Here is a 56,325-nt window from a genome sequence, read left to right on the forward strand (position 1 = left end):
AGAACAAAGTAGCGAGCGGCGGCAGGAGAATGTCGGCGCAGGCGGGGAAGGCGCCGCAGGGCTCTTCGCGCGCGTCGACGGCCCCGAGATTGCCCATTCCCGAACCGCCATAGGCCAGCGCGTCGGAGTTCAATATCTCGCGCCAGCGGCCGGCGCGCGGCAGACACAGGCGATAGGCCCCGCGCGGCACGGGGGTGAAATTGGCGACGACGACGACGGGCCGCGACCGGTCGGCGCCGAAACGCACAAAGGCGAAGACCGAGCTTGCGGCGTCGTCGACGACGATCCACTCGAATCCCTCGCTCTCGCAATCACGGCCATGCAGCGCCTCCCGCTCACGATAGAGGCGATTGAGGTCGCGGATGAAGTCGCGCAGGCCGCGATGCGGCGCGTGGTTCAGCAAATCCCAGTCGAGCGAGCCGGCGAAATTCCATTCGCTCATCTGTCCGAATTCCTGCCCCATGAACAGGAGCTTCTTGCCGGGATGGCCCCACATGAAGCCGTAATAGGCGCGCGCGCCCGCGAAGCGGCGCCAGTCATCGCCGGGCATCTTGCCGATGATCGAGCCCTTGCCGTGCACGACTTCGTCATGTGACAGCGGCAGCACGAAATTTTCCGCAAAGGCGTAAAGCAGGCCGAAGGTCAGCTCATTGTGTCGCCATTTGCGATAGACCGGATCGGACGACATGTAGCGCAGCGTGTCGTTCATCCAGCCCATGTTCCATTTGAAGCCGAAGCCGAGACCGCCCGCGCTCGTCGGGCGCGTGACGCCCGCCCAGGCGGTCGATTCCTCGGCGATGGTCACGACGCCCGGATAAAGTCCGTAGACGCGTTCGTTGAAGCTTTGAAGAAAGCGCACGGCGTCGCGATTGTCGTTGGAGCCGTCCGGATTCGGCGCCCATTCGCCCGCCTTGCGCGAGTAATCGAGATAGAGCATGGAGGCGACGGCGTCGACGCGCAGACCGTCGATGTGGAAGCGGTCGAGCCAGTAAAGCGCGCTCGCGATGAGGAAGTTGGAGACTTCGCGACGCCCGAAATCATAGATCGCCGTGTTCCAGTCGGGATGAAAGCCGCGGCGCGGGTCGGGATGTTCATAAAGCGGCCCGCCGTCGAATTGCGCGAGCCCATGTTCGTCGGTCGGGAAATGCGCCGGCACCCAATCGAGTATGACGCTCAGGCCGGCCTGATGCGCCCGGTCGACGAAGCGGCGAAAGCCGTATGAATCGCCGTGCCGGCGCGTGGGCGCGAAAAGCCCGATCGGCTGATAGCCCCATGAGGCGTCGAGCGGATGCTCGTTGATCGGCAGCAATTCGATATGGGTGAAGCCGAGATCGGCGACGTAGGGAACGAGCTGGTCGGCCAGTTCGTCGTAGTCGAGAAAGCGTCCGCCTTCCCCGCGCCGCCATGAGGGAAGATGAACTTCATAGATCGACATGGGCGCGCGGCGCGGCTCATATTTGCTGCGTTCGCGCATATGAATCGCGTCGCCCCATTCATAGGGCGCGTTCGAGGCGACGACGGAGGCGGTGGAGGGACGCAGCTCCGCCTCGAATCCGAGCGGGTCGGCCTTCAGCGGCAGAAGGTCGCCGTTGCGGCCGATGATTTCATATTTGTATCTGGCGCCGGGGCCGACCTGCGGAATGAAAATCTCCCAGACTCCGCTGTCGACGCGCTTGCGCATCTGCGCGCGGCGCCCGTCCCACTGGTTGAAGTCGCCGACGACGGAGACGCGCCGCGCATTGGGCGCCCAGACGGCGAAATGCGCGCCCTCGACGCCTTCATGAACCATCACATGCGCGCCGAGCTTTTCGTATAGTTTTTGGTGCGCGCCCTCGACGAAGAGATGATCGTCCAGCGCTCCTAGGATGGGCGGAAAAGCGTATGGATCGTGATATGTCCATTGCGCAGCGCCATTCGACGCGCGCAGCCGATAGGGGGCGCGGGATTCGAGATTTGCGCGGCCTTCGAAGAATCCGTCCGCGTGAACGCGCTCCAGCGTCGCGACGAGATCGCCTCCGGGCGCGAGGGCCTCGACGGTTTCTGCGCCCGGCGCGAAGGCGCGAATGACGAATCCCTCCGTCGTCCGATGCAGCCCGAGCAAAGAGAAAGGGTCGCCGTGTCGCGCGGACAAAATCGCGGCGATGTCCTCTTGTGAAGCGCGCCAATCGGGCTGCGTCGCGGCTGGGCTCACGGTGTCTCGCGCGATGCGATTTCTGAAGTCTGGAGCCTAACGAAAAACGCGCGCCGTCGCCAGCGCGCGTTTCGTCTCACCCGCCCGGATCGCGCGCTCAAACCGGCACGTTCCAGATGTCTTGCGCATATTCGCGGATGGTGCGATCCGACGAGAACCACGCCACGCGAGCCGTGTTCAGGATACAGGCGCGCCGCCACGCCTTCTGGTCCCGCCAGCGGGCGTCCACCCTGCGCTGCGCGTCGCAATAGCTGTCGAAATCCTTCGAGACCAGGAAATGGTCGTAATAGGTCAGCGTGTCGACGAGCTGCGCATAGCGGTGCCTGTCGTCGGGTGAAAACGCCCCGCTCGCCACCGCCCGCAGCGCTTCCGTCAGGCGCGGGCTTGCGGCGATGGTTTCTCGGGCGTCGATGCCGTGCGTGCGGCTGTTCTCTACCTCCTGCGCGGTGAGGCCGAAGATGAAGATGTTGTCGTCGCCGACGCGCTCCCTTATCTCGACATTGGCCCCGTCGAGCGTGCCGATGGTGAGCGCGCCGTTGAGCGCAAACTTCATGTTGCCGGTGCCCGACGCCTCCATTCCCGCGGTCGAAATCTGCTCGGACAGATCGGCGGCGGGAATGATCGTCTCGGCAAGGCTGACATTGTAGTTCGGCAGGAACACGACTTTCAGCAGGCCGCGCGCCCGCGGATCGGAATTGACGACGGTCGCGACGTCATTGGCGAGCTTGATGATGAGCTTGGCCTGGTGATAGCTCGCCGCAGCCTTCCCGGCGAAAATCTTCACGCGAGGAACGAAATCGCGGGCGGGCTGCGCCTTGATGTCGTGATAGAGCGCGACCGTCTCCAGCACATTGAGCAATTGCCGCTTGTATTCGTGAATGCGCTTGATCTGCACGTCGAAGAGCGCGGAAGGATCGACTCTCACGCCGAGGTTCTGCGCGATCAGCTCCGCAAGCCGATCCTTGTTCTCGCGCTTGGCCGCGGCGAAGCGACTCTGGAAGGAAGAATCGTCCGCGAAATTTTCGAGTTCGATGAGCCTTTCGGGGTCGTCGAAGACGGCCGGTCCGATCGTCTCGGCCAGCAATCGCGACAGCGCGGGATTCGCCTCCAGCAGCCAGCGGCGGAAGGTGACGCCATTCGTCTTGTTGACGATGCGGTCGGGATAGAGGCGGTGGAAGTCGCTGAACACGGTCTCCTTGACGAGTTCGCTGTGCAGCGCCGAAACGCCGTTGATCCTGTGCGAACCCAGAAACGCCAGATGCCCCATGCGCACATGGCGGCCGTTGTGCTCGTCGATGAGCGAGACCGAGGATAGCGTCGGCGCGTCGCTGACGCCCTTCTCGCGCAACCCGTCGAGATGCATGGCGTTGATGAGATAGATGATCTGCATGTGGCGCGGCAGCAGCTTCTCCATCAGCCAGACCGGCCAGGTCTCGAGCGCTTCGGGCAGCAGCGTGTGGTTCGTGTAGGAGAAGGTCGCCTGCGTGATGCGCCACGCCTCCTTCCATTCGACGCCATGCACATCCACGAGAAGCCGCATCAGCTCGGCGACGCCGATCGCCGGATGCGTGTCGTTGAGTTGTATCGCGACCTTGTCGGCGAGTTTTGTTATGTCGCCGGTCTGCTTCATGTGGCGCCGGATGAGGTCCTGCAGCGAGGCGGAGGCGAAGAAATACTCCTGCCGCAGCCGCAGCTCCTGTCCGGCGGGCGTGGAGTCGCTCGGGTAGAGAACCTTCGAGATCGCTTCGGCGCGCACCTGCTCGGTCAGCGCGCCGACATGGTCGCCCTGATTGAAGGCGTCGAGACGCAGCGGGTCCGGCGCGCGCGCCGACCACAGACGCAGCGTGTTCACATGCCTGCCGCGCCAGCCGACGACCGGCGTGTCATAGGCGACGGCCACGATCGTTTCGCCGGGGCGCCAGACATGCGCGAGCATGCCGTCGGTGAGGCGGGCGGATTCGACATGGCCGCCGAAGCAGACGTCATAGGTGATCTCCGGGCGCGGGAACTGCCACGGATTGCCGAAGGAGAGCCAGTCCTCCGGATATTCGTGCTGCCACCCGTCCTTGATCGTCTGGCGGAAAAGGCCATGGTCGTAACGGATGCCATAGCCCATTGCGGCGATTTCCAGCGTCGCCATGCTGTCCATGAAACAGGCGGCGAGCCGGCCGAGGCCGCCATTGCCGAGGGCGGCGTCTGGCTCCAGCGCGCGAAGCCTGTCGAGATCGACGCCAAGCTCCGCCAGCGCGTCGCGCATCGGGTCCGTCAGCCCGAGATTGGTGAGCGCGTCGATCAGCAGGCGGCCGACGAGAAACTCGAGCGACAGATAATAAACGCGGCGGCGGTCCTCTTCGTAATTTCGTTTCGTCGAGGCGAGCCAGGACGACACGACACGGTCGCGCGTCGCGAGCGCCGTCGCGATGAACCAGTCCCGCGGGCTTGCCGACGCGTTGTCCTTGCCGACCGTGAAGGTGAGGCGGCGCTGCACTTCTTCTCGTAGCGCCGCGACCGTTGCGGCATAGGCGGGAGCTTTCGTGTCAATGGCGTTCAAGATGTTCTTTCTTGTCGATCTTCTTCGGCAGGCGCGCCCCGGGGCGAGCGCGCTGCGCTGCGCGCATGGCGAAAGCGCGTCTTCAGATTAGAGCATTCGCGGCGCGGGGGTAAACAGCCATCCGGCGCGCAGGCGCGCCCGCAAGCGATCAAACTTTCGGCATGGTTGCGAAATAAACGGGCGTCACTGAATCGCGTAGTCGATGGTGCGGAATTTCGCGCGCGCGTCCAGTTCGGCCTTCGCGGTTCTGGCGCGATGCGCGCCATGCCCCGCGACGACGACGCGGCGGCCGCCGAGGCCCTCGCGGCGCAGATAGCGCGCGACGGCCTGCGCCCGGCGCACCGAAAGCGCTTCGTTGTCGTCGTCGGCATGTCCGCGCACCTCGATCGTCACATCGGGGCAACGGCGAATCAGCGCCACCGCCTTGTCGAGCGCCTCCGCCGCCTGGCGCGTGATGGCGGCGCTTCCTTCACGGAACTCGACGCGATCGACGACCGCGACGGCGTCGAGCGCGCGCTGGCATTCCGCCGCGTCGAGCGCGCCGGACGGCAGGGCGGCGAGAATCGCGCGGGGGTCGCCCGGCGATTCCGCGGTGCGGGGAGAGGGCTCCGCGGGGGGCTCCTGCGTTGTCGGCGTCGAAGGAGTCGCCGGCTGGATTGCGGCCGTCGCAATGGGCGCGGCCGCCGCGATCACGCGCCGCACGCCGGGCGCCGAGGCGATCTGCGACATCAGGGCGGGGTTCTGCGCGATTGCGGCCGGAGCGGTCACGTCGCGGCCGGAAACGCCGACGCCCGACGCATCGACGTTCGCGGCCGCCGCGAGGGCCGTCACGCGGCGCTGCAACTCCGCCTGATAGGCGGGCTGCGCGAAAAGGGTCGCGCCCCACCAGATGAGGCCGGCCGGAATCAGTCCCAGCGCCCAGCCCTCATGCGCGGCGAGCGATCCGCCAGAGCCCAGGGCGCCGACCGCCGCGCCGATGAGGAAGGTCGCATAGAAGGCGAGGGCGCTTTCGAGGAAAACGCCAGCCGCGCCCTGAAGGGCGCCGAGCGCGGCGGCGACGGCGCCGGCGCAAAAGGCGAGCGCCGTCCAGATCAGCCAGCGCGCAGGCCCCCCCTTCGCGGGTCTGTATTGGACGAGCGCGCCGGTCAGCACGCCGACGGCGACGCAGACCACGAGCCAGAAGCGGAGGTGAAAAAGAAAGTCCAGCATGACGCGCCGTTCTGCCTGCGGGCGGCCGCCCGTGCGGAACTCGAAAATTGGTGCTGAGCGCCCTGGAAGGCAAGCTGGAGCGTGATCCGTCCGGGGCGCGGCATTGACAATCTGACAGGCGCGACCGAGAAGCGCAACGCCGCCGTCCACAGCGAAAGGCCGCAGACGCCGATGGACGTTCAACTCATCGTCGCCGTCAATCTGATGGCGCTCTCCGCCCTTTCCCTGCTGCTTGCGCTGCTGCAGCGCCGAAGCGAGATGGCGCCCTTCGCCATCGTCAACGCGTTGGTGATCGTCGCCGGGGCCGCAGCGCTCTACTGGCTTCCGCAATATGTCGGCGCAATCGTTGCGCTGGTCTTCACGCCCTTCGTCGCTGCGCCGGTCGCGCTGAGCGCCCTGCAGGCGCGCATGACCCGCGCGGGACGGCTCGAGGCGGCGGCGCGGCTTGCAGCGCTCGCGGCCTTGTTTCATCCGACCGCCGCCATGAGGTTTACCGCCGCCTTCGCCCACGCCGCCGCGCTTTCTGACCCGCAGGAGAAGGCGCGCGCCCTCGCCGCGCTCGCGAAGGAGGCGCCTCCGGCGCACAGATCGGCGATCGAGGCGAGGCTCCTTGCGGAGCGCGGGGAGTGGGAGAGGCTTCTCGCCCTCGCCGCAGCGGACGGGAACGAGCGGCGGCTCGCCGGCTATCGTCTGCGCGCCCTGGGAGAGACGGGGCAGGTCGAGGAGTTGATGCGCGACTACGAGCGCACGAAGGATCGCACGCCGGTCGAGCAGACCGTTTTTGGCTGGCTCTTCGTTCTCGCCTTCGGCGGCCGGCCGCGGGAGGTCGAGCGGCTCGCCGCCCAGACCCTGAGGCTCGACGCCGACACGGTCGCCTACTGGCTCGCCGTCGCGCGCGGGCAGGCGGGGGAACAGGCCACGGCGCGCGCCGAATTCGAGCGCCTCGCCGCCGGCCCTGCCGACCGGCCGGCGACGGCTGCGGCCCGCCGTCAGCTCGAAAAGGGATGGACGCCGCCCGCCAAGCTATCGCCGGCGGCGCGGAAGACGGTCGAGGAGGTCGCCGCGCGGGTGGAGACGGAATGCGCCCGTCACGCGCGGGGCTGGCGCCTGCCGCGCGTCACTTTCGCGCTCGTCGCTGTCAACGCGCTGGTCTTCGTCGCGGAAATCGCGCTCGGCGGCTCGCAGAACCTCGGGACGCTGGTGGCGCTCGGCGCGCTATGGGCGCCGCTCGTCCTGCAGCAGGGCGAGGACTGGCGCCTCCTCACCTCCGCCTTCCTGCATTTCGGCGGAATGCATTTCGCGCTGAACATGCTGATGCTGGCGCTCATCGGCCGCGACGTGGAGCATGAGATCGGCGCAATTCGCACGCTCGCGCTCTACCTCGGCGGCGCGCTCTTCTCGTCCGCCTTCGTATTGGGGCTGATGGCTTTCGGCTCCGTCGCCTATGGCCTTTACGTCGGCGCGTCGGGCGCGATCTTCGCGCTTTTCGGCGTCGTCGGCGCGCTGCGCGTCAGGGACTGGCTGCGTCATCGCGCGAGCCTCGACACCTTCCGCACGGCGGCTCTCGCCCTTGCGATCCTCGTTCAGATCGGCGCGGATTTCCTGCTGCCGATGTCGAGCCTCGCGGCTCACCTCTCGGGCTTCGGCTTCGGGCTCGTCGCCGGCTTCTTCGTGAAGCCGGGACGGGGCCGCTAAACCCGCATCGGCATCAGCACATAGAGCGCGCTTGCGCCGTCGCGGTCCTGGATCAGCGTGGGCGAGCCGGGATCGGCGAGCTTGAAGAGCGCCGTGTCGCTGTCGAGCTGCTGGGTGATGTCCAGCAGATAGCGGGCGTTGAAGCCCACGTCGAGCGGCGCGCCGTCGTAATCGGCCTCCAGCTCCTCGACCGCCGAACCCTGATCGGGATTGGTGACCGAGAGCACGAGCTTTCCTTCCGTCAGCGCCATCTTCACGGCCCGGCCGCGCTCGGAGGAGATGGTCGAGACGCGGTCGACCGCCTTGGCGAAGACGTCGCGCTCCACGGTGAGGCGCTTGTCGTTGCCGGCGGGGATGACGCGGGAGTAATCCGGGAACGTGCCGTCGATAAGTTTGGTGGTCAGCAGCGCGTCGCCGAAGGAGAAGCGCATCTTGTTGGTCGAGAGCTCGACCGAGACGTCGCCCTGCGCGTCCTCGATGAGACGCTGCACCTCCGTCACCGCCTTGCGCGGCAGGATCACGCCCGGCATGTCGGCGCAGCCCGCGGGCGCCGGCAGTTCGAGCCGCGCGAGACGATGGCCGTCGGTGGCGACGGCGCGCAGCATCAGCTGGCCGTCGACGTCCATCGCATGAATGTAGATGCCGTTTAGATAATAACGGGTCTCTTCGCTGGAGATCGCGAATTGCGTCTTCTCGATCAGCCGCTTGAGATCCGCCGGGGCGAGCTGGAAGCGATGGCTGAAATCCCCCGAGGTGACGTCCGGGAAGTCGCTTTCCGGCAGGGTCGAGAGGTTGAAGCGCGAGCGGCCCGAACGCAGGGTGAGCTGGCCCGCTTCGCCCGAGGCGTCGAGCGAGACCTGCGCGCCCTCGGGGAGCTTGCGCACGATGTCGTAGAGCGTGTGGGCGGGGAGCGTCGTCGCCCCCGGCTGGCCGACTTCGGCGGGCGCCTTCTCGGTGATTTCGAGGTCGAGGTCGGTCGCCTTCAGCGTCAGCGCGTCGTCCCGCGCGTCGATGAGGACATTGGCGAGAATGGGGATCGTGGTGCGCCGTTCGACTACACGGTGAACATGGCCGAGCGCCCGCAAAAGCGCCGCTCTCTCGATCGTGACCTTCATCGCCTGAAAACCGTTTCCGCATTTTGCGCGGCGCCGCCGCGCGGGGGCGAAAACTTTGGCCCGCCGGGCGGCAAATCGCAAGGGGCGCGGGCCGCGAGCTTGTGAACAAATCCCATTTGCCGCAGTGCGGCGAACGCTTAACCGGCCCTTAAACGGCCTTCCTTAAGTTTCAACATTCGGAATTTGGACGGTCGCCGCCGCTGATCGAGGCGCGGCCAGGGTGAAGCGTATGGCGCGTAACGACAGACGTCGGGAACCGCGGTTCGACGACAGCGACGACGACGGCGAGCTTCGCGCCGAACGGCGGCCGCCGCCGCGCGCCCGCGCCAAGAAGAAGGCGAAGGCGCGCCGGGCCTCTTCCGGCTCGCTTTTCGGCTCGTTCATCTACTGGGCCTTCACGCTGGGACTATGGGGCGCGATCGGGGGCGGGGCGCTTGCAGTCTATTATGGCTCGCAATTGCCGCCGATCGACCAGCTCGCGATTCCCAAACGCCCGCCGAACATCGCCATTCTTTCGGCCGAGGGCGAACTTCTCGCCAATCGCGGCGACACGGGCGGCGCGGCGATCCGCATCTCCGACCTGCCGCCCTATCTGCCCAAAGCCTTCATCGCCATCGAGGACCGGCGCTTCTATTCGCATTGGGGCGTCGATCCGCAGGGCATCGGCCGCGCGCTCCTGCGCAACGTCACGGGGCGGGGCGGCATGCAGGGCGGCTCCACGCTCACGCAGCAGCTTGCGAAAAACCTGTTCCTGACGCAGGAGCGCACCATCTCGCGCAAGATTCAGGAGGCGATTCTCGCGCTCTGGCTGGAGCATAAATTTTCCAAGGACCAGATCCTCGAACTCTATCTCAACCGCGTCTATTTCGGCTCCGGCGCCTATGGCGTCGAGGCGGCGTCGGAACGCTATTTCGGCCACAGCGCCAGGACCGCGACGCTGTCGGAGGCGGCGGTTCTCGCGGGTCTCATGAAGGCGCCGAGCAAGCTCGCGCCCGACCGCAATCCCCAGGGCGCGACCGAACGCGCCGCGCAGGTCGTCGCCGCCATGGCGCAGGAAGGCCATATCAGCGAGGCGATGGCGAAGACCGCGCTCGCCCATCCGGCGCGCGCGCGCCACGACACGGGCGCGGGGTCGATAAACTACGCCGCCGACTATGTCATGGACATGCTCGACGACACGATCGGCGCGATCGATCAGGACATTGTCGTCACCACGACCATCGACGAGCGGCTGCAGACCGTCGCGGAAGGCGCGCTGAAGGAGGAACTCGACAGAAAGGGCGCCAAATTCGGCGTCACGCAGGGCGCGATCGTCTCGCTCGACCCCAATGGCGCGATCCGCGCGCTCGTCGGCGGGCGCGACTATTCGGAGAGTCAGTTCAACCGCGCGGTCTCGGCGAAACGCCAGCCGGGCTCGGCCTTCAAGCCCTTCGTCTATCTCGCCGGCCTCGAACACGGGCTGACGCCGGATACCGTGCGCGAGGACGGGCCCCTGAACGTGAAGGGCTGGCAGCCGGAGAATTACAGCCACGAATATTTCGGCCCCGTCACGCTCACCCGGGCGCTGTCGCTCTCACTCAATACGGTCGCCGTGCGCGTGGGGCTCGAAGTCGGGGCAAAGACGGTCGTGAAGACGGCGCATCGGCTGGGCATACAGTCGGAGTTGCAACCCAACGCCTCCATCGCGCTCGGCACGTCGGAGGTGACGCCGCTCGAACTCGTCGCCGCCTATGCGCCTTTCGCCAACGGCGGCATAGGCGTGCAGCCGCATATCATCACGAAGGTGAAGACGGCGGCCGGCAAGACGCTCTACCAGCGCAAGGCCGCCTCCTTCGGCCGGGTCATCGAGCCGCAATATGTGGCGATGATGAACACGATGATGCAGGAGACGCTCCTCACCGGCACGGCGCGCAAGGCGGAGTTGCCGGGCTGGCAGGCGGCGGGCAAGACCGGCACCAGCCAGGATTTCCGCGACGCGTGGTTCGTCGGCTACACGAGCCGGCTCGTGACCGGCGTGTGGCTCGGCAATGACGACAATTCGCCGACAAAGAAAGCCTCGGGCGGCAATCTGCCGGTCGAGATCTGGAGCCGCTATATGACGATCGCCCACAAGGGCGTTCCCGTCGCCGGGCTGGCGTCGGGCGCGTGGCGTCCGGAAACGGCGGCGGCAGTCGACGAGGTCGTCGCCAAGCCGCTCGACGATCTCATCGGAATATTCACGGGCGCGGCTCGCCAGCCGGCGCCGCCGCGGGAATCGCGCGCCGCGCGTCCGGCGCCCGCCGCCGAGCGCCCGAGGGACGAGAAGCCCCCGGCGCAGACCGCTCCCGAGACCGACGAGACCGCGACGATCCCGCCGCCGCCGCCTCCCCGTCCGCGCGCCGCACGGCCGCAGGCGATCGACGATCTGCTGCCGCCCGAGGACATTCCCGGCGCCGCCCCGGCCCCTGCCCGCCCCCATCGCGGAGAGCGCGCGCCGTCGCCTCCCTCGGTGGAGGAAGACGAGCGAAATTTCGTCGAGAAGCTTTTCGGCGGCGGCTGAGTTTCAGTCCGGCTGGATGACGATCTGCGGCATCTCGTCGTTCTCCGGCCGGTCGAGCCCGTCTTCCTCGGCGAGTTCGACGCCCGCGAGGCAGATGTCGTCGCCGTCCACCACCACCTCGATCTTCTCCAGCGCCGCGCCGGCGCAGGGGCCGTCGTGGCAATGGCCGGTGGCGATGTCGAAAAGCGCGCCATGCTTTCCGCAGACGATGGCGCGATGACCCTGGTCGAGAAACTGGCCCGGCTGGAAGTCGAGCCGTGTCCACTGATGCGGGCAGCGGTTGAGATAGGCGTGGTAGTTCCTGCCCTGGCGGACGATCACGACCGGGAAGGGGACAGTGCTGTCGCCGTCGCGGCGCGCAAGAACGAATCCGACAGCGCCGCGCTTGGCGACGTCATTGACATGACAGACGGCGAAGATTTCGGTCGTGGACATGGCGGCTCCATCGCGGGGCGCGCGCGGCGCCCCTCGCAATGGAAGCAAGATCCCTGCCTTAATGCAGGCTCACCATCTGAAGATCGTTCTCCCGCGCATTGCCGATCGCTGCGTCGGCCGAGTCGGCGAGCAGAATGGGCGCGCCATCCGCGCCGATCAGCGCGAAGATCGTCAGGCCGGGCGCGATTTCCGGCGCCTGCGGATAAAGACGATTGATGTCTTCCGAGCGCATCGGCCGCACATAGGCGATCATGCCGTCGCCGAGGTGGGCGAACTGCTCCGGCGTCAGCGCTGGCGCCTTGGCTTCAAAAGTGTTTTTCGCGTCCATGACATCCCTCCTGAGGCGTTCAACTCGACCCGCCTGCCGTGCGCCTCCCCTCGGGAGCGCGCCGTCTGAAAGATTAGATGTGCATGTTTCGTGGAATTTGAAGGGGCTCGCCGTTACAGGGCAAGGGCGAGCCGCGCCGGGTCCTCCAGCGTTTCCTTCACCCGCACAAGGAAGGTCACCGCCTCCTTGCCGTCGACGATGCGATGGTCGTAGGAGAGCGCGAGATACATCATCGGACGGATTTCGATCTTGCCGTCCACGGCGACCGGCCGCTCCTGGATCTTGTGCATGCCGAGTATGCCCGACTGCGGGGCGTTGAGGATCGGCGTCGACATGAGGGAGCCGTAGACGCCGCCGTTCGATATGGTGAAGGTGCCGCCCTGCAGGTCGGCGATGTCGAGCGCGCCGTCGCGCGCCTTCTTGCCGAGCGCGGCGATGGCCTTTTCGATCTCGGCGATCGACATGCGGTCGGCGTCGCGCACCACCGGCACCACGAGGCCTTTGTCCGTGCCGACCGCTACGCCGACATGGCAGAAATGCTTGTAGACGATGTCGGTTCCGTCGATCTCCGCGTTGACGGCGGGAATTTCCTCCAGCGCCCCGCAGCAGGCCTTCACGAAGAAGCCCATAAAGCCGAGCTTCACGCCGTGCTTCTTCTCGAAAAGATCCTTGTAGCGCGCGCGCAGCGCGATCAGCGCGGACATGTCGACCTCGTTGAAGGTCGTGAGCATGGCCGCGGTGTTCTGCGCCTCCTTCAGCCGGCGCGCGATGGTCTGGCGCAGGCGCGTCATCTTCACGCGTTCTTCGCGCGCGCCGTCCTCCTGCGGAACGGGCGCCCGCGGGGCGGGCGGCGGCGGCTCGACGCGGGCCTCGACAGGCGCAGGGGCGGGCGCGGGAGCAGCCGGGGCGCGGGCGGCGAACTCCAGCACGTCGGACTTCAGCGCCTGTCCGCGCTTGCCGCTGCCCGTCACCTGCGAAAGGTCGATGCCCTGCTCGGCGGCGATCTTGGCCGCGGCGGGGGAGGGCGGCATGGCGGTCAAGGGCGCCGCGGCCGCCGGCGGCGCAGCCGGTTTTGGCGCGGGCGCCTCCGCGACGGGCGCAGCGGCCGCGACGCCTTCGGCGATCTGTCCGAGCAGCGCGCCCGGCGTGACGGTCTCGCCCTCCTTCGCGACGATTTCAGCCAGAACGCCCGTAGCGGGCGCGTTGACTTCCAGCGTCACCTTGTCCGTTTCGAGTTCGGCGAGGGTTTCGTCCGCCCGCACCGCCTCGCCGGCCTTCTTGAACCAGCGGCCGACAGTGGCCTCGCTCACCGATTCGCCCAGCGTCGGAACGCGAATATCAGTCATTGGCGTCTCATTTCGTCGAATGGAGGCCGCGGCCCGGGCCGCGACGGAGAATGGCGGTCAGACGGCGAAGGCGTCTTCGAGGAAGGCCTTCAGCTGCGCGAGATGTTTCGACATCGTGCCCGCGGCGGTGGAGGCCGAGGCGGGGCGGCCGACATAGCGCGCGCGTTTCGCCTTGCCGCCGACCTGCGTCAGCACCCATTCGAGATAGGGCTCGACGAAGAACCAGGCGCCCATGTTCTTGGGCTCCTCCTGACACCAGACGACGTCGGCGGTCCTGAAACGCGCCAAAGCGGTGACGAGGCCCTTGAGCGGGAAGGGATAAAGCTGCTCGACGCGCAGCAGATAGACGTCGTCGATCCCGCGTTTCTCGCGCTCTTCCAGAAGGTCGTAATAGACCTTGCCGGAGCACAGGATCACGCGGCGGATGTTCTCGTCCCCTTGCAACGCCGGCTTTTCCGTCGGCGCGGTCTCGGCGTCGTCGAGAAGAAGGCGCTGGAAGCTCGACGCCATGCCCATCTCGCCGAGCCGCGAGACGCAGCGCTTGTGGCGCAGCAGCGATTTCGGCGACATCAGCACGAGCGGCTTGCGCACGCTGCGATGCAGCTGGCGCCGCAGGACGTGGAAATAGTTCGCCGGCGTCGAGCAGTTCGCGACCTGCATGTTGTCTTCAGCGCACAGCTGCAGGAAGCGCTCGAGGCGGGCGGAGGAGTGCTCCGGCCCCTGTCCCTCATAGCCATGCGGCAGCAGGCAGACGAGGCCGGACATGCGCAGCCATTTGCGTTCGCCGGCGGAGAGGAACTGGTCGAAGACGACCTGCGCGCCATTGGCGAAATCGCCGAACTGCGCCTCCCACAGCACCAGCGTGTCGGGCTCGGCGAGCGAATAGCCATACTCGAAACCTAGCACCGCCTCTTCCGAGAGCATCGAATTGATGACCTCGAAACGGCCCTGTCCCTGCGAAATATGATCGAAAGGAACGTAACGCGCTTCCGTGTCCTGATCGATCAGCACGCTATGGCGCTGCGAGAAGGTGCCGCGTTCGCAATCCTGGCCGGACAGGCGCACGCCATGCCCTTCCTTGAGCAGCGTGCCGAAGGCCAGCGCCTCGGCGGTCGCCCAGTCGATCGCGAGACCTTCCTCGATCGCGTTCCTGCGATTGTCGAGGAAACGCTGGATCGTGCGGTGGAGGTGAAAATCCGGCGGCGTCGTGGTGAGCTTCGCGCCGATCTCGCGCAGCGTCTCCAGCGGCGCGCCTGTCTTGCCGCGGCGCTCGTCCTCGGAAACCTGATAGCCGGGCTTCATGCCCGACCAGCGGCCGTCCAGCCAGTCGGCCTTGTTCGGCTTGTAGGTCTGGCCGGCCTCGAACTCCTGCTCGAGACGGGAGCGCCAGTCCTCTTTCATTTTGTCGACGTCGGCGCGGGTTACCTGACCCTCCGCGATCAGCTTCTCGCCATAAAGATCGAGCGTCGTCTTGTGCGCGCGGATCTTTTTATACATCAGCGGCTGGGTAAAGCCCGGCTCGTCGCCCTCATTGTGGCCGAAGCGGCGGTAGCACCACATGTCGATGACGACAGGCTTCTGGAACTGCTGGCGGAATTCGGTCGCAACGCGGGCCGCGAAAACCACTGCTTCGGGATCGTCGCCGTTAACATGGAGGATCGGCGCCTCGACCATCTTCGCGACATCCGACGGATAGGGCGAGGAGCGCGAATAGCGCGGATAGGTGGTGAAGCCGATCTGGTTGTTGATGATGAAATGCAGCGAGCCGCCGGTGCGATGCCCCTTGAGCCCCGAGAGGCCGAAGCATTCCGCCACCACGCCCTGGCCCGCGAAGGCCGCGTCGCCATGGATCAGCAGCGGCAGAACCGCGCGGCGGTCGCCGCCATGCTGGTCCTGCTTGGCGCGGACCTTTCCGAGAACGACCGGGTCCACGATCTCCAGATGCGACGGATTGGCGGTGAGCGAGAGATGCACCTTGTTGTTGTCGAACTCGCGGTCCGAGGAGGCGCCGAGGTGATATTTCACGTCGCCCGAGCCTTCCACCTCGTCGGGCAGAAAGGAGCCGCCCTTGAACTCGTGGAAGAGGGCGCGATGGGGCTTGCCCATAACCTGACAGAGCACGTTCAGGCGGCCGCGATGGGCCATGCCGAGCACGATCTCCTGAACGCCGAGCGCGCCGCCGCGCTTGATGATCTGCTCCAGCGCCGGGACGATGGATTCGCCGCCGTCGAGGCCGAAGCGCTTGGTGCCCGTGTATTTGACGTCGAGGAATTTCTCGAAGCCTTCGGCCTCGACGAGCTTGTTGAGGATCGCGCGCTTGCCCTCGCGGGTGAAGACGATCTCCTTCTTGGGGCCCTCGATGCGCGCCTGCAGCCAGGCCTTCTCCTCGGGATTGGAGATGTGCATGAATTCGAAGCCGATCGAGCCGCAATAGGTGCGGCGAAGGATCGTCACCATCTCGAAGACGCTGGCGTATTGCAGGCCGAGCACGCCGTCGATGAAGATCTTGCGGTCGTAGTCCTCGTCCTTGAAGCCATAGGTCTCGGGATGCAGCTCGCCATGGTCGTGGCGCTGCTCGAGGCCGAGCGGATCGAGATTGGCGTGGAGATGGCCGCGCATGCGATAGGCGCGGATCATCATCAGCGCGCGCACCGAATCGCGCGTGGCGCGGACCACGTCTTCCGAAGTTGCCGCGGTCGGCGCGGCGATCGGCGCTTTCGCGCCCGGGGCGGGCGCGGGATAGTCGGCGGTGAGCGCGCTCACCCAGTCGCCGTTGGCGGCGGGCGGCCAGTCGCGCCGCGCCCATGACGGGCCCTCGCCGGCGCCATCGGGCCGGCGGGTTACGCCCATCTCGGAGAAGAACTTGCGCCAGTCGGCGCTTACCGAGGCGGGATCGGCCTCATAGGCCGAAAGCAATGCCTCGATATAGGCTGCGTTTGCGCCCTGGAGGAAAGAAGTGTTTGCGAAAGAGTCGTTTTGAGCAGTTCGGGTGACGACGGGGGCCGCAGGCCCCGCGCCGCCATTGGTTTCAAGACGCGCCATTTTCTCGCTTCTCTTAAAGCCGCCGACAGCGCGTTCGCCGGGAAAAAGCCCGCCGCCGGAAGCTCGTTGGAGCGCCGCCGCCAATCACGGCGCCGCCCTTCGGATTCAAATTCGTCGAGGCGGGAGAGAAGGCGCCCCAGCGCCTAGCCCTTCAGCACCTCGACCAGCGTTTTGCCGAGCCGCGCGGGAGAAGGGGAAACCCTGATCCCCGCCGACTCCATCGCCGCGATCTTGCTTTCGGCGTCGCCTTTGCCGCCGGAAATGATCGCGCCCGCGTGACCCATGCGACGCCCGGGAGGCGCCGTGCGGCCGGCGATGAAGCCCACCATGGGCTTCTTGCGGCCGCGCTTTGCTTCATCTTTCAAGAATTGGGCCGCTTCCTCCTCGGCCGAGCCGCCGATCTCGCCAATCATGATGATGGATTTGGTCGCCTCGTCGGCCAAAAACAACTCCAGCACCTCGATAAAATCCGTGCCCTTGACCGGATCGCCGCCGATGCCGACGGCGCTGGTCTGACCCAGACCTTCGCGGGTCGTCTGGAACACCGCCTCATAGGTCAGCGTGCCGGAGCGCGAAACGACGCCCACCGAGCCGCGCGAGAAGATGTTGCCCGGCATGATGCCGATCTTGCTTTCGCCAGCCGTGACGACGCCCGGGCAGTTCGGGCCGATGAGGCGCGATTTGGAGCCGCAGAGCGCGCGCTTGACGCGGATCATGTCCTGCACCGGAACGCCCTCGGTGATGCAGACGATCAGCGGGATCTCGGCTTCGATGGCCTCGCAGATGGCGTCGGCCGCGCCCGGCGGCGGCACATAGACGACGGAGGCGTCGGCGCCGGTCTTTTCGCGGGCCTCGGCGACCGTGTCGAAGACGGGGAGATCGAGATGGGTGGAGCCGCCTTTGCCCGGGGACACGCCGCCGACCATCTTGGTGCCGTAGTCCATCGCCTGCACGGAATGGAAAGTAGCGGTCTTGCCAGTGAAACCCTGGGTGATGACTTTGGTGTTCTTGTCGATCAGCACGGACATGAAGCGAAATCCTAAGGAAACGGCGGCGGCGGAAAAGCGACGAGGCCCTCGCCGAAGCGGCGTTCAGGCGTCATCGCGGCGATTATTCGCGCGCGGCCAAATTATTTAGAAGAGCGCCGCCTTACAAGGCGGAAAGCGCCCATGCGACAGGCCGCCGCGATGAAAAAAGAGGCGTGGGAACATTCCTGTCCATTTACGCGTCAAAACCCGGCCCCGGACGGAAAAGCCGGCGGTTCCCCGCCGGCTCGTCAACGCAGCGTCGCGGGAGCGCCTATTTAGGCCATTGCGGATAACCCGACGGCTCCGTGGTCTGCGCGCGGCGCTTCGACGAGGCGATGTAGACGTCGCGGCGCAAGCGGTTGATGCCCCCCAGAGGCTGATGGACGGTCAGGCCGTGCCAGGGGGTGAACACGAGATGTTCGCATTCGGTCGCCTGCAGCGGATGGTCGAAATCCTGCGGCTTGATCGTGATCTCGGCGACATTCTGGAATTTCGCCGTTCCGTCGCTTTTCGGCTCCCATTTCTTCGCGGCGTTCTCGATGGGGTAGTCGCTGTCCATCGGCTGCAGCCCGTCGGGCCGCAACTGCACCTGGAAATCGAAGGTGACGGGGCGTCCGCTATAGAGCTCAAGGCTTTTTTTCATCGCCTCGCGCAGATAGTCGGGAGAGGGATTCTTCGGCGTCAGCGAGGGATTCGCCGGGTTTCTTGGCTGGGCGGCGAATTTGGCGACCTTGTCCGCGCCGAAAAGGAACGGCGAACCGGAATGATAGGTCGCGTCGAGCGGATTGGCCAGTTGCGTCGGCGCGATGATTTTGGTCACGATCTCCGCGGTCGTCTTGTGCGCCGGGTCGGCAAGGAACGGCAGAAGGTTTTCCTTGTTCTCGAACTGGACTTTCGTGCCGGCGAGATATTCCGGGACATCCGGAAAGGCGAACATCGGCTGGTTGATCAGCAGGAAATCCTGGGTTTTCGCGCCGGGTTCGCCGAGCAGCGTCTCGCCCTCCACGCCCATGAGCTTGATCGCCATGCCGCGGCTCGACGCGCCGAGCTTCCCGACGTCGGCCGTCACCGTGCCCGTCGCGTTGGAGAAGCGGATCCAGGCCTCGTATTTCTTGCCCGGCGTCGCGAAGACGCCGACCCTGTAATTCTCGGGAATGTTGGCGTTGACGACGAAATCCGCCTTGACGCAGCCATGCGCCTTGGGATGCACGGCGCGCCGCGCCATCGTGTCGCCCGCGCTCTGGCCCGAAAGGGTCCCGTAGCGCTGCTCCAGCAGCTTTCCGGTGAGATCGACGATCTCGGCGATCTGCGCGCTTTCGCCGGGCTGAACCGCCTCGAATTTCGTGGGCGTGAATTCTGCGGCGCGGGCGCCGCCCGCGGCGGTCGTCGCGGCGATAGCAACGAATGCAAGCGTCTTTTTCATGGGTTTCGCTCTCGAAAAGTTTGGCGCGCCTTGGGGGCCGCGCCAAAAGATCAAAGTTCTCCGCGCCGGTTTTTTCCGGCGCGCGCTAAAGCGTCTTCAAATACTCGAGCAGCGCCTTCCTCTCTTCCGTCGTCAGCTTCGTGGTCCCGTATTCATGGCCGCAACGGCTGTCGCCGGAGTTCCGGTCCGAGCAATCCGTGGTCTTCATGGTGTAAGCGGACTTCGGCTGATCCGCCGCCAGTCCGACATTGACCACGTCATAGGCCGGTCCGATCTTGAAGCTCGCGACCCTGTCCTTCGCCGGCTTCAGCAATTCGACGAGACTGGGCGCCGAACCATTGTGGAGGTAAGGCGCGGCGGCCCATATCCCCTCGAGAACGCGCGCTTCATATCTGATCTTGCCCTCCGTCTGCGGCGCCGCGCAGGTCCATTTGGCGCCCGAGGACTGGTCGGGCAGCTTGTAGACACCCTTCAGCTCCTCGATCACCGGCTGCAGCAGCTTCAGCGTCAGATCGGCCTTCAGACGCTCCGCTGGATTCAGTGTGACCGGAAGGAAATGCTGAAGGATCGCGCCCTTGACGGAAGTCGACAGCACCGCGACCGCAGAATCGACCGGCTTCAGCGGCGGGGAGACGAAGGGGATCGCCGCGCCGGTCAGCGCGCCTGTCTTCGCCGTATATTCGGGAGCCAGATATTTATATTCCCGCGAATCCGTTCCGACGTCCTGAACGGGCGTGCACCAGGTGTCCTTGTTCAGGACGCGCGGTTGCCCGGGCTTGATTCCGTGGCAATCGGCGCAGCCGTCGTCCTCGACGCTGCGCTCGAAGATTTCCTTGCCTCTTTCGGCGAGCGCCTTGTCCACCGGCCACGGCCATTTCGGCGGACCCATTTTCTCGACCAGATGCTCCAGCGCGATCAGCCCCATGAAATCCGCGGAGTTATTGTCGACGTAATTGAAGCCGAGCAGATGCGAGGCGTCTTTCCTCGGGAAGAACTCGCCGAACACGCCATAGACCTGTCCGAGATTGCGCGCCATGGCGAGGATGCGGTCGCCATTGTCGGCGAAGCCGGGCCATTGGGTGTGGTCCTGCTTCGGCGCGTTCCACAGGAAGGGCGGGCGAACCGGCGCATCGGCCCGTCTGATATTCTCGGGGATCATGTGCGAGGGCGGCGGACCGATGTCGAGGCCCGTCACGCGGTTGAGGATCATGCCGACGGCGTCGAGACGGCCCGGCCCCCAGGGCTTGTCCGTGGGAAGTCCGCCCTTGGTGATGGCGTTGTGACGCGCGAACCAAGCATCCACGTCGCTGTGAAGCGCCGTTTCCCTTTGCGGCGAATAAGAGGCGCCGAGAACCGCCTTCGCAAAGTCTGTGAAGGCGGCGCCATCGCCCAGAATCTTGCCGACGGCCGTATCGAAGTCGGCCCACAGGGCGCCGATGTCCGCGAGCGCGGGGCCGCCGTCGATCCGCCAGGATTTCCCGTCCACCTCGATTTCGCGGGTGTGGCACGCCGCGCAGGTGGGGCCAAGGTAGCCGTCCGCGACGACGAAGCCGACGGGCAGGCCCGGCGTCGGGCTCGCCGGATTGGGCAGGTAGCCGTAACGGGCGAGTCCGTCGGCCGTGAAGGACTGGCCGTTGGGCTGTTTCAGCGCCTTGATCCAGTCCCAGGGGATGAGGCGCGAACCCTGGCCGCGGCTGTAAAAGTCGTTCCACGCCCCTTCGGTCCAGCCGATCCCCTGATCGACCCGTTCGAGCGCCTGAACCCCTGCGGATGGAGAAACGAGGGCCGCCGCGATCGCAACGCCCGCGACGGACGCAACTCGAAAATGCTTTCTAATGCTCATGTCAAATCGTCCCAATAAATACTGGCTGCGAAAAATCTCGTCCGGGAGCGAAGCCTCGATCTGGTTCTTCCCGGACGGCGCGCCGATAAACTTGCCGCGGACGGTAAACGCGCGCCAATGATCGTGGTTCCGGGCGCCGACAAAAATTGCCGCGCAGCGCGCAGGCCAAGATGCGGCCGCATAAATAAAAAAGCCGGCGGTCACCCGCCGGCTTTTCGTATTTCGGACTGTCGGCCGGCTTACGCCGTCGTCGCGCCGAGGCTCGAGACGTCGACCTTCACGCCCGGACCCTGGGTCGAGCAGATGGCGACGCGCTGGATGTAGGTGCCCTTGGCGCCCTGCGGCTTGGCCTTGGCCACCGCGTCGACGAAGGCCTTGATGTTCTCGACGAGCTTACCGTCGTCGAAGGAGGCCTTGCCGACCGTGCCCTGCACGATGCCGGCCTTTTCGACGCGGAACTCGACCGCGCCGCCCTTCGAGGCCTTGACCGCGCCGGCGACGTCCATCGTCACCGTGCCGACCTTCGGGTTCGGCATCATGCCGCGCGGGCCGAGAACCTTGCCGAGGCGGCCGACGAGCGGCATCATGTCCGGCGTCGCGATGCAGCGGTCGAACTCGATCGTGCCGGCGAGAACCGTATTGACCAGATCCTCCGCGCCCACGACGTCGGCGCCGGCGGCCTTGGCCTCGTCGGCCTTCGGACCACGGGCGAAGACGCCGACGCGCAGCACGCGGCCGGTGCCGTTCGGCAGATTGACCACGCCGCGCACCATCTGGTCCGCATGCTTGGGGTCGACGCCGAGGTTCATGGCGATCTCGACGGATTCGTCGAACTTAGCCTTGGCGCGCTCACGCACGAGCTTCACGGCGTCGTCGATCGGGTAGAGCTTCGTGCGCTCGATGCCCTCGCGCGACTTGGCGATGCGTTTTCCGATATGGGCCATCGTCTTACTCCACCACCTGGAGGCCCATCGCGCGGGCCGAGCCTTCGATCATCGACATCGCGGATTCGATCGACGAGCAATTCAGATCGACGATCTTCTTCTCGGCGATCTCCTTGACCTGCGCCTTCGTCACCTTGCCGACGACGTTGCGGCCGGGGGTCTTGGAGCCGGAGGCCGGCTTCTTGCCGATCTTCAGACCGGCGGCCTTCTTCAGGAAGAAGCTGACCGGCGGCTGCTTCATCTCGAAGGTGAAGGAGCGGTCCTGATAGGCGGTGATGATGACGGGGATGGGCGTCCCCTTCTCCACCTGCGCCGTCTTGGCGTTGAACGCCTTGCAGAATTCCATGATGTTCAGGCCGCGCTGACCCAGCGCGGGACCGATCGGCGGCGAGGGGTTCGCCGCGCCGGCCGGCACTTGCAGCTTTATGTAGCCGGCAATTTTCTTCGCCATTTGCTTTCTCCAACGAATGACGCGCGGCGGGCCTCAAGAGCCAACCGGCGCCGGTTGCAGTTCGTGGTCCGGTCCGTTTTCCCCGATGGCGTCGGGGCGGACCCGCCACGTTTGTCCGGCGCGGCGAACCGCGCCGAATTCCTTTAAACCTTCTCGACCTGTCCGAACTCCAGCTCCACAGGCGTGGGTCGGCCGAAGATCGACACTGCGACCTTGAGGCGGGAGCGCGCCTCGTCGACTTCCTCGACGAGGCCGTTGAAGGAGGCGAAGGGCCCGTCCGCGACGCGCACGGTCTCGCCGACCTCGAAGCTGATCGTGGGCTTGGGGCGCTCGACGCCCTCGGCGACCTGGCCCTTGATGCGCATGGCCTCCTCTTCGGAGATCGGCATCGGCTTGTTGTCGGCGCCCAGGAAGCCCGTGACCTTCGGCGTGTTCTTGATGAGCGAGAAGACCGGGTCGGTGAGATTGCACTTCACCAGCACATAGCCGGGAAAGAACTTGCGCTCGGTCGAGACCTTGCGGCCGCGGCGCACCTCGACCACCTGCTCGGTCGGCACGAGGATCTCTTCGAAAGCGTCGGTCAGACCCCGCTGCGCGGCGCCCTCGCGAATCGACTCCGCGACCTTCTTTTCGAAGTTCGAATAGGCGTGGACGATATACCAGCGCATGCTCATGAGGGCGACATCAGCTCCAGATGAAACCTTACTGACCGACGCGCAGCATCAGGCCGACGCCGAAGCGCAGCGCCGAGTCGACGATGACGAAGAAAAGGCTGGCGAAGAGCACCATGAGGATGACGAGGCCGGTGGTGATCATCGTCTCGCGGCGCGACGGCCAGGTGACTTTTCTCGCCTCGGCGCGGACTTCCTGCATGAATTGAAACGGATTCACCATTGGCTCAACCGGTCGCTAGCTGCCGCCGACGCCTGCGCCTGAACCTTCAGGCGACGCCTGCCGCAAAACAGTCGCGGCGCGGGCCCTGTCGGACGCGCGCCACGTATTCGGACACGCTTATAGCTGCTCGGCCCCCATACGCCAAGTGGAAAAGCGAGAGGTCCCGCCGGGCCGCGCTTCAGGCGACCGCGCGGGCGAGCTTTGCGAGTTCCGCCGGCAGCATCTCCAGCTCCTCGCGGGTCGGCGGCGCGATTTTCGCCGCGAGCCCGGTCGCGGCGGCGCTCCTGAACTCGGCCGGAAGGTTCTTCGGATCATAGGCCACGCCGTCCTTGTCGTCGATGCGGCAGGGGCGGCCGAGCTTGGCGAGCACGCTCCAGTGCAGGCGCTCGTTGATATGCTTCTCCTTCGCGTCGCCGGCGTTGGTGAAATAGCTGTGGCCGAGGGCGTCGGGCGAGAACATCCGGCGGTAGCGCGGGAACATCGTGTCGATCACCCAGCCCCTGGAGGAATTGTAGATTTCGCCGTCGATGTCGGGCTTCACGAGATTGCGGACCTCGTCGAGGTCGAAGGCGAGGCCGGTGAGGGCGCGCGTCCTGGCGATCATCCACAGCAGCGCGATGTCCGAGAGGCCCGGATTGGGATAGCCGCCGCCAACATTGCAATGGACGCCGGGGAACCAGTTCTGTTCGACATTGTCCGGCATGGGCGCGTCCTTCTCGATCGTCCAGAAGGTCGGCGTGAAGGGCCGGCGATGTTCGTCGACGCCGATGGCGTGAAGGCCATGGTCGACCTGGGGGCAGAATTTCGTGTCCTGAAAACCGAAGACCGCGAGCGAGAGGTAGCGCGCGAGCGGCGCGAGGCCGACGCCCGCCGGAACGCCATAGGAGCCGACCGTGTCGAAGACCCCGAGCAGCTTGATGCGATTGTTGGTCTGGTAGTCGGGGCCGCGAGGGGTCGTTCCCCGGCGCGAGTCCCTGCGCGCGCGGAAATTGGTCCAGGCGATGTCGAGAAGCTTCTTGTCCTTTCTCTTCGGGATGCCGGCCGCGCCGATCAGGCCGGCAAGCGCCCGTGCGGCGTAGGCGCCGCGGGAAAAGCCGAAGATGTAAAGCTCCTGATCGTCCTGGTAATTGTCGATTACGCATTCATAGGCGTCCTGCACGATCTTGCGCAGGCCGATGCCGATCGCGCCGCCGAGGAGCCGCTCGAGCACGAGCCCGTCCGAGCCGACGCCGTCGAAATAATGAAGGCGCTGCTCGACCCCGCCGCTCTCGCGCAGAATGAGCCGGGCGAAGGTCTGTTTCGCCGCGGCGAGCGTGGAAATATTGGTGTGGTCGCGCGGCGTGTTCCAGGTGCCGTCGAGCAGAATGACATTGCGGATCATGGTCCCTCCAATCGGCGCCGCGCGGAAGAACAAATTCGGGAGCGAACAAAAGGTCTTGGGCTTATGCCGGCGCGTCGACAATGGTGGCGCCGTTCCCGGGCGGCGGCAAGCCATTGCCGGGCGCGGGTCTCAGCCGCTATGAAAACAGGGCTTCGCACGCAGCAGTGGAGGATTTTCATGCGCGCTCACCCGCTTTTCGTCGCCGGACTCGCCGCAGTAGCGCTCGCCGGCTGCAACGCCGGCCGCTCGCCGCAGGTTGCGACGATCCCGCCGGGCCCTCCGTTGCGCGCGCCGTCGGCGGCGGATTTCCAGTCGCCGGAAGGCTCGGGCTGCGCCGGCGCGATCAGCCGCTATCGCTCGGTCATCGAGAACGATCATTCGATGGGCCATGTGAACCAGAGCGTCTACAACCAGATCCAGGGTGAGATTTCGGAAGCCTCTTCCGCGTGTTCGGGAGGACAGGACGCCAAGGCCCTCTCGCTCGTGCGCGCCTCGAAGTCGCGTCACGGCTATCCGGGCTGATGGGCTTGTGTCGGAAAAAAGACAGTCGAAAGTAAGAAAAAGGCCAATCAATACAGTCTGGAAACAATCCAGACTGGGCCCTTTGACGTTTGCGATTCCGGCGCCTACGTTGATGTTGCCATCCTCAACAAGGAACCAAGATGCGTAATTCGGGAAAGGCGTCTTTTTTGCGCGTCGCTTCGGCGGCGTTTTTCGCGGCCGGTTTTGCAGGGGCCGCGGCCGCCGAGACCTATACGCTGACCATCAAGGATCATCGCTTCGATCCTGCGGAGCTGCGCATACCCGCCGACAAGGCGGCGACGCTCGTCGTGAAGAACCTCGACGCGACGCCGGAAGAATTCGAGTCGAAGCCGCTCCGCATCGAGAAGGTCGTGCCCGCGAACAGCGAGGCGACCTTCCAGATTCGCGCGCTGAAAGCCGGCCGCTACAAATTCTTCGGAGAGTTCCACGAGGACAGCGCCAAGGGCGAGATCGTCGCGGAATAATCCATGCTCGGCGCGCTCATCATCGTCTTCCGCGAGGCCATTGAAGCGGGCCTCATCATCGGCATCGTCGCGGCCGTGACGCGCGGCGTCGCCGGTTCGCGCGGCTTCATCGCGGGCGGCGTCGGGGCCGGCGTCATCGGCGCGATGATTGTCGCCTTCTTCGCCGACCGCCTGTCGCAATCCTTCGCCGGCAGCGGGCAGGAGCTGTTCAACGCGGCGGTGCTCGCGCTCGCCGTCGTCATGCTCGCCTGGCACAACATCTGGATGTCCCGCCACGGCCGCGAGCTTGCGCAGGAGCTTTCGGACGTCGGCCGCGCCGTGGCGCGCGGCGACCGCACGCTGTTTGCGCTCGCAACGGTCGTGGGGCTCGCCGTGCTGCGCGAGGGCGCGGAAGTCGCCTTGTTTCTCTACGGCGTTCTCGCCTCGGGCGAGTCGGCGTGGGATGTTTTCGCCGGCGGGCTCGCGGGCCTCGGCCTCGGCGCCGTCACCAGCGTCGCGACCTTCTATGGCCTCGTCACCATTCCGCCGCGCCATCTCTTCGCCGTCACCACGACGCTGATCACGCTGCTCGCGGCGGGCCTCGCGGCGCAGTGCGTCGCCATCCTGCAGCAGGCGGGGATCGTCACCGCGCTTTCCGACACGCTGTGGGACACGTCCTGGATTCTCTCGGACAAGAGCATCGCAGGCCGCGTTCTGCACACGCTGATCGGCTATGCGGACCAGCCGTCGCAAATGCAGGTCGTAATCTATGTGGCGACCATCGTCGCGATCGTCGCGGCGACGAAACTCACCGCGCTGCGTCCGCCTGCAGCCGTGCGGGCGCCGGCGGAGTGAGGGCGCGGTTCAGTCCCGCGTCGCAATATTGATCTTCTTGATCACACGCTCGGGCTCCGGCCTCACGAGGTCGACCGACAGCAGCCCGTTCACCAGATCGGCGCCCAGCACCTGCATGCCCTCGGCGAGGAGGAAGGCGCGCTGGAACTGGCGCGCGGCGATGCCGCGATGCAGGAAGTGCCTCTCGCGCTCCTCCGCCTGCCGGCCGCGGATGACGAGCTGATTCTCTTCGAGCGAGACGTCGAGCTGATCGCGGGTGAAGCCGGCGACGGCGAGCGTGATGCGCAACCGCTCCGGCTCGCTCTCGCTCCTCGGCAGGCGCTCGATGTTGTAGGGAGGATAACCGTCCGAGCCGCTGCGCGCGACGCGGTCCAGAGCGCGTTCGATTTCGTCGAAACCCAAAAGAAATGGCGAATTAAGCGGCGGACGTGACATGTCGCGAAGCCCTTCTGGCGCCTCAAATCCCGGAACCCTTCAGGCGTCCCGGCCCCGACTTATATGGCCGAGCGGGCGCGCCGGTTCAAGATTGCCGCCATTGACGGCGCGGCGCGGAGCGCCCATCTGCGGACAATCGTTTCTCGCGCCCCGAAGAGTCCTCATGCAACAGCGGCTGGGCCTTGCCGTTTCTTTCGACCTTGCGGCGATGTTTCTCGCCGGGAGCGCCCGCGCCGAGGAGCCGCCGCCCGTCGTCGCGCCCGAGGGCGACCGTTTTTCGCTCACCCCCGCCGACGGCGGCTTCCTGCGGCTCAACAAGGACACGGGGGCGGTCTCCTATTGCTCGGTGAAGGACGGCGTCTCCGTGTGCCGGCTGGGCGCCGACGAACGCGCGGCGCTGGAGGCCGAGATCGCGAGGCTGCGTGCGGAAAACGCGCAACTGAAGGCTGCGGCTAGCGCCGCGCCGGGCCGTCCCTCGACGCTGCCGGGCGAAGAGGAGTTCGAGCGCGCGCTCTCCTTTACCGAGCGGTTTCTGCGACGCATAATGCGACTCTTCCGCGAGGAAGCGCCGGCGGGAGGCGGGCTGTGACGGATCAGGGACCCTTCGCCAACTGGCCGCATCTGGACAAGCCAAAACCGCCGCGTCCGGAGCGCGAATTTCTCGTCCTTCCCGGCTCTACGGAAACGGAACCCGAACCCATGGCGTCGAACAACAACGCGCTCGAAAATTTCCTCGGCGGCTCGCCGCTCAACGTCTTCGTGCGGCTGTTCTTCATCTCGCTCGTCGTCGGCGCGCTGCTGATGTGGCTGGAGCTGCGGCCGATCGACATTCTGCGCGGCGTGCAGGCCTTCTTCGACCGCATCTATCAATTGGGCTTCGGCGCGGTGAAGGAGGTCGCGAGCTATGTGCTGGCCGGCGCCGTCTTCGTCGTGCCGGCGTGGTTCGTGTTGCGACTGCTGAATATCGGCGGAGGCAAGCGGTGAAACGCGCTGTTTTTCTTTCACTTGTTCTCGCTGGCTCGCCCGCCGTCGCGGCGAGCCCCGACGCGTGGGAAGAATTTCGCGCCAATGTGAAGAAGGCCTGCGCGAAACTTGCGGCCGCGGAGCTGGAAAATCCCTCGATCTGGGTCGACCCCTTCGGCACAGAAAGCTATGGCGTCGCCATCGCGAAGGGCCCGTCAAAATACGACAAGTCGCAACAAGAGGTTGTCTGCGTCTTCGACAAGCGGAGTGAGAAGGCGGAAGCGACTTCCGCATTCAAGCGCTGAACGGGCGCTCATCCCGCCATAGAGCGCGTTCAGGAAAAGTGTCGGCGGTTTTCCGTTCGAACGCGCGACAAGTTATGAAGCGAGACCAAATTCGACGAATTGGAATTCGCCGAATTTGATTTAGCGCCGCCTTCTGATGCTCGACGTCAGATCGGGTTGATCGTCGGGCGTTTCCTCGAGCGCATCCCGGCGCGGCGGAACCGGCGTCGCGGCCGCGTTGATCGGGCCCAACCCGTCTCCTCCGCCCTCGAAGGCGGCGAGCGGCGGCTTGCCGGTCGTGTCGTTGTCCGTCTCCTCGCCGGCGCCGGCCTTTGCATTCTGCATCGCGACGAGCGGCGACTGATCCGGCGGCGGCAGGGTTTCCTGCGGCGCGGGCTTGCAGATGGTGCGGCCCGAGCGGCCGTGCTGCGCCAGATCCACATGAATATGATTGTAGTGGAAGGCGTTGGATCCCGGCGACAAGACGGTCGAGAAATGGCCGCAGGAGCCGCGATGCACGTCCATCAGAAAGGCGCGGGTCTGCTCGTCGCCGCGCCACCAGTCGCGCACCAGCGTGATCTGACGTCCGTCGGCGAGCACGAAGCCGCCGATGTCGAGCGCATTGCCGAAGGAATGTTCCGAGAGCTGCGCGCCGCGCATATTGTTCATGCCCCGGCAGGCGTAGGAGCCCATCGAGTTGATCTGCACGACATTCTGGCCGAAGCGCGCCTGGGCCGCGGGCTGCACGGTATCGGCGAGCCATTGGTCGAGCTCCGCCACCATGGGGCAGTCGAGCGTCGCAGTGGCGTTGAACGTCACCGCCCCGCCCTGCAGCGCGGTCACCTTGAAGGGTTTGGTCAGCCCGCAAATGCCGGGGCCGTCGACCTCATTGGCGAGGGCGATGAATTCGGAAGGGTGGACTTTTCTCTGCGCGATACAGGCGTTTTCGGCATGGGTCCGCCAGGCGGGGCGCTGGGGCCTGAAGGGCGCGGAACAGCCGGCGAGCGTCGCAAGAAACGCGAGGAGGAGGGGGAGCGAGACGCGGCGGGCCATGCCGCGAAGTCTGCGGCGCGGGCGTTAATGCGAAGTCGAAAAATTTAGTTAATAGTGAGATATTTCATGACTGTGGCCGGGGAGCCCCGGCCACAGTGGAACGCATCTTTACTGCGTCCCGCCCTTGCGGGCGCGCATGAAGGAGTCGAACTCCGCCCGGTCGCGGGCGCGGCGCAGCTCCTCGATATGTTCGGCGAATTCGCGCTCGGCCTCCGCCAGCTTGCGGCGCTCTTCCTCGAGCCGGGCGAGTTCGCCCTCGCGCCATTCGTCGAAAGCGGCGTTGCCCGACGAGCGCATGAAGGACGGACCGCCCCAGCCGCGCGAGGCGTCGCGGGACACGTCTCCGAAGGCGGATTTCATCCGCGCCCCTTGTTCGCTGGCGAAGGAAAAGAGGTCGCCCTCATAGCCCCAGCCGCGCTGCCAGACCTTCCAGCACAGGATCGCGAGGCCGAGCGGCCAGAAGATGAAGAAGCCGAGGACAACCGCGGCGATTTCGTAAGGCTTCCAATGCGCGCACCCCTGGCGTCCCCAAGGGGAGTCCCCGGACGAGGACGACATGCGGGAATAACGATGGCAGCTCATGTTCGGCTCCGTTGCGATTACGCCGGGGCGGACCGTCGGGCCAGTCCGGCGATGTGAATGTTATAAACATTAACATCGCGTCCGGCAAGTCTCTCGCCGGCCCGATCGATATCGTCACTGCGCAGGAGCGGTTCAAGCCGGAGCGGCGCGGGCTCTTGCGACGGCGGCTTCCATGACGCCCTGCACGGCGCCTTCGAGAACCAGCGCGGGGTCGGCGGTGCGGGCGGGGTCGAAATGTCCGGAGACCGTGAGCATGGCGACGCCATGGGCCAGCGCCCAGACCTGCAAGGCGACATGACGCGCGCCCTGCGCAGGCGCGCGGGCCTCCTGCAGCCATGCGACCACGGCGCGCCAGAGAATTTCGAGCGCATGGTCGGCCGCGCCGCCGGCCTGTGGATCGGCCAGCGTCGCCGCCTGTCCGAACATCGCCGTGTAGAGGCCCGTCTCCTCGTGGGCGAATTTGAGATAGGCTCCGCACATGGCGCGCATGGCGCTTTTTGCGTCGGGTCGCCCCTCGTTCCAGGCGGCCTCGATGCGCTCGCCGAAGATCTCGAATCCCTGCCGCGCCAGTTCGGCCAATAGAGCGTCGCGGCCGCTGAAATGCCGGTAGGGCGCGGCGGGCGTGACTCCGGCGCGGCGCGCCGCCTCCGCGAGCGTGAGCGCCGAGGGGCCGCCCTCGGCGAGAAGCTCGATCGCCGCGTCGACGAGCGCCTGCTTGAGCGATCCGTGATGATAGCGCCGCTTCTGATGCACTGGCCGCCTCTTCCCCGGGCGCCGGCGTCATCCCGCCGCCCCGATCAGAAGAACAGGGTTGCGGACGCGCCGAATGGCGTTAACCTTGCATCGACACCGCGCCGTCTACGCCCGTCGTCACGGGCGCCGCCGACAGGAGCGCCGCAATGGCAAAGACCCAGATCCTCGATCTCGTCGCCGTCCTCGCCGCCTTCGCCTTCGCCAGCGCCGTCATCATCAGCGCCTGGTGAGAGAATCAGCCGGCGAGCTTGGCCATCAGCGCGTCGGAAATTTCGAAATTGGCGTAGACGTTCTGCACGTCGTCATTGTCCTCGAGCGCGCCGACGAGCTTGAGAATTTTTTCGCCCGCCTCGTCGTCGACCTTGATCGTGTTCTGCGGCCGCCAGACGAGCGCCGCCTTGCGCGGCTCGCCGAATTTCTCTTCCAGAGCCTTGGCGACGTCGCGCAGGGACTCGACGGAAGTGATGATTTCATGGGCTTCGTCGGTGGTGGAGACGTCGTCCGCGCCGGCCTCGATGGCCGCTTCCATCATTGCGTCCTCGGAGGCGACCTTCTTGTCGAATTCGACGAGGCCCACGCGGTCGAACATGAACGAGACCGCGCCCGTCTCGGCGAGCGATCCGCCGGCCTTGGTGAAATAGGAGCGCACTTCGCCGGCCGTGCGGTTGCGGTTGTCGGTCAGCGCCTCGATGATGACCGCGACGCCGCCGGGGGCGTAGCCCTCGTAGCGCACCTCGTCGTAGTTCTCCGAGTCGGCGCCCGACGCCTTCTTGATCGCGCGGTCTATATTGTCCTTGGGCATGTTCTCGGCCTTGGCGGCGAGAACAGCGGCGCGCAGGCGGGCGTTCATGTTGGGGTCGGGCAGGCCCGCCTTGGCGGCGACGGTGATTTCGCGGGCGAGCTTGGAGAAGAGCTTGGAGCGGATCGCGTCCTGCTTGCCCTTCTTGTGCATGATGTTCTTGAACTGACTGTGCCCGGCCATCTCGCTTCGCCCTATGTCCTCTCGAATTCGCCCCGAAGGCTTTCCGGCGCGTCATATACGCCGGGGCGGAACGGAAATAAAGAAAAGGACCACATTCTTCCATGAGCGCAGAAAACGATACGTCCGCCCGGAGCCGATGCGTCCCCGAGCCGCCCGACCCCGTCGAGCGGAGAACGCCGCTGCCGGGAACCCGGCCAAAGCCGGATCACGAGGATCCCGCCGCCTCGGAGCGGGTGCGGGCGATCATTGAAAACCCCGCCTATCGCGAGGCGGATTCCGACGTCGATTTTCTCAACGCCGACAGGGCGCGCGGCCCGCGTCTCCAGCTCGACTATCTCAAGCCCCAGACGATCATGGAGCGCGAGGGGCTGACCGACGCCATCGTGGTCTTCGGCTCGACCCGGCTCAGGGAGCCGAGCGCCGCGCGCATGCGCGTCCTGGAGGCGCGCGAGGCCTGCAAGGTCGCGCCCGACGACCCCGCGGCCCGCGAGAGGCTGGCCGTCGAGGAGCGCCTTCTCGAAAAGGCGCGCTATTACGACGTCGCGCGGGAGTTCGGAGCGCTCGTCGGCGCCGCCTGCGACTGCGGCGCGGGACGTCGGATCGCCATCGTCACCGGCGGCGGCCCCGGGGCGATGGAGGCGGCCAATCGCGGGGCCTTCGACGTCGGCGCGCCCTCGGTGGGGTTGAATATCGCCCTGCCGCGCGAGCAGTTCCCCAACCCGTATGTCACGCCGGGCCTGTGCTTCCGTTTTCACTATTTCGCGATGCGAAAGCTGCATTTCCTGCTGCGGGCGCGTGCGCTCGTCGCCTTTCCCGGCGGCTATGGCACCTTCGACGAATTGTTCGAGACGCTGACGCTGGTGCAGACGCGCAAGATCGCGCCGCTTCCGGTCGTGCTCGTCGGCGAGGCCTTCTGGCGGCGCGCCTTCGACGTCGACTTCCTCGTCGACGAAGGCGTCATCGATCCGGAGGATCGCGACCTTTTCTGGTACGCGGAGACGGCGTCACAGATATGGGAAGGCGTTCTGAGCTGGTGCGAAAAGGCCGGCGAGCCCCTGATCTGTTGAGAAATTCACAAGCTATGCTTCGATCGTCACAGCGCTTTTGCCGCTCTGCGACAATATTCCCCGCCTGCGCCATTGAGAGTCTTCCGGGCGCCCCCTATCTTTTCAGCGGTGGCGCCGCGCCGCTCGAGTTTTCATGCGGAGGATTCGAAATGAGTTCGGAAGGAGAATCGAAAATGAGTTGGTTTAAAGCGATCGCCGGCGGCGTGATCGGCGCCGAGGCTCTTAGCCTCATCAAGGAATATGTCGAGAAGCAGGGCGGCCTCGACGCCGTCGTCAAGAATTTTCAGGACGGAGGCTTCAAGCGCCAGGTCGACTCCTGGGTCTCCACCGGCAAGAATGAGGCGATCAACGCCATCGAGGTCGGACAGGCCGTCGGCGTCGAAAAACTGAAGAAACTCGCGGAAGCCACTGGCGTCGATTACGACAAGGCGCGCGATCTCCTCGCCGAATATCTGCCGATCGCGATCGACAAGTCGACGCCCGAGGGCAAGCTGCCGCCGAAGGATCAGGCGTAAACCGCCGGTCATATTTTAATTCGGGTAGCGTTTGCGTAGCTATGTCCTGGCCGCCGGTCCGTGATTTCGGGCCGGCGGTCTTCGTCTTTGAGGGCGGGACATCGTCGCGGACGCCCTTGCCACCGCTGCGACGATTTTGTAAGGCCGGTGGCGCGCCGGGGCTCGGCGAGGCTTTCGGGCCCGAGCGGCCAAGGCGCGCATCGCGAAAATAAATTCGTAGCGCTTCAACCGCCCGCATTGCGCAAGACCGGCGTATGTATGCGCGCATTCGACAAGGACGATAGATGGCCAAATGCGCGCTGGTGACAGGCGTCACGGGACAGGACGGCGCTTATCTGTCGCAGTTTCTGCTCGACAAGGGCTACGAGGTTCATGGCGTGATTCGCCGCTCCTCGCATCGCGGCGTCGAGGACCATCGCCTGCGCTGGCTCGGCATTAGCGGGAAGGTGCATCTGCACGACGCCGATCTGATCGACCTTTCGAGCCTGCTGCGCACGGTTCAGGACGTCCAGCCGGACGAGATCTACAATCTCGCGGCGCAGTCCTATGTCGCTTCTTCCTGGCGCCAGCCGATCCTGACGGCGAATGTCACCGCCACGGGCGTGACCAACATGCTCGAAGCGATGCGTCTCGGCGCGCCCGGCGCGCGTTTCTACCAGGCTTCCTCCTCGGAAATGTACGGCCTCATCCAGGAGCCGATGCAGAGCGAGAAGACGCCCTTCTATCCGCGCAGCCCCTACGCCGTCGCCAAGCTCTACGGCCACTGGATAACGGTGAACTACCGCGAGAGCTTCGGCCTGCACGCTTCATCGGGCATTCTGTTCAATCACGAGAGCCCGCTGCGCGGCGTCGAATTCGTCACGCGCAAGGTCACACATGGCGTCGCGGGCATCAAGCTCGGTCTGGCGAAGGAGCTGCGTCTCGGCAATATCGACGCGAAACGCGACTGGGGCCACGCCAGGGATTACGTCCGCGCCATGTGGCTGATGCTGCAGCAGGAGACGCCGGACGACTATGTCGTGGCGACGGGCGTCACCACGACGGTGCGCGACATGTGCCGCATCGCCTTCGACCACGCCGGGCTCGACATGGACAAATATCTGATCATCGACCCCGCCTTCTACCGGCCGGCCGAGGTCGACGTCCTGCTTGGCGACTCCAGCAAGGCGCGGCGCGTGCTGGGCTGGGAGCCGCAAATCAATCTCGATCAGATGATCCGCGAAATGGTCGATGCGGATCTCGAAAGGCTGCGGCGCGAGGCGGCGGTCTAGTTTCGACAGGGCGCGGCGATGGCGGCCTTCCAGAGCATTCTCGTGACGGGCGGCTCCGGCTTCGTGGGCTCCCACATGTCCGCGGCTCTGGCTGAAGCCTATCCGCAGGCCGCCCGGGCAATGCTGATGCGTCCCGGCGAGAGCGGCGGACATCCGGCCTTCGAGACCTTCACGGCCGATCTCCTCGATGAAGCCGCTCTCGACCGGCTGGTCGAGAAAAGGCGGCCGGACCTTGTGGTCCATCTCGCCGGACAGGCCTCGATCACGGAAGCCGCCAAATCCGCCGAACAGACCTGGCGGGTGAATTTTCACGGCTCTTTCGCGCTGGGAGCGGCGGTGGCGCGCTATGCGCCGCAGGCGGTCTTTCTCTTCGCCTCCACCGCGCAGGTCTATGGCGCGAGCTTTCGCGAGGGCGTGCTGACGGAAGAAGCGCCGCTGCGGCCGCTCGACGTCTACGCCCGTTCGAAAGTCGCCGCGGAGGGCGCGCTCGCCGACGTGCTGGGGAAGGATGCTCGGCTGATCGTCGTGCGTCCGGTCAATCATTCGGGCCCCGGCCAGCGCAACCGGAGTTTCGTCCTGGCCTCCTTCGCGGCGCAGATCGCCGCGATCGAGGCCGGGCGGGCCGAACCGCGCCTCAGGGTCGGCGATCTCTCCAAGGCGCGGGACTTTCTCGACGTGCGCGACGTGATCGACGCCTATATGCGGCTGATCGCGGCCGCGGGCGATCTGCCCGACCGCGCGTCGGTCTTCAACGTCGCCTCGGGCCAGCCGCGCAGCATCGCGTCGCTGCTCGACGTGTTGCGGGCGCGGGCGCGCAAGCCTTTCGAGGTCGAGGTCGAAGAGCAGTTGCTGCGCCCGTCGGCGATCGACATTCCCAGCGTCGCCTGCGACGCCTCTAAGCTGCGCGCGGCGACCGGCTGGAGCCCGCAGCATCCGCTCGAAGAAATGGCGCAGGCGCTGCTCGACCAATGGCGTGCGGCGCAGGCGAGCGGCCGCGCATGAGCGGCGAGGATCCGTCCGCTAGGGAGGCCGAGCGCGAACGAATCCGTCTGCTCGAATTCCAGCTCGACTATCTGCGCGCGGAACTGCTGCATCTGACGCATGAGCGCTACCGGATGATCTATTCGGTCTCCGGCCATGTCTATCGCTTCCTTCGCCCGATCGAACAGCGGATCGCGGACGCCGCCGCGGCGCTATTTGCGAAATTTCGCCCAAGTCGCGCCGACGCGCCGGCTCCCGTCGAGGCGCCGCCCCCGCCGATCGCGGCCCTGCGCCTGCCGGCGCGCCGTCTCCTCATCGACGTGACGGGCACGATCAAGCGCGACGCCGGCACCGGCATTCAGCGCGTGGTGAAGGAGGTCGTGCGCGCTTGTCACGGCGGCGCGCGTTTCGAGATCCCGGCCTTCGCCGTCCGCTGCGAGAACGGCAGGCTCTACACCGCCAACGCCTTCACCGCGTCGCTCGGGGGCGGGGAGACGGGGCCCGACACGGAAGTCGACGTCGCGCCCGGCGACCGCTTTCTCATGCTCTCCGACAGCTGGAACGCCTTCGAGGAGCTTGCGCCGGTCTTCGGGCGCATCCGCGCGCAGGGCGGCGAGATCGTCACCTGCATCTTCGATCTCATCCCCGAGCTTTACCCGCACGCCTGTCACGAAGTGACCGTTCCGCGCTATCGCGCATGGTTGCGCAAGGCGCTGCTCGAGAGCGACGCCTTTCTCGCCATATCCCGCACGGTCGCCGGAGAACTCGCCGATTTTGTCGTCGAGACGGGCCTGCCGCATCGCCCCGATCTGAAGATCGGATGGTTTCATTGCGGCGCCGACATCGCTGCGCCTGCAACCGCGACGCCCCGGGAAAAGATCGCCGCCGCCGTCGCGGGAGAGACGCCCGCCTTTCTCGCGGTCGGCACCCTCGAGCCGCGCAAGGGCCATCGCGTCGCGCTCGCCGCCTTCGACGAACTCTGGGAGCAGGGGGTCGACGCGAGACTCGTTGTCGTCGGACGGCGCGGCTGGTTCGAGGAGGCGCTGGCCGCCTCCATCGCCGGCCACCCGGAATTCGGCAAGCGGCTGTTCTGGTTCGACGACGTCGACGACGGCGAATTGTCCTATCTTTACGATCGCGCCGAAGCGCTCGTCTTCCCCTCCTACGCCGAGGGCTTCGGCCTGCCGATCGTCGAGGCGGCGCTGCGCGGGCGCATGGTGATCTGCAGCGACATCCCGGTGTTTCGGGAGGTGGGGCGGGAAGGCGCGATCTATTTCCGGGTCAATGACCCGCATGCGCTCGCGCGCGCGATCCGCGGCGTTCTCGCCGGCGATCTTTCGGCCGATCCCGGCCGCGCGCTCGGCGCATCCTGGGGCGAGGCGGCGCGGCGCATTGTCGAGGTCGTGGCGCATGAGGACTGGCTGCGGCGCCTTCCGTGAGCCTTGACCTCCGCTCTGGCCGGCGGCGCGCCGCAACTTGGCGGGTTTCGCTGTTTTCGCCGCTCGGGAAAGCATGTTAGAGAGGCGTCAATCGGTCGCGCCTTCGGGGCTCTCGGGCTCCGGAGGCTGCGGCTTTTGACTGAAGACGCTCGCGCCGCCCCGGCGCGCCGATCAAGGGACCGCATTCATGGCGCTCAATATTCCGTTCATCAACGAGCAGACGCCCAAGACATTTTTCAAGATGCTCAATCTGGAGGCGTCGCAGCTGTCGCTGCCGGAATCGAAGCAGCTGATGCAGGGAATGCTGGTCGCCTATGTGGTGTTGCAGACCGGCGCGCAATTCTTCAGCCATTCGCTGCTGGTCAGCATCTTCTATGGCGTCGCCAGCGCCGCCTTTCTCTATGGCGCGACCGTCTACCTGCTGCGTTATCTCAAGCAGGAGGAAAAGTTCGTCCGCACGCTGACGGCGCTCGCCGCCATGGGCGCCGTCGCCGCGCTCGCCTACATCATCCTCCACCTCATCGTCGGCGTCGCGCTCCCGCCGCCGCTGCCGACGGATCGCCTTGCGCGCTTCCTGCTGTTCCCGATCATCGTCTGGACGGCTTTCATGTACGCGTTCCTCTTCCGCCATGTCGCGCTGCGGCCGATCCCGGCCTTCGTGACTGCGGCGCTCTACGTCCTCGTCATCGAGATCGTGCTCTCGGCGATCAAGTTCTGACGCGCCGCAGCGCAAGGGCCCTTGAACGAACCGGCGTCCGCGACAACGGGCGCCGGTCTTTTTTTGCCTGACGCGCGTACAAATATTGTCTAAAGCGTGGCCATATTAAGCGGGCATTAAGCTTAACAGTTCACTCTTCCTTCATTCCCGCGCCGGGCCCCTCGCGACCGGCCGGCGCATAGCAAGGAAGAAGTCCATGGTCCGCCCGTTCTTGCGCGCCCGCGCGACAATTTTCACCGCGATGGCCGCCGCGCTCGTCGCGTCCGCGGCGCAGGCCGCCGACATGCCGTTCCCGGTCGAGACTCCCACGCCCGTGAACGAGGGTCCGGTGGAATGGGGTTCGAACTGGTATCTGCGTGGCCAGGTCGGCGCCGCAGACCACAATATCTCGACCGTCGACGGCATGAGGCTGTCGACGAGCTGGCCGTCGAACTGGACCATCGGCCTTGGCGGCGGCTACCAGTTCACCAACTGGCTGCGCGCCGATGCGACGGTCGATTATCAGGAGCTGTGGGATCGCAACGGCCTCCAGTTCGGCCAGCCCTGCGTCGGCATGGATATCTACGGTCCCGGCGGAATCGTGGTGAATGCGCCCTATCCCGCTATCTGCACGCCCGGCGTCAAGAATCGCGCCGAATCGATCTCCTTCATGGCGAACGCCTATCTGGATCTCGGCAACTGGTGGGGGTTCACGCCTTACGTGGGCGCCGGCGTCGGCGCCAATCTCTTCATCCAGCGGCACAATGTGATGTGGTCGCCGGCCTTCTACCCTTACGTCAATTTCGCGCCCGCGACCGGCGTTTCGAGCGATTATCTGCGCTTCGCCTACGCCGGCATGGCGGGCGTGAGCTACGACATCGATTCGCACTGGAAGATCGACCTCGGCTACCGCTTCATCAATCTCGGTCAGCTGCAGGGCTTCGACATCTACAATCAGCGCATCTCGCGGGACATGACCAGCCACCAGTTGCGTCTGGGCTTCCGTTACGTGATCGACTGACGCGCGCCGCCGCTCTAGGCGCGCCCGCCACGCAATGTTAAACAACCGGCCGGCCGATCCGTACGTGATCGGCCGGTTTCGTTTTTCGCGCATGCGCCCTTGAACCGGATCGCCGCCTCATGACTTCTCTCGATGTCCTCGGCATTGGCAACGCCATCGTCGACACCATTTCCCGCGCCGACGACGACCTCCTCGTCGCCTCGGGCCTCAACAAGGGCTCCATGGCGCTCGTGGACGAGGCGCGCGCTGCTGCGCTCTATGAAAAGATGGGTCCGACGACGGTCATTTCCGGCGGTTCCGCCGCCAACACCATGGCGGGGCTCGCGAGTCTGGGCGCCAGGGCCGGGTTCGTCGGGAAGGTGAAGAACGACGACGCCGGCCGCGAGTTCACGCACGACATCCGCAAGGCGGGCGTCGCCTTCGACACGCCGCCGGCGGCCGACGGCGCCGCAACCGCGCGCTGCCTCATCTTCGTCACGCCCGACGGCCAGCGCACGATGAACACTTTCCTCGGCGCCTGTCAGGCGCTGGCGCCGGAGGACATCGACGAGGCGCGCGTCGCCGATGCGAAAGTTCTCTATATGGAAGGCTATCTGTGGGATCCGCCGGGCGCCAAGGAGGCCTTCCTGAAGGCCGCGAAGGTTTCGCGCGCAAAGGGCCGCAAGGTGGCGCTGACCCTTTCCGACAGCTTCTGCGTCGATCGCTATCGCGGCGAGTTCCTTTCGCTCATCCGCGACCGCGTCGTCGACATCGTCTTCGCCAATGAGAGCGAATTGCACGCGCTCTACGAGACCGCCGATTTCGAAACGGCGATCGCCGCGCTGCGCGCGGAGAAGGATCTGCTCGGCGTCGTGACGCGTTCGGAAAAGGGCTGCATCGTCGCCGACAGCGCGAATCTGCTGTCCGCCCCGGCTTTCCCGGTCGAGGAAGTCGTCGACACGACGGGCGCCGGCGATCTTTTCGCCGCCGGCTTCCTCGCCGGCTACACGCGGGGCCTGCCGCATGAGCGCAGCGCCGCGCTCGGCGCCCTTGCGGCGGCGGAAATCATCTCTCATGTTGGCGCGCGCCCGCAGAAGGATCTTCTGCAGCTCGCGCGCGACAATGGCGTTCTGGCTTGAGCGATCAGACCAATAATCGGAGGAAAAGGATGCGTTCTTTCACGAAGACACTGGCGGTCGCGCTCGTCGTCGCCTCGGCCGGACTGGCGCTTGCGCCGACCATGGTCCGCGCCGAACCCGAAACGACGCTCACCGCGAGCGGCCTGAAGATCATCGACAACAAGGTTGGAACCGGCGCCGCCGCAAAGTCCGGCCAGACCGTTTCGGTGCATTACACGGGCTGGCTCTACAATAACGGAGCCAAGGGCAAGAAGTTCGACAGCTCGCGCGATCGCGGCGAGCCTTTCGAGTTTCCGCTCGGCGGCGGGCAGGTCATCGCGGGCTGGGACGAGGGCGTCGCCGGCATGAAGGTGGGCGGCAAGCGCACGCTCATCATTCCGCCGGAGCTCGGCTATGGCGCGCGCGGCGCAGGCGGCGTGATTCCGCCGGGCGCGACGCTGATGTTCGACGTCGAACTCGTCGGCGTGAAGTAAGAGCCTTCGTCAACCGGCTCCCCGAGCCGGTTGACAATGTTCGCTGCGGCTTGATTTAATGCAAGCAGGCGATGGGGTTCGCCTTGTAACCGCCCTCGGGGCTGATGACTCCTGCATATGTCTGCACGGCGGGAGTCTGCATGAAAACGATAAACTTTGCCCTTTTGAAATCGACGCTCGCGCCACGCTCTTCTGTCGGACGGGTGAGTAGGACAGAGCTGGCCGCCCTCTCGCGGAGGGCTGCGCAATGACCCCGATCTGGGCGCAGGCCGCTCTGGTTTTCGGGCTCGCATTGATCGCGAGCCTCTTCGCGCATCGCTTCCGTCTCTCGACCGCGCTCGTTGAAATCATCATCGGCCTTCTCGCGCGGACCGTGCTGGGGCTGACGCTGGGCGCGGAGGTCTTCGCCGTCAACGAGCCATGGGTGAAGACGCTCGCCGGCATTGGCGCGATCTTCCTCACCTTCCTCGCCGGTGCCGAACTCGATCCCGACGTCTTCAAGATGAAATGGAAGGAGGCCGCGGCCATCGGCGGCGCGAGCTTCCTCGTTCCCTCGGTCGCGTGCTGGGCCGCCGCGCATTATCTTCTCGGCTGGGAGTCGTCGCCCGCGATCCTCGCCGGCATTGCGCTCGCCGCCACTTCGGTCGCCGTCGTCTACACGGTGATGATGGAATATGGCTTCAACCGCACCGATTACGGCAAGACGATCCTCGCCGCCTGTTTCATCACCGATCTCGGCACGGTGGTGACGCTCGGCCTCGTCTTCGCGCCTTTCACATGGAAGACGCTCCTCTTCGTCGCCGCGCTCGGCGCCGCCTTTGTCGGCCTTCCGAAGATCACGCCCGTCGCGTTCGAAAAATTCGGCGGGCGCCCGTCGGAGTTCGAGGCGAAATTCCTGCTGTTCGCGCTCATGTTGCTCGGCGCGCTCGCGACATGGGCGGGGAGCGAGGCCGTGCTGCCGGCCTATCTCGTCGGCATGGCGCTCGCGGGCGGCGTCGGGCGCGACAGCGCGCTGGTTCGCAGACTGCGCACCATCACCATCGGCCTGCTGACGCCCTTCTATTTCATCCGCGCCGGCTATTTCGTCTCGCTGCCCGCGGTCGTCATGGCGCCTGTCGGCGTCATCGTCTTTCTGCTGGTGGAGATGGCGAGCAAGGTCGTCAGCGTCTATCCCGTCGCGCGCGCTTTCATGTCGCCGCACAAGGATGCGATGTATACGACGCTGCTGATGGCGTCGGGCCTGACCTTCGGCACGATCTCCGCGCTCTTCGGTCTTTCCAACAAGATCATCGACGAATCGCAATATTCGACGCTCGTCGCCGCGATCATCGCGACGGCCGTCGTCCCGACGCTGATCGCCAACAGATTCTATCTGCCGCGCCATCACCTGCCCAAGGATGAAATCGAGCAGGCGCTCGCCGCGCATGACGCAGAGGCGCAGGAGGCCATCGACGCGTCCGAAGTGCGTTCGTAGATTTACGTCAATTGCCGGCGGCGCATTCGGATGTTTCGATCGCGACGGGAAGATTTTCCTTCACGATCGACGCCGCCGTCGCTTTGCCCTGCGCCAGATCGTTGCTGTAGACGTCGGTGGCGTATTCGGGCGAGGCGGTTTTCGTTTTCGAGGCGTTGGGCTGCGTCTCGATGTTCGTCACGTCGATCGTGATGTTGGTCGAAAGGCCCGGCCGCAGCGGATGTTTTTCAATTTCATCCGGGCGCAGCGCGATGCGCACGGGCACGCGCTGCACGATGCGGATGAAATTGCCCGTGGCGTTGTCGGGCGGCAGGAGCGCGAAGACGCTGCCGGAGCCCGGCACGATGCCGTCCACCGTCCCATGGAAGCGCGGGCTGTCGCCATAGAGATCGACCCTGATGTTCACCGGCTGCCCCGGCCGCACCCGCTCGAGACGGTTCTCCCAGAGATTGGCCTCGATCCACAGATGATCGAGCGGCACGATGGTCATCAGCTGGTCGCCGGGCTTCACGCGCTGGCCGACCTGCGCCTTGCGCTTGGCGATGAAGCCCGAGGCCGGCGCCCGCACCTGCTGGCGCACATATTCGATATGCGCGTCGAGATATTTCGCGCGGGCCGCTTCGACATCCGGGTGGGTCGCGGGCGTGACGCCGTTCACGCGCGCTTCGATTGCGTGAAGCTCCGCGCGCGACTCGCGCAGATCGGCTTCGAGCGCGGCGAGCTGGTCGCGCGTGTTCTGCACCTGCTGCTGGGAGACGGAGCCGGTCGTCGCCGCCTGCTGGTAGCGCGCAAGGTCATGGCGGGCGCGGTCGCGCAGCGCGGCGCGCGAGGCGATCTTCTCGCAGACCTGCCGCCGCGTGGCGAAGAGCGCGCCCACATTGCGCGTCGTGCGCGCGAGATCGCCCGCGGCCTGAAGCAGCGAGGCTTCCGCGCGCTGCCTGTCGAGCAGCATGAGAACGTCGCCTTTCTTCACGCTCTGCGTTTCCTCGACCCGCACGTCGGAGACGATGCCGGTGGCGTCGGCATAGACCGGAATGAGATTGCCGGTCACGAAGGCGTTGTCGGTGGATACGAAAAAACGATCCTTCACGAGCCATTTCCCGCCGAAGAAGAGTCCGGCGAGAGCAACGACGACTCCGACGCCCGCAAGCAGCAAGTTGCGGCGCGCGCGAATGGATTTACGGGCGAAGGGCGTTTGCATCAGCCCCCGCCGAGGGATTGGATGACGTCGACGACAGGCGTGATATTGTCTTTCTCCGGGTTGATCGGCGCCTGCATGGGGCCTTCCGTATAGCCGCCGCCGAGCGCCTGAAAAAGATCCACCGTGGCGGCCTGATTGTCGCCCTCGAGCGCCGCCTGCGCATAGCTCTGGTCGAGCACGCCGAGCGCCAGCAGCACGATCTCGCGGCGATCCCTGATTCCGTTGCGCCAGCGCGAACGCGCCATGTCGAGCTCCGTGCGCCGCGCGGCGACGAGCCGGTTCTGCGCGTCGAGCGCCGTGCGCGTCTGCTTCACATTGGCGAGCGCGTCGGCGACCTGCTGCGCCGCCGCGAGCAATGTTTCATTGTAGGAGTCGACCGCCTCGTCATATTCCGCGCGCCGTCCTTCGAGCCTCCCCGAGAGTCGCCCGCCCTGAAAGATCGGAAGGTGAAAACCCGGCGTGACGGCGTAGCTGAACGCCGAGGAGCGAAAGAGGAATTTCCCGAGTTCGCTGATCTGCGTGCTGTTACGCGAAGCCTCGAGCCCCGCGAAGCCGACGAGGTCGATCGAGGGGAGAATTTCCGCCTTGGCGGCGTGAATGCGTTCGGCCGCGGCCTCGGCGCGATGCATGGCGGCGGAAAGATCGGGGCGATGGGCGAGCATCTCCACGGGAAGTTTCGCCGGCGGCGCGAGACGGACAGAGGCGACGAGATGTTTGCCGGCGAAGAGGTCGCGCGCGGCGTCGGGCCCTTCGCCCATCAACCGCGCGAGAAGATCCTGTTGAAAGGCGAGCAGGGCGCTCGCGCCGGCTTCGCGCTTGATCGCCGCCTCGACTTCGGCCGTGGCCTGCGCAATCGCGTCCTGCGTGTCGACGCCGGTGCGGAAGCGGTTCTGCGCAATGGCGACCAGCTCGCGGCGAAGCTTCGTCATCGCCTGCGCGATGGCGAGCTGGCGCGCCGCCGCGCGGCCGCGGAAGTAGGCGCGCGCGACGCCCGCCGACAACAGCAGACGCGTCTGCGCATATTCGGCCTCCTGCGCGGCGGTTTCGCCGAGCGCCGCGTCGAGCGCCGCGCGGTTCTTCCCCCAGAAGTCGAATTCGTAGCGGAAAGACAGCGGATTGATGAAAGCCATCGTCCGCTCGGTTCCCGCGAGCGCGCGATTATAGGAGGCGACGACGCCATGCGTGGGGATGCGGGTCTGCCGCATGCCCATGTCGAAATCGAGCAGCGGCAAAAGGCGCGCGCCCTCGACCTCGGAGACGGCTTCGGTCTGCCGCAGCCGGTCGGCGGCTTTGTGCAGGCCGGGACTGTCGGCGAGAGCCTTGTCGACGACGCGGTCGAGTTCCGCGTTGCGGAAGCGGCGCCACCAGTTTTCTTCCGGCCAGCCGGCGCGAGACGAGGCGCCGGCCTGCGCGAGCGTGCGCTCCATGGCGGGGGGATCGGCGAATTCGGCGCGCTCGGGCGCCGTGGCCTGACAGGCGGCGAGAGGCGCAAGCGAAAGCGCGATCAGCGCGCGTCGACGAAGACCCCGCCCCCGAAGCATCACGGCTGCTCCATGAGTTCTTCGGCCTCGAGGCGAATCAGATCGGGCTTCGGCTCGGGTTTCGCGGCCGGCCGCGCGAGCCATACGAAGCCGGCCAGACAGACGAATATGAATCCGCCCTGCAGGAAGGCGTCGCCGAGACCGAGAAGCTGCGACTGCTGTCTTATCATTCGTCCCATCAGGCTGCGCGTCACGGCTTCGCTGAGGCCCATCGCCTGTAATTTTTCGTTGAGCTGCCCGAGGAGATCGAGCGAGGCGAATCGCCGCCCGCCGAAGAAATCCGCGAGGTCGAGCTGATGGAAGGGCGAGCGCCTGAACTGCACGACATATTGCAGCGAAATGCCATAGGCGCCGGCCGCGGTGCGCAGCATCGCCATCTCCTCGGCGGCGCGAATCAGTCGCTGGCCGGAAAGCCCCTGCATGCCGATCGCCGCCGGCGGCGCAAAGAATGTCGCGAGCGAAAAGCCGAAGAAGACCATCGGCGCGGCAATCTGATCGAACGACGCCGGTTTGTCGAACATGCCGAGCCAGGTCAGCGTCACCCCGAAGCCGATGAAGTTGAGGCTGGCCAATAGCCGCAGATCCACATTGCGCACGAGTTCGTGCACGATCGCGACCAGCGGCACGGCGAGGAAGGCCATCAACAGATAGACGACGCCCGCGAGCGACGACGTGTAGCCGAGCAGCAATTGCAACTGCCCGACGAAGACGGACAGCGAGCCCTGCACCACCAGAAAGCCCATCACCGAACAGATCGTCGCGACCGCATAATTGCGGTGGGCAAAGAGCCGCAGATCCAGCACCGGATGGCGTTCGCCGAGCTCCCAGACGACGAAGGTCGGCAGGGCGATGAGAACCGCGACGAAGATCGTCATCAGCAAGGGCGAGGCGAGCCAGTCGAAGTCATTGCCCATGTTGAGAATCGTTTGCGCCCCCACCAACACGATGGTCAGCAGCAGGAAGCCGACCCAATCGAAACGCGTGATGCGGCGCTCGTAGCTGCGCCCGTAAAGCAGCGCCCCCACGACGCCGGCGATCGGCAGGCCGAGCGCGATGTTGGAAATGAACAGCGTGCGCCAGTCGAAATATTCGGCCCAGAAGCCGCCCATGAAGACGCCGAGCGTGAAGGGCGCCATGCTCAGCACGCCCCACAGCGCGACGCCGAAAGTGCGATAGCGTTCGGGATATTCGCCGAGAGCCAGCGCCTGCCCGAGCGGGAGAATGACTCCGCCGGCGAGGCCGAGCAAAAAGCGGAACGGCACGAATAGCCATATCGTCTCGCTCATTGCGCAGAGCAGGGAGAAAAAGGCGTAGGCGAGGAAGGCCGCCACATAGACGCGATGGTTGCCGTAGCGCCCGGAGAGCCAGCGCGCGAAGGGCAGGCCCATCACGATTCCCATCATGTGGTCTGTCGTTCCCCAGGTGCCGAAGCTCGGCGTGACGCCGCCGAGATCGCCCGACACATAGGGCACCATGATGGTGTAACCGGGCACGTTGGAGAGCGCGATGACATTCGCCGCGCCGAGGGCGACATTGAGGAGCAGAAAGCGCCAGCCGGTCAGTTTTTCGTCCGCCGCCGCCGTCATGCGCGCGTTCCGGGTCTCTGTGCGCAACGCGTTGTTCTGGTTTGCAGATTTTGCGCAGTTTGCGTTTTCACGCGGACTCCTACCGTGCGGATGCAAGTAGGAGTCATCAGCCCCGGGGGCGGTTACAAGGTGAACTCCATCACCTCTATAATCTTAAACGAAAGGCGCCCGGGCTTGTCAACCTGCGTAAAGCGCCGGTCCAGCTGGCGGGGAAAAGCGCCAGAGCAGCGGCGCCACTTGTGTGCTCCTCGACTACGAACCCTCGTTCGCGCCGGTTCTTGAACGCGAAATCTCGGTAGGGCCGTCGTTTTCATATCCGGCTCGAAAAGCATTGCGCCGTCCGGCCGCGCGCCGCGGGCAAGCGATGGAGGTTTGACGACATTTGTCGCCGCGAGCTCCTGTCGCTGCGGTTTTCCATGCAGCAAGCCCCGCGGAGAGGGCGCCGCCCCGCGCGGAGCTTCGGATTTCGCCTGTGGCCAATTTGCCACGCGCCTTCGCAAAAATTCCGCAGCCGCCAGGAAACGCGATCGACGACGCTGAATTTTGAGTAAACTCAAGGTTGAGTATGGCAATCATTTCGTGCGCCGCTTGCGCGGCGTCCCCCGCCCCGACGCTGCATTACCGGGATGTTTCGTGATGTTCTTCGGAAAATCCGTTACGCGCCGCTTCGCCGCCTGCGCCCTGACATTCGCCGGTTTCTGCGCCCCGGCTTCGGGAGCGGACCTGCCGTCGTTCAAAGGGGCACCGGTCGCGCCGCCGCCGGTCTTCACCTGGACGGGTCTGTACGTCGGCTTCAACTTCGGCCACACATGGACGGCGAGCGATCCGGTTTCGATCGGCTCCGTCAATCCGTTCGATCTGTCGGGGGCGGGATTCGGGCCAGCGTCGGCCCTCGGCGCCACGGGCGCGGTCGATGCGCGCCTCGGCGGTTATTTTTTCGGCGGGCAGGCGGGTTACAACTGGCAGTTCTCCGAAAAGCTGATCGCGGGTTTCGAGGCCGACATTCAGGGGGCCGGCGTGCGCGGCGGCGGCCATCTCGCCAGCATCCTGCCGGCGCCGGCCGGCTTCGCGGTCTCGGGAGTCAAGCTCAGTCGCGGTCTCGAATATTTCGGCACGGTGCGTGGACGCTTCGGCTACGCCGTCACGCCGACCTTCATGGCCTATGTGACGGGCGGCCTGGCCTATGGCGGCGTCACCGCTGATTCGGCGATCCGGCAGAGCCTCACGCCGTCGCTCCTGCTCGCCGAGCCGGGGAAGCTCGATTATTTCGACAATCGCGTCGGCTGGACGGTCGGCGCGGGCGGCGAAGTGGCGCTCTCCCGAAATATCAGCGCGAAGCTCGAATATCTCTATTACGATCTCGGCGGCGTCACGCTCTCGACCCCGTCCTATTTTCCCCTCACCTTCAGCGATGTCCAGACGAAGGCGCTGACCCTCGCCGACGCGTCGCGCTATACGACGCGATATAATGGCCACACCCTGCGCGCTGGCCTCAACTATCGCTTCGACTGGAGCATTCCTGAAACCCCCGGCTCGTCCGCGACGCCGCTCTTCGCGAGCCCGCAATTCGCCATGGCCGAGAAGCCGGCCCCGGCCGACTGGAGCCTGAGAGTCATTCCCTATCTCTGGGCGCTCAACACCAATGGCTCGTTGAAATTGCGCGATGAATCGCTCGCCGCCAATACGACGATCATCGACGCCATCGCCAAAAGCAGCTCTTTCCCGCTCCCCTTCATGGGACGCGTCGAATTGAGCAACGGACCCTGGTCGGCCTATGGCGATTTCGTCTGGACGCAAATGCGCTTCTCGGGTTCGACGCTGACCCTGCGCTCGCCTGTCGCGGACATCGCGCTCGCCCTGAATTCCGGCGGGCATTTGCGGCAGACATTCGCCGTCGGGGAAGCTGGCGTCGGATATGAACTCGCGCGTTTCAGCTTGATGAGCGCGCCGCAGTCCGTCACCTCTTTCGACGCTTACGCCGGCGCGCGTTATGTCTATCTGGGCCTCGATCTCACGCTCGACGCCCTCGGCGCCGTGAATTCGTCGGCGCTCGGGGCGCAGGCGCTCATCGCGCGCAATATCGAGAGCAAAGCGCGGATGGAATGGGTCGATCCCCTCGTCGGTCTGCGCATGCGCCACAGTTTCGCGCCGGGCGACGCTTTCGAGCTGCGGGGCGATGTCGGCGGTTTTGGCGCGGGAAGCAATTTCAGCTGGCAGGCCTATGGCGGCTACACCCATGATTTTGAATTCGAGGGGGTGAAGCTGGCCGGCCTTATCGGCTATCGCGCGCTGAGCCTCGATTATTCGAAATGGGTCAAGGGAAGGGAAAACGGGGTCAACGCCATTTTCCACGGGCCTGTCGTCGGCGTCGGCGCGCGCTTTTGATGGACGATCGACGCCCGGCGCCCTCGTCTCGGAGCGGTTTCGACGCGGCGCATTCATGACAGAAACACTCGGACAGGCAACTGGACGCCGCCGACCGGCGACTTAGGTTACGTCGGGGCGCGTGCGTCTTTCCTGTGGAAAGGACGCCGCTCCCGCGCAGTAGCAAGACTGAGCGCAACCTCTGGTTGCAAATGATTGCGCGGCGCTGTTATTTTGTTGCGGCGCAGCGGGACCTTTGTACGCGCCGGGATTTTTTCAAGGAGGATGCGGATATGTCGAATTTCTCGCCAACGGATGTTATCGCGCCGAGGGGGGGCGAAACCGCGCCGCTGCGTGAAAAATGGGGCTGGATGGTCGCCTTCGGCGCCGTGCTGGCGCTCGCGGGCTTCATCGCCCTGGGCAGCGTCGTGACGGCGACTTTCGCCAGCGTCTTCGTTGTCGGAATCGCGATGATCGCCAGCGGCGTCGTGGAGATGATCTACGCGGTCGTCGTGCGCTCCTGGAAGAAATTCTTCCTTTGGTCGCTCATCGGACTTCTCTATGTGGTCGCCGGCGTCGGCGTCGTCGAGAACCCGCTGTTGGCCGCAAAGTTCCTGACGCTTTTGATCGGCTCGGGCCTGATCGCCTCCGGGCTGGTGCGCACCTTCCTCGCTTTTCAACTGCCGAAGGAGGCCCCCTGGGTTTTCGTCGCGCTGTCGGGCGTCGTCACGCTGTTGCTCGGGCTGCTGATCATCATGCAGTGGCCGGTCTCCAGCCTCTGGGTGCTCGGCGCGTTTCTGGGCGTGGATCTGATTTTCGCGGGATCGAGCTGGATTGGAATGGGACTTTCTCTCAAGCGCGGCGAACCGGCCGGCCGCTTGGGCGTCATTGGAGATGAAACCGGGAGCATCGTTATGCAAAGTGGATTTGGTCGCAAGCTTTTCGCCGAGTTTCTCGGCACGTTTTGGCTCGTCTTCGGCGGTTGCGGCAGCGCGCTGATCTCCGCCGGCTTCCCGCAGCTCGGCATCGGCTTCACGGGCGTCTCTCTCGCATTCGGCCTGACCGTGCTGACCGGCGCCTACGCCTTCGGGCATGTGTCCGGCGGGCACTTCAATCCGGCGGTTTCGCTCGGTCTCGCCGCCGCGGGCCGCTTCTCCTGGAAGGAGCTCGGGCCATACTGGATCGTGCAGCTTCTCGGCGCGACCTTCGCCGCCTTCGTGCTACTGAAGATCATGCAGGGAAACATCGACTTCTCGCTCGCCAACGGCTTCGCTGCGAATGGTTATGATGAACATTCGCCCGCCGGTTTCACGATGCAGTCGGCCCTCATCATCGAGACCGTGCTGACGGCCTTCTTCCTTCTCGTCATCCTCGGCGTGACCGAAGGACGCGCTCCCGTCGGTTTCGCGCCCCTGGCGATCGGTCTGGCGCTGACGCTGATCCACCTCGTCGACATCCCGGTCACGAACGCTTCGGTCAACCCGGCGCGCTCCACGAGTCAGGCGCTGTTCGTCGGGGGCTGGGCCATGGAGCAGCTATGGCTGTTCTGGGTGGCTCCGCTGCTGGGCGGGCTGATCGGCGGCGTCGTCCATCGCTTCACGCTTGCGGAAAACTGAGCGGGACGCGGCTTCGCTTTCCGCAGCATGATTGCGGCGCGGTTCGGCTGATAGACCGGACCGCGCCGTTTCCTTTTGAAATCATGGCGCGCCAGAGACGGCGCAAAGGGTCATGCGAGGGCCTCGGCGATCGCATCCGGCAGATTGGCCGGGATGAGTTTCTCGACCGAGAGAACGCTGATGAGATCGTCATCACGCGGGATCAGCCCGCGCAGAACTTTTCCCGAAGACGTCGAGGCCGTCTCCGGCGCCGCCTGAATTGCGTCGGGCGCGATTTCGAGAATCTCGGAAACCGAATCGACGAGATAGCCGACATCCTGGCCCGGCGACTCGATCACGATTACCGCATGCCGGGACGTGGGTTCGATCTGCGTGAAGCCCAGACATGCGGCGAGATCGATGACCGGCAGCACGGCGCCGCGCAGATTGACGACGCCGCGGACGTGTTCCGGCGCGAGCGCCAGCGGCGTCGCCGGCGTCCAGCCGCGAATTTCCCTGACCGACATGATGTCGACGCAGAAGCGTTGCGCGCCCAGCATGAAGGCCACGAATTTGACCGCGTCGCCGCTCATGACGGCCTTGTCTGTCTGTTTCTGCATCAGAATTCCTCCCAGTTCTCTTCATCGGCGAGGGGCGCGGTCTTGCGGACGGCGCCGGCGTTCGAGACATGTTTGAGCGCCGGCGCGCCGCGACTCCTTTGGACGGAGATCGGGGCGGCGCCGCTCCTTCGATCCGGATTCCGCACGCCGACGCCAAATCCGGCGACGAGTTCGACCATCGCTTGCGTCTGCCGCCGCAGGCCCTGCGTCGCCGCGGTCGTCTCCTCGACCATCGCGGCGTTCTGTTGTGTGTTCTGGTCCATGCTGGAAATGGCGACGTTGATCTCCCGTACTGTCGTCGCCTGCTCTCTCGCATTGCCTGAAATGTCCCTGACGAGACCGTCGACCTCCCTGATCTGATCGACCATTCTGGAGAGCGCCCCGCCGGTCCGATCGACGAGTTCGACGCCTCTGGCGACTTGGGAGGAGGAGGCCGAGATGAGCGACTTGATCTCCTTCGCGGCCTCGGCGGAACGCTGGGCGAGCGATCGCACTTCCGAGGCGACCACCGCGAAACCCCGTCCCGCCTCTCCCGCCCGCGCGGCCTCGATGCCGGCGTTGAGCGCGAGAAGATTTGTCTGGAAGGCGATTTCGTCGATGACGCCGATGATCTGGCCGATGTCAGCTGATGATCTGTCGATCAGGCCCATGGCTTCGACGGCCTCTGCGACGATTGCGCTGCTCGACTGGGCGTCGTCCTTCATGGCGCTGACGATGCTGCTCGCGCTGGCGGCCCCGTCGGCCGCGCGCTGCGCCGTGCTCGTGACCTGCTCCATGGCGGCCGATGTTTCTTCCAGCGCCGCCGCCTGTTGCTCCGTGCGCCTGGAAAGATCATCGGCGGCGGCGGCGATCTCGTCGGTCATCGCGCCGATTTCCCCTGCGTTGCCGGTGATTTCGGAGACCGCGCCCTCGAGCAGTTCGAGCGCCCTGTTGAAATCGTTCTGCACGCCGGCGTAGGCCTCGGGCATATCGTCGTCCACGCGACACGTCAGGTCTTTCGACGCAAGCTTGCCGAGCGCGGCGCCGATGGAGTTCGTCACGAGCGCGCGTTCGCTCGCCTTCGCTTCCGCTTCGCCCTTCAGACGCGCCTCCTCGGCGGCGTCGAGATAGACGGAAATCGCAATATCCATGTCGAGCAGGACGGCCTTGACGAGAGAGGCGAGCGCGGCCCCGATCTCCGCGCCCGTTTCCCTGCTCCCGCGCTGGAAGAGACTTCCCTTCGGCCAGACGTCGGCGACAATGGACGCAATGAGATGTTCCAGGATCAGCGCATAGCCGCCGATATACCAGCGCGGCTCCAGCCCGATGCGGGCGTGCGCCATGCCGATCGCGCGCACATTGCTGGCGAAGCGGTCGTCGAAATTGCCGGAGCTGATCGATTCCCAGTGACCGATCTGCGCTTTCCGGGCGCCGGTGAGATGCGCGTCGTCCCGGAACAGGCGGCGCATCTGCGGCGTCGCCCGCACGGTCGCGTAGAATTTGTCGAGCGCAACGGGAAGCTCGCGTTGGACGACAGGCTGGAGGCGACGAATGGACTCGGATGCGGATTGGTTTAGCCCGATGAAAGACATGCGTTCTGCAAGGTCGACGTTCATTTGAACGGGAGGAGAATTCATTGCCGTCATTTTCCTGGTCTGTGAGATCGGAAAGCGTCGCTCCAGTTTGGCTTCATCAGGAGGATCAAAGGCCTTCAACCGGGAAGCCGGTCGCGTCGCTCCACGGGAGGAGACGCTGCGTCAATCGGAGGGAGCGCGCGTCGCGCCCGCGACCTTCAAAGGCGTCGCGAGGGCGTCCCGTCTCAATTTCTTTCTTGATTGGTCACTTCATTCCGGTCGCGCCGGCGCGATCTGGCGGCTTCATGCCTCCGGGCGGCGGCTGAAAATCACGCCCCCGGCAAATCGATGTCCCGCTTTAACGGTCAGGATCTTTTATAACCGCTTCTGATTAACGTAGTCTTTTACACACTTCGTTGAAAAAGGCGCGCAGCCGCGTTTTCAGCCTGCCCGCGAGCTTTCGTTCTGCCTCGGAAAGTGGACGCAATGAAATGACGCGTAATGGCGCCATGAATTTAAATGCTGGCTGGGCGTCGGGCCGCGTTTAAACCGCAGCCCCGCTTCGATTATTGTGAGTTCATCCTTCGGCGCCGGCGGAAAGTCGCCTCTCGGCCATTCGCGCGGCCTCCGCGCCGGAGAGCATCGCGCCATTGAAGCCATGTTCGCCGCCGAAGGCGGAGGCGAGATAGAGCCCCTGAATGGGCGTCGCCGGCGTGCGCGGAAAGCCCGACAGAATCGGCTCCTCGGCCGGCAGGGCGGCGAAACCGTAGACCGCGCCCTCGGGCGTGTTGAGATAGCTCGACATGGAGAAAGCGTTGAGCAGCATGCGCGACGTCACGAGTTTGGAGAATCCCGGATAGTCGCGCTCCAGCGACGCCTGGATCGCGTCGAGCCAGCGCTCGCGGCGTTCGAGCGCCGTTTCCTTCGACACGCCTTTCCAATTGTCGAGCCGATCGAGCCCCAGCACGCTGAGCAGGATCGGCGGCTCGTCCCAGAGGCCGGAATCCACGGCCGTGAAATTCGCGATCGTGTGCAGCGGCAATTCGCCTTTCGGCACGTCCGCCATCGCGGAGGCGCCGTCGCCATATTGATCGAAGCGCTGCATGCCGTCCGGCATCACGATGGTCGAAAAATCCTTCAGACCGACGGTCGAGGGTTTCGCGCTGAGGCCGAAATTGGCGGAAAACAGCGAGGTCGAAAGACGGCGGGCCCCGAAGGCTTCCTCCATCTTTGCGCGCGCGGGAGCGTCCATCATTGCGGCCGCGACGGAGGGCGCGCAATTGGCCATGACGACACGCGCTTCGACGCGTTCCTCATTGTCGCCGGCGCGTCGCGCGACGTGCCGGATCGCGACGGCGTTTCCATCCGCATCGGTCTCGATCTTCGTGACGAGGCGGCCCATGCGCACGACCCCGCCGCTCTTTGTGATGACCTTCGCCAGCTTGAGGCTCAGTTGCCGCGAGCCTCCCTTGATATAGGCTCCGCCGGAGGCGATGTAGCCGCCCTGCGCGAGCGCGTAAAATATCCACCACAGATTGCGCGGATCGTCGCCATAATAGGCGAGATTGGCGCCGAGCGCGCATTTCAATCCTTCCGCGCCGGCGAAGTCGCGCGTGAAAATCTCGTCGAGCGAATTCTGCCAGCCCGCGGCGGCGGGCGCGACCTCCCAGAGCCCTCGCGTGAATTTGGCGAGCGAACCTTCCGCGCGCGCCTGTTTCAGCGTCCACATGGCGTCGTGGATCTGCTCCACCTCGCCGAGGAAGCGCTTGATGGCGGCGCGCTTGTCGGGGAAACGCGCGGCGAGCGCCTCATACGCGGCCTCGAATCCGCAGGGAAGCTCGAAGGCTTCGCCGATCGGGCCGCCGCGAACCTTGTAGAGCGGTCCGGTGGGTTGCCATTCGATCTCGTTCAGAATTCCGAGCTGGCTCAATATGTCGTGTTTCACGTCGCGCGGATTGCGCGCGTCGGACGTCTGGTGCAAAGAGGCTTCGATCGAAAGATCGCCGACCTTGTAGACCGAGGCGGCGCCGCCGAGGCTGAAGTTTCGCTCCAGCAGACAGACGCTGTATCCGGCGTGCGCCAGCAGCGCCCCCGCGGTGAGGCCGCCAAGTCCGGAGCCGATCACCACGGCGTCGAATTTCTTGTCTGTCATTGGAGCGTCGTCGCCTCTTTCTTCGTCTCGCCGCATATAGACATGCGGGCGCTCTCTGGCCAAAGCCGGAATCCGCTCCAACATAGCATGGCGCGACGCTTGGTCGCGGTCCCCCTTCGAGGAAGCGTCAATGAGCGATGAAAGCTTTCCGGTCACGCGCAGCGACGAGGAATGGCGCGCGCGCCTCACGCGCGAGCAATATGAGGTGATGCGCGGCCACGGCACCGAAAGGCCGGGAAGTTGCGCCCTCAATCACGAGAAGCGGTGCGGCGTATTTCAATGCGCGGGCTGCGATCAGCCCCTGTTTCGCTCGGGGGAGAAATTCGACAGCGGCACGGGCTGGCCGAGCTTCTTCGATCCTCTCCCCGACGCGCTCGGCTCGACGGTCGACCGCAGCTACGGCATGATTCGCACGGAAGTGCACTGCAGCCGCTGCGGCTCGCATCTCGGCCATGTCTTCCCTGACGGTCCGCCGCCGACAGGGCTGCGCTACTGCATCAATGGCGTCGCGCTGAATTTCATTCCCGAATGAAATGAGTCGTCGATACGGCTTTGCGATAGGCCGATAGAGTCAACCCTGCGACAGCGCCTGCGACAAAATATTTTTGTGCGTATCTCGGAAACGGGTCTCGCCCGCCCTTAACCTCCATGGCCGGATAGGCATGGGCGGGCCTTCAATTCGACCGTGGGACGGAAAGCTTCGCAAGACAGCCCATCACATCGGACTTGGCCGTGCCGGGAAAAGCATAAAGTTTCCAAACTTTTTTACCCTTTGGACATCGGTAATTCAAAGCCAGTCTTTTCGGGCGGGTCATGGGTAGGCATGGCGCCCGGCTTGTCGAATATGCGACATCGCCCGGCGCGTCGTCGCGAGAATGGGCGCCGTTGCAAAATTCATGACGAATCCCGCACGCCGCCGCATGGCGGCCCGCTTGACGCGCAATTTTGATTCCCGTCATACGAAACTCGCGGAACTGGAATTTGACGCGAGACGGGCGCGCGGGCGGCGGCACCTGCGGCAAGCGGCGCTCTTGATGCGTAAACGGTAACTAACTACGGTCGCGGAAAAAGGCTGGAGCCTGACGTGAAATCAGGCGATCGGCCCGGCCGCGGGGGGTGGCGCGGCGCGCCGCTGTTCGCTCCAGACGACCGAATAAATTTCCAGGGCCTGTGCAACGCAGGCCCGAGAGGGAGTGGAGCTATATGTCGTCAACAACGTCAGCCGCCGCGCCGGGCGCGAGCGGAAAAGACAACCAGCATCTCGCGCCCAAGTCGGACATCGAGATCTCCCAGGCCGCCAGAATGCGGCCCATCGTCGATGTCGCGCGCGACAAGCTCGGCATCCCCGCCGAACATGTGCAGCCCTACGGCCATTACAAGGGCAAGATTTCGCTCGATTACATCGCCTCGCTCGAAGGCAAGCCCGACGGCAAGCTGATCCTCGTCACCGCGATCACGCCGACCCCCGCGGGCGAGGGCAAGACGACCACCACGGTCGGCCTCACCGACGGCCTCAACCACATCGGCAAGAAGGCGCTCTGCTGCCTGCGCGAGCCGTCTCTCGGCCCGTGCTTCGGCGTCAAGGGCGGCGCGGCCGGCGGCGGCTACGCCCAGGTCGTGCCGATGGAGGACATCAACCTCCACTTCACCGGCGACTTCCACGCCATCGGCGCGGCGAACAATCTGCTCGCGGCGCTGATCGACAATCACATCTACTGGGGCAATCAGCCGGCGATCGACTCGCGCCGCGTCAGCTGGCGCCGCGTCGTCGACATGAACGACCGCGCGCTGCGCTCGGTCGTTTCGTCGCTCGGCGGCGTCGCCAACGGCTTCGCCCGCGAGGACGGCTTCGACATCACCGTCGCGTCGGAAGTGATGGCGATCTTCTGTCTGGCGTCGAACTTCGCCGATCTCCAGCAGCGCCTCGGCAACATCGTCGTCGCCCAGACGCGAGACAAGAAGAACGTGCGCGCGAGCGAGGTGCATGCGGCGGGCTCCATGGCCGCGCTGCTCAAGGACGCCATCGCGCCCAACCTCGTGCAGACGCTCGAGAACAACCCGGCGATCATCCATGGCGGCCCCTTCGCCAACATCGCCCATGGCTGCAACTCGGTCATCGCCACCAAGGCCGGCCTCAAGCTCGCCGACTATGTCGTGACGGAAGCCGGCTTCGGCGCCGATCTCGGCGCGGAGAAGTTCTTCGACATCAAGTGCCGCAAGGCCGGTCTCAAGCCCGACATCACCGTCATCGTCGCGACCATCCGCGCGCTCAAGATGCACGGCGGCGTCGCCAAGGAAGACCTGAAGGCCGAGAACGTCGAAGCCGTCGAGAAGGGATTTGCGAATCTC

At 65.5% G+C, this 56,325-nt stretch carries 50 protein-coding genes, 1 pseudogene and 2 riboswitches (2 of these 53 cut by a window edge); of the genes and pseudogenes, 23 read left to right on the forward strand and 28 right to left on the reverse strand.

Annotation, left to right across the window (positions count from 1 at the left end; genetic code table 11):
- From glgB to MET49242_RS23505, 3 genes are all read right to left on the reverse strand, one after another.
- A protein-coding gene (gene glgB, locus MET49242_RS17425) for a 1,4-alpha-glucan branching protein GlgB (protein WP_036284820.1) crosses the window boundary here: on the reverse strand, nt 1-2,191 show its 5' portion. It extends 29 nt beyond the left edge of the window; 2,191 of the gene's 2,220 nt are visible here — the first part of the coding sequence; it begins with the start codon at nt 2,189-2,191; its stop codon lies beyond the left edge, outside the window.
- Nucleotides 2,192-2,288: 97 nt separating this feature from the next.
- Nucleotides 2,289-4,745: a glycogen/starch/alpha-glucan phosphorylase gene (locus MET49242_RS17430; protein WP_036284824.1), complete on the reverse strand. Its 2,457-nt coding sequence runs from the start codon at nt 4,743-4,745 to the stop codon at nt 2,289-2,291.
- A 180-nt stretch (nt 4,746-4,925) separates the two neighbouring features.
- Nucleotides 4,926-5,951: an OmpA family protein gene (locus tag MET49242_RS23505; protein WP_051134282.1), complete on the reverse strand. Its 1,026-nt coding sequence runs from the start codon at nt 5,949-5,951 to the stop codon at nt 4,926-4,928.
- A gap of 81 nt (nt 5,952-6,032) precedes the next feature.
- On the opposite strand from MET49242_RS23505, the gene MET49242_RS23510 reads away from it, so the two are divergent.
- Complete coding sequence (locus tag MET49242_RS23510; RefSeq protein WP_051134283.1) at nt 6,033-7,646, forward strand: rhomboid family intramembrane serine protease; 1,614 nt, start codon at nt 6,033-6,035, stop codon at nt 7,644-7,646.
- On the opposite strand, the gene dnaN is transcribed toward MET49242_RS23510, so the two are convergent.
- Nucleotides 7,643-8,761: a DNA polymerase III subunit beta gene (dnaN, locus tag MET49242_RS17450; RefSeq protein WP_036288576.1), complete on the reverse strand. Its 1,119-nt coding sequence runs from the start codon at nt 8,759-8,761 to the stop codon at nt 7,643-7,645. The genes MET49242_RS23510 and dnaN overlap by 4 nt on opposite strands.
- 229 nt (nt 8,762-8,990) lie before the next feature.
- Here dnaN and MET49242_RS17455 point away from each other — a divergent pair, with 229 nt between their 5' ends.
- Nucleotides 8,991-11,300 carry a transglycosylase domain-containing protein gene (locus MET49242_RS17455; protein WP_036284826.1) on the forward strand — a complete coding sequence of 770 codons (2,310 nt, stop codon included), beginning with the start codon at nt 8,991-8,993 and terminating at the stop codon, nt 11,298-11,300.
- Nucleotides 11,301-11,303: 3 nt separating this feature from the next.
- Here MET49242_RS17455 and MET49242_RS17460 read toward each other — a convergent pair whose 3' ends face one another.
- The 12 genes from MET49242_RS17460 to MET49242_RS23515 form a co-directional block, all read right to left on the reverse strand.
- Nucleotides 11,304-11,735, reverse strand: a complete 432-nt coding sequence (locus MET49242_RS17460; protein ID WP_036284829.1) for a Rieske 2Fe-2S domain-containing protein — start codon at nt 11,733-11,735, stop codon at nt 11,304-11,306.
- A 58-nt stretch (nt 11,736-11,793) separates the two neighbouring features.
- Entirely contained in the window at nt 11,794-12,063 is a 270-nt protein-coding gene (locus MET49242_RS17465) for a DUF1150 domain-containing protein (RefSeq protein ID WP_051134284.1), read from the reverse strand.
- Nucleotides 12,064-12,176: 113 nt separating this feature from the next.
- Entirely contained in the window at nt 12,177-13,409 is a 1,233-nt protein-coding gene (gene odhB, locus MET49242_RS17470; RefSeq protein ID WP_036284832.1) for a 2-oxoglutarate dehydrogenase complex dihydrolipoyllysine-residue succinyltransferase, read from the reverse strand.
- A gap of 57 nt (nt 13,410-13,466) precedes the next feature.
- Nucleotides 13,467-16,451, reverse strand: coding sequence for a 2-oxoglutarate dehydrogenase E1 component (locus MET49242_RS17475; protein WP_036288582.1), 2,985 nt, complete (start codon nt 16,449-16,451; stop codon nt 13,467-13,469).
- Between the two features lie 143 nt (nt 16,452-16,594).
- On the reverse strand, nt 16,595-17,479 hold the full coding sequence (sucD, locus tag MET49242_RS17480) for a succinate--CoA ligase subunit alpha (protein WP_036284836.1): 885 nt from the start codon (nt 17,477-17,479) through the stop codon (nt 16,595-16,597).
- A 271-nt stretch (nt 17,480-17,750) separates the two neighbouring features.
- Nucleotides 17,751-18,902: a catalase family protein gene (locus MET49242_RS17485; protein ID WP_051134285.1), complete on the reverse strand. Its 1,152-nt coding sequence runs from the start codon at nt 18,900-18,902 to the stop codon at nt 17,751-17,753.
- An 85-nt stretch (nt 18,903-18,987) separates the two neighbouring features.
- The gene (locus MET49242_RS17490; protein WP_036288588.1) at nt 18,988-20,745 is read right to left on the reverse strand and encodes a di-heme-cytochrome C peroxidase; all 1,758 of its coding nucleotides are present in this window, start codon (nt 20,743-20,745) and stop codon (nt 18,988-18,990) included.
- A 239-nt stretch (nt 20,746-20,984) separates the two neighbouring features.
- On the reverse strand, nt 20,985-21,689 hold the full coding sequence (rplA, locus tag MET49242_RS17495) for a 50S ribosomal protein L1 (RefSeq protein WP_036284839.1): 705 nt from the start codon (nt 21,687-21,689) through the stop codon (nt 20,985-20,987).
- A 4-nt stretch (nt 21,690-21,693) separates the two neighbouring features.
- Complete coding sequence (rplK, locus tag MET49242_RS17500) at nt 21,694-22,140, reverse strand: 50S ribosomal protein L11 (RefSeq protein WP_036284841.1); 447 nt, start codon at nt 22,138-22,140, stop codon at nt 21,694-21,696.
- Nucleotides 22,141-22,283: 143 nt separating this feature from the next.
- Nucleotides 22,284-22,814, reverse strand: coding sequence for a transcription termination/antitermination protein NusG (gene nusG, locus MET49242_RS17505; protein ID WP_036284843.1), 531 nt, complete (start codon nt 22,812-22,814; stop codon nt 22,284-22,286).
- Between the two features lie 28 nt (nt 22,815-22,842).
- Nucleotides 22,843-23,034, reverse strand: coding sequence for a preprotein translocase subunit SecE (gene secE / locus MET49242_RS17510; RefSeq protein ID WP_036284845.1), 192 nt, complete (start codon nt 23,032-23,034; stop codon nt 22,843-22,845).
- Nucleotides 23,035-23,212: 178 nt separating this feature from the next.
- On the reverse strand, nt 23,213-24,415 hold the full coding sequence (locus tag MET49242_RS23515) for a DUF2235 domain-containing protein (RefSeq protein WP_158497315.1): 1,203 nt from the start codon (nt 24,413-24,415) through the stop codon (nt 23,213-23,215).
- Between the two features lie 177 nt (nt 24,416-24,592).
- Between MET49242_RS23515 and MET49242_RS17520 the strand changes: the two genes are divergently transcribed.
- From MET49242_RS17520 to MET49242_RS17530, 3 genes are all read left to right on the forward strand, one after another.
- The gene (locus MET49242_RS17520; protein WP_036288593.1) at nt 24,593-24,937 is read left to right on the forward strand and encodes a hypothetical protein; all 345 of its coding nucleotides are present in this window, start codon (nt 24,593-24,595) and stop codon (nt 24,935-24,937) included.
- Between the two features lie 140 nt (nt 24,938-25,077).
- Nucleotides 25,078-25,422 (forward strand): cupredoxin domain-containing protein, encoded by a 345-nt coding sequence (locus MET49242_RS17525; RefSeq protein ID WP_036284847.1) that lies wholly within the window; start codon nt 25,078-25,080, stop codon nt 25,420-25,422.
- A gap of 3 nt (nt 25,423-25,425) precedes the next feature.
- Nucleotides 25,426-26,256, forward strand: a complete 831-nt coding sequence (locus MET49242_RS17530) for an FTR1 family protein (protein ID WP_036284849.1) — start codon at nt 25,426-25,428, stop codon at nt 26,254-26,256.
- Nucleotides 26,257-26,265: 9 nt separating this feature from the next.
- Here MET49242_RS17530 and MET49242_RS17535 read toward each other — a convergent pair whose 3' ends face one another.
- The gene (locus MET49242_RS17535) at nt 26,266-26,691 is read right to left on the reverse strand and encodes an Hsp20 family protein (RefSeq protein WP_036284851.1); all 426 of its coding nucleotides are present in this window, start codon (nt 26,689-26,691) and stop codon (nt 26,266-26,268) included.
- Nucleotides 26,692-26,854: 163 nt separating this feature from the next.
- On the opposite strand from MET49242_RS17535, the gene MET49242_RS17540 reads away from it, so the two are divergent.
- The 3 genes from MET49242_RS17540 to MET49242_RS17550 are packed head-to-tail and all read left to right on the forward strand — an operon-like array spanning nt 26,855 to nt 27,959.
- Entirely contained in the window at nt 26,855-27,280 is a 426-nt protein-coding gene (locus tag MET49242_RS17540) for a hypothetical protein (protein ID WP_036284853.1), read from the forward strand.
- Entirely contained in the window at nt 27,277-27,675 is a 399-nt protein-coding gene (locus MET49242_RS17545) for a DUF6460 domain-containing protein (protein ID WP_036284855.1), read from the forward strand. Before MET49242_RS17540 ends, MET49242_RS17545 begins: the two co-directional genes overlap by 4 nt.
- A complete protein-coding gene (locus MET49242_RS17550) occupies nt 27,672-27,959 on the forward strand; it encodes a hypothetical protein (protein ID WP_051134287.1) in 288 nt (95 codons plus the stop codon). Before MET49242_RS17545 ends, MET49242_RS17550 begins: the two co-directional genes overlap by 4 nt.
- A gap of 120 nt (nt 27,960-28,079) precedes the next feature.
- On the opposite strand, the gene MET49242_RS17555 is transcribed toward MET49242_RS17550, so the two are convergent.
- The 5 genes from MET49242_RS17555 to MET49242_RS17570 form a co-directional block, all read right to left on the reverse strand.
- Nucleotides 28,080-28,991: an extensin family protein gene (locus MET49242_RS17555; protein WP_036284857.1), complete on the reverse strand. Its 912-nt coding sequence runs from the start codon at nt 28,989-28,991 to the stop codon at nt 28,080-28,082.
- Nucleotides 28,992-29,099: 108 nt separating this feature from the next.
- Nucleotides 29,100-29,573 (reverse strand): DUF2852 domain-containing protein, encoded by a 474-nt coding sequence (locus MET49242_RS17560; RefSeq protein ID WP_036284860.1) that lies wholly within the window; start codon nt 29,571-29,573, stop codon nt 29,100-29,102.
- Nucleotides 29,574-29,705: 132 nt separating this feature from the next.
- Nucleotides 29,706-30,326 (reverse strand): TetR/AcrR family transcriptional regulator, encoded by a 621-nt coding sequence (locus MET49242_RS17565; RefSeq protein WP_036284862.1) that lies wholly within the window; start codon nt 30,324-30,326, stop codon nt 29,706-29,708.
- Nucleotides 30,327-30,405: 79 nt separating this feature from the next.
- A complete protein-coding gene (locus MET49242_RS26405) occupies nt 30,406-30,540 on the reverse strand; it encodes a hypothetical protein (protein ID WP_256378595.1) in 135 nt (44 codons plus the stop codon).
- Between the two features lie 21 nt (nt 30,541-30,561).
- Entirely contained in the window at nt 30,562-31,308 is a 747-nt protein-coding gene (locus tag MET49242_RS17570) for a YebC/PmpR family DNA-binding transcriptional regulator (protein ID WP_036284865.1), read from the reverse strand.
- A 101-nt stretch (nt 31,309-31,409) separates the two neighbouring features.
- Here MET49242_RS17570 and MET49242_RS17575 point away from each other — a divergent pair, with 101 nt between their 5' ends.
- From MET49242_RS17575 to MET49242_RS17620, 10 genes are all read left to right on the forward strand, one after another.
- Nucleotides 31,410-32,375 (forward strand): LOG family protein, encoded by a 966-nt coding sequence (locus MET49242_RS17575; RefSeq protein ID WP_051134289.1) that lies wholly within the window; start codon nt 31,410-31,412, stop codon nt 32,373-32,375.
- 173 nt (nt 32,376-32,548) lie between these two features.
- Entirely contained in the window at nt 32,549-32,890 is a 342-nt protein-coding gene (locus tag MET49242_RS17580) for a YidB family protein (RefSeq protein ID WP_036288601.1), read from the forward strand.
- 284 nt (nt 32,891-33,174) lie between these two features.
- Nucleotides 33,175-34,161 carry a GDP-mannose 4,6-dehydratase gene (gene gmd / locus MET49242_RS17585; protein WP_036284868.1) on the forward strand — a complete coding sequence of 329 codons (987 nt, stop codon included), beginning with the start codon at nt 33,175-33,177 and terminating at the stop codon, nt 34,159-34,161.
- Nucleotides 34,162-34,179: 18 nt separating this feature from the next.
- Nucleotides 34,180-35,163, forward strand: a complete 984-nt coding sequence (locus MET49242_RS17590; RefSeq protein ID WP_036284871.1) for an NAD(P)-dependent oxidoreductase — start codon at nt 34,180-34,182, stop codon at nt 35,161-35,163.
- The gene (locus MET49242_RS17595; RefSeq protein WP_051134540.1) at nt 35,160-36,581 is read left to right on the forward strand and encodes a glycosyltransferase family 1 protein; all 1,422 of its coding nucleotides are present in this window, start codon (nt 35,160-35,162) and stop codon (nt 36,579-36,581) included. The genes MET49242_RS17590 and MET49242_RS17595 overlap by 4 nt, the downstream gene beginning before the upstream one ends.
- 187 nt (nt 36,582-36,768) lie before the next feature.
- Complete coding sequence (locus MET49242_RS17600; RefSeq protein ID WP_036284877.1) at nt 36,769-37,299, forward strand: hypothetical protein; 531 nt, start codon at nt 36,769-36,771, stop codon at nt 37,297-37,299.
- 196 nt (nt 37,300-37,495) lie between these two features.
- Nucleotides 37,496-38,299: an outer membrane protein gene (locus MET49242_RS17605; RefSeq protein ID WP_084679173.1), complete on the forward strand. Its 804-nt coding sequence runs from the start codon at nt 37,496-37,498 to the stop codon at nt 38,297-38,299.
- 119 nt (nt 38,300-38,418) lie between these two features.
- Complete coding sequence (locus MET49242_RS17610) at nt 38,419-39,417, forward strand: adenosine kinase (protein WP_036284883.1); 999 nt, start codon at nt 38,419-38,421, stop codon at nt 39,415-39,417.
- Between the two features lie 29 nt (nt 39,418-39,446).
- Nucleotides 39,447-39,890, forward strand: coding sequence for an FKBP-type peptidyl-prolyl cis-trans isomerase (locus tag MET49242_RS17615; RefSeq protein WP_036284886.1), 444 nt, complete (start codon nt 39,447-39,449; stop codon nt 39,888-39,890).
- A gap of 58 nt (nt 39,891-39,948) precedes the next feature.
- Nucleotides 39,949-40,011, forward strand: a riboswitch (Fluoride riboswitch).
- A gap of 126 nt (nt 40,012-40,137) precedes the next feature.
- Nucleotides 40,138-41,364: a cation:proton antiporter gene (locus tag MET49242_RS17620; protein ID WP_036284889.1), complete on the forward strand. Its 1,227-nt coding sequence runs from the start codon at nt 40,138-40,140 to the stop codon at nt 41,362-41,364.
- Between the two features lie 7 nt (nt 41,365-41,371).
- Here MET49242_RS17620 and MET49242_RS17625 read toward each other — a convergent pair whose 3' ends face one another.
- From MET49242_RS17625 to MET49242_RS17635, 3 genes are read right to left on the reverse strand one after another with little or no spacing between them, the layout of a single operon-like run.
- Nucleotides 41,372-42,565 (reverse strand): HlyD family secretion protein, encoded by a 1,194-nt coding sequence (locus tag MET49242_RS17625; RefSeq protein WP_036284892.1) that lies wholly within the window; start codon nt 42,563-42,565, stop codon nt 41,372-41,374.
- Nucleotides 42,565-44,106: an efflux transporter outer membrane subunit gene (locus MET49242_RS17630; protein ID WP_036284894.1), complete on the reverse strand. Its 1,542-nt coding sequence runs from the start codon at nt 44,104-44,106 to the stop codon at nt 42,565-42,567. Before MET49242_RS17630 ends, MET49242_RS17625 begins: the two co-directional genes overlap by 1 nt.
- Nucleotides 44,106-45,692 (reverse strand): MFS transporter, encoded by a 1,587-nt coding sequence (locus tag MET49242_RS17635; protein WP_036284896.1) that lies wholly within the window; start codon nt 45,690-45,692, stop codon nt 44,106-44,108. The genes MET49242_RS17630 and MET49242_RS17635 overlap by 1 nt, the downstream gene beginning before the upstream one ends.
- Before the next feature lie 90 nt (nt 45,693-45,782).
- Nucleotides 45,783-45,845, reverse strand: a riboswitch (Fluoride riboswitch).
- A gap of 390 nt (nt 45,846-46,235) precedes the next feature.
- Here MET49242_RS17635 and MET49242_RS23520 point away from each other — a divergent pair.
- The 3 genes and pseudogenes from MET49242_RS23520 to aqpZ all read left to right on the forward strand — a co-directional run bounded on the left by MET49242_RS23520 (nt 46,236) and on the right by aqpZ (nt 49,672).
- Complete coding sequence (locus MET49242_RS23520; protein WP_144259677.1) at nt 46,236-48,077, forward strand: outer membrane protein; 1,842 nt, start codon at nt 46,236-46,238, stop codon at nt 48,075-48,077.
- Nucleotides 48,078-48,427: 350 nt separating this feature from the next.
- Nucleotides 48,428-48,799: pseudogene (locus MET49242_RS26240) on the forward strand (HdeD family acid-resistance protein); the annotation flags it as partial.
- 171 nt (nt 48,800-48,970) lie between these two features.
- Nucleotides 48,971-49,672, forward strand: a complete 702-nt coding sequence (aqpZ, locus tag MET49242_RS26245) for an aquaporin Z (protein ID WP_036288607.1) — start codon at nt 48,971-48,973, stop codon at nt 49,670-49,672.
- 110 nt (nt 49,673-49,782) lie between these two features.
- Here the strand turns inward: aqpZ and MET49242_RS17655 are convergent, their stop codons facing one another.
- The 3 genes from MET49242_RS17655 to MET49242_RS17670 form a co-directional block, all read right to left on the reverse strand.
- Complete coding sequence (locus MET49242_RS17655; protein ID WP_051134291.1) at nt 49,783-50,271, reverse strand: chemotaxis protein CheW; 489 nt, start codon at nt 50,269-50,271, stop codon at nt 49,783-49,785.
- Entirely contained in the window at nt 50,271-51,887 is a 1,617-nt protein-coding gene (locus tag MET49242_RS17660; RefSeq protein WP_158497317.1) for a methyl-accepting chemotaxis protein, read from the reverse strand. The genes MET49242_RS17655 and MET49242_RS17660 overlap by 1 nt, the downstream gene beginning before the upstream one ends.
- A gap of 514 nt (nt 51,888-52,401) precedes the next feature.
- Nucleotides 52,402-53,976 carry an NAD(P)/FAD-dependent oxidoreductase gene (locus MET49242_RS17670; RefSeq protein WP_036288612.1) on the reverse strand — a complete coding sequence of 525 codons (1,575 nt, stop codon included), beginning with the start codon at nt 53,974-53,976 and terminating at the stop codon, nt 52,402-52,404.
- 130 nt (nt 53,977-54,106) lie between these two features.
- On the opposite strand from MET49242_RS17670, the gene msrB reads away from it, so the two are divergent.
- Both msrB and MET49242_RS17680 read left to right on the forward strand, forming a co-directional pair.
- Nucleotides 54,107-54,508 carry a peptide-methionine (R)-S-oxide reductase MsrB gene (msrB, locus tag MET49242_RS17675; RefSeq protein ID WP_036284901.1) on the forward strand — a complete coding sequence of 134 codons (402 nt, stop codon included), beginning with the start codon at nt 54,107-54,109 and terminating at the stop codon, nt 54,506-54,508.
- A gap of 671 nt (nt 54,509-55,179) precedes the next feature.
- A protein-coding gene (locus tag MET49242_RS17680; RefSeq protein ID WP_036284902.1) for a formate--tetrahydrofolate ligase crosses the window boundary here: on the forward strand, nt 55,180-56,325 show its 5' portion. The gene runs 591 nt beyond the window's last position; only the first 1,146 of its 1,737 coding nucleotides appear in the window; it begins with the start codon at nt 55,180-55,182; its stop codon lies off the right edge, out of view.

Origin of the sequence: Methylocystis sp. ATCC 49242 (genome assembly GCF_000188155.2) — a bacterium.
Taxonomy (GTDB): domain Bacteria; phylum Pseudomonadota; class Alphaproteobacteria; order Rhizobiales; family Beijerinckiaceae; genus Methylocystis.

What these genes read in the sequence shown, in the direction of transcription:
- MET49242_RS23505 (WP_051134282.1), bottom strand. Translation starts at nt 5,951, where the DNA reads ATGCTGGACTTTCTTTTTCACCTCCGCTTCTGGCTCGTGGTCTGCGTC.
- dnaN (WP_036288576.1), bottom strand. Translation starts at nt 8,761, where the DNA reads ATGAAGGTCACGATCGAGAGAGCGGCGCTTTTGCGGGCGCTCGGCCAT.
- MET49242_RS17455 (WP_036284826.1), top strand. Translation starts at nt 8,991, where the DNA reads ATGGCGCGTAACGACAGACGTCGGGAACCGCGGTTCGACGACAGCGAC.
- MET49242_RS17460 (WP_036284829.1), bottom strand. Translation starts at nt 11,735, where the DNA reads ATGTCCACGACCGAAATCTTCGCCGTCTGTCATGTCAATGACGTCGCC.
- MET49242_RS17465 (WP_051134284.1), bottom strand. Translation starts at nt 12,063, where the DNA reads ATGGACGCGAAAAACACTTTTGAAGCCAAGGCGCCAGCGCTGACGCCG.
- odhB (WP_036284832.1), bottom strand. Translation starts at nt 13,409, where the DNA reads ATGACTGATATTCGCGTTCCGACGCTGGGCGAATCGGTGAGCGAGGCC.
- MET49242_RS17475 (WP_036288582.1), bottom strand. Translation starts at nt 16,451, where the DNA reads ATGGCGCGTCTTGAAACCAATGGCGGCGCGGGGCCTGCGGCCCCCGTC.
- sucD (WP_036284836.1), bottom strand. Translation starts at nt 17,479, where the DNA reads ATGTCCGTGCTGATCGACAAGAACACCAAAGTCATCACCCAGGGTTTC.
- MET49242_RS17485 (WP_051134285.1), bottom strand. Translation starts at nt 18,902, where the DNA reads ATGAAAAAGACGCTTGCATTCGTTGCTATCGCCGCGACGACCGCCGCG.
- MET49242_RS17490 (WP_036288588.1), bottom strand. Translation starts at nt 20,745, where the DNA reads ATGAGCATTAGAAAGCATTTTCGAGTTGCGTCCGTCGCGGGCGTTGCG.
- rplA (WP_036284839.1), bottom strand. Translation starts at nt 21,689, where the DNA reads ATGGCCCATATCGGAAAACGCATCGCCAAGTCGCGCGAGGGCATCGAG.
- rplK (WP_036284841.1), bottom strand. Translation starts at nt 22,140, where the DNA reads ATGGCGAAGAAAATTGCCGGCTACATAAAGCTGCAAGTGCCGGCCGGC.
- nusG (WP_036284843.1), bottom strand. Translation starts at nt 22,814, where the DNA reads ATGAGCATGCGCTGGTATATCGTCCACGCCTATTCGAACTTCGAAAAG.
- secE (WP_036284845.1), bottom strand. Translation starts at nt 23,034, where the DNA reads ATGGTGAATCCGTTTCAATTCATGCAGGAAGTCCGCGCCGAGGCGAGA.
- MET49242_RS23515 (WP_158497315.1), bottom strand. Translation starts at nt 24,415, where the DNA reads ATGATCCGCAATGTCATTCTGCTCGACGGCACCTGGAACACGCCGCGC.
- MET49242_RS17520 (WP_036288593.1), top strand. Translation starts at nt 24,593, where the DNA reads ATGCGCGCTCACCCGCTTTTCGTCGCCGGACTCGCCGCAGTAGCGCTC.
- MET49242_RS17525 (WP_036284847.1), top strand. Translation starts at nt 25,078, where the DNA reads ATGCGTAATTCGGGAAAGGCGTCTTTTTTGCGCGTCGCTTCGGCGGCG.
- MET49242_RS17530 (WP_036284849.1), top strand. Translation starts at nt 25,426, where the DNA reads ATGCTCGGCGCGCTCATCATCGTCTTCCGCGAGGCCATTGAAGCGGGC.
- MET49242_RS17535 (WP_036284851.1), bottom strand. Translation starts at nt 26,691, where the DNA reads ATGTCACGTCCGCCGCTTAATTCGCCATTTCTTTTGGGTTTCGACGAA.
- MET49242_RS17540 (WP_036284853.1), top strand. Translation starts at nt 26,855, where the DNA reads ATGCAACAGCGGCTGGGCCTTGCCGTTTCTTTCGACCTTGCGGCGATG.
- MET49242_RS17555 (WP_036284857.1), bottom strand. Translation starts at nt 28,991, where the DNA reads ATGGCCCGCCGCGTCTCGCTCCCCCTCCTCCTCGCGTTTCTTGCGACG.
- MET49242_RS17560 (WP_036284860.1), bottom strand. Translation starts at nt 29,573, where the DNA reads ATGAGCTGCCATCGTTATTCCCGCATGTCGTCCTCGTCCGGGGACTCC.
- MET49242_RS26405 (WP_256378595.1), bottom strand. Translation starts at nt 30,540, where the DNA reads ATGACGGCGCTGGCGAAGGCGAAGGCGGCGAGGACGGCGACGAGATCG.
- MET49242_RS17570 (WP_036284865.1), bottom strand. Translation starts at nt 31,308, where the DNA reads ATGGCCGGGCACAGTCAGTTCAAGAACATCATGCACAAGAAGGGCAAG.
- MET49242_RS17575 (WP_051134289.1), top strand. Translation starts at nt 31,410, where the DNA reads ATGAGCGCAGAAAACGATACGTCCGCCCGGAGCCGATGCGTCCCCGAG.
- MET49242_RS17580 (WP_036288601.1), top strand. Translation starts at nt 32,549, where the DNA reads ATGAGTTGGTTTAAAGCGATCGCCGGCGGCGTGATCGGCGCCGAGGCT.
- gmd (WP_036284868.1), top strand. Translation starts at nt 33,175, where the DNA reads ATGGCCAAATGCGCGCTGGTGACAGGCGTCACGGGACAGGACGGCGCT.
- MET49242_RS17590 (WP_036284871.1), top strand. Translation starts at nt 34,180, where the DNA reads ATGGCGGCCTTCCAGAGCATTCTCGTGACGGGCGGCTCCGGCTTCGTG.
- MET49242_RS17595 (WP_051134540.1), top strand. Translation starts at nt 35,160, where the DNA reads ATGAGCGGCGAGGATCCGTCCGCTAGGGAGGCCGAGCGCGAACGAATC.
- MET49242_RS17600 (WP_036284877.1), top strand. Translation starts at nt 36,769, where the DNA reads ATGGCGCTCAATATTCCGTTCATCAACGAGCAGACGCCCAAGACATTT.
- MET49242_RS17605 (WP_084679173.1), top strand. Translation starts at nt 37,496, where the DNA reads ATGGTCCGCCCGTTCTTGCGCGCCCGCGCGACAATTTTCACCGCGATG.
- MET49242_RS17610 (WP_036284883.1), top strand. Translation starts at nt 38,419, where the DNA reads ATGACTTCTCTCGATGTCCTCGGCATTGGCAACGCCATCGTCGACACC.
- MET49242_RS17615 (WP_036284886.1), top strand. Translation starts at nt 39,447, where the DNA reads ATGCGTTCTTTCACGAAGACACTGGCGGTCGCGCTCGTCGTCGCCTCG.
- MET49242_RS17620 (WP_036284889.1), top strand. Translation starts at nt 40,138, where the DNA reads ATGACCCCGATCTGGGCGCAGGCCGCTCTGGTTTTCGGGCTCGCATTG.
- MET49242_RS17625 (WP_036284892.1), bottom strand. Translation starts at nt 42,565, where the DNA reads ATGCAAACGCCCTTCGCCCGTAAATCCATTCGCGCGCGCCGCAACTTG.
- MET49242_RS17630 (WP_036284894.1), bottom strand. Translation starts at nt 44,106, where the DNA reads ATGCTTCGGGGGCGGGGTCTTCGTCGACGCGCGCTGATCGCGCTTTCG.
- MET49242_RS17635 (WP_036284896.1), bottom strand. Translation starts at nt 45,692, where the DNA reads ATGACGGCGGCGGCGGACGAAAAACTGACCGGCTGGCGCTTTCTGCTC.
- aqpZ (WP_036288607.1), top strand. Translation starts at nt 48,971, where the DNA reads ATGCAAAGTGGATTTGGTCGCAAGCTTTTCGCCGAGTTTCTCGGCACG.
- MET49242_RS17655 (WP_051134291.1), bottom strand. Translation starts at nt 50,271, where the DNA reads ATGCAGAAACAGACAGACAAGGCCGTCATGAGCGGCGACGCGGTCAAA.
- MET49242_RS17660 (WP_158497317.1), bottom strand. Translation starts at nt 51,887, where the DNA reads ATGAATTCTCCTCCCGTTCAAATGAACGTCGACCTTGCAGAACGCATG.
- MET49242_RS17670 (WP_036288612.1), bottom strand. Translation starts at nt 53,976, where the DNA reads ATGACAGACAAGAAATTCGACGCCGTGGTGATCGGCTCCGGACTTGGC.
- msrB (WP_036284901.1), top strand. Translation starts at nt 54,107, where the DNA reads ATGAGCGATGAAAGCTTTCCGGTCACGCGCAGCGACGAGGAATGGCGC.